The organism is Ornithinimicrobium cavernae (assembly GCF_003121625.1).
Taxonomy (GTDB): Bacteria; Actinomycetota; Actinomycetes; order Actinomycetales; family Dermatophilaceae; genus Ornithinicoccus; species Ornithinicoccus cavernae.
Genome location: NZ_QDDJ01000021.1, coordinates 56,609 through 100,965 on the forward strand (window position 1 = coordinate 56,609; position 44,357 = coordinate 100,965).

Annotated in this window: 42 protein-coding genes and 2 tRNA genes (1 of these 44 cut by a window edge); 16 read left to right on the forward strand and 28 right to left on the reverse strand. The window is 71.7% G+C overall.

Annotated elements, in window-relative coordinates:
• The 4 genes in view from mutM to DA085_RS20015 are tightly spaced (at most 11 nt apart) and all read right to left on the reverse strand, a layout consistent with a single transcriptional unit that may run on beyond the window.
• Positions 1-26: the 5' portion of a bifunctional DNA-formamidopyrimidine glycosylase/DNA-(apurinic or apyrimidinic site) lyase gene (gene mutM, locus DA085_RS20000; RefSeq protein WP_109474757.1), read on the reverse strand. Its footprint begins 874 nt before the window's first position; 26 of the gene's 900 nt are visible here — the first part of the coding sequence; its start codon is at positions 24-26; its stop codon lies beyond the left edge, outside the window.
• 8 nt (positions 27-34) lie between these two features.
• Entirely contained in the window at positions 35-856 is an 822-nt protein-coding gene (rnc, locus tag DA085_RS20005) for a ribonuclease III (protein ID WP_109474758.1), read from the reverse strand.
• 11 nt (positions 857-867) lie between these two features.
• Positions 868-1,062, reverse strand: a complete 195-nt coding sequence (gene rpmF / locus DA085_RS20010) for a 50S ribosomal protein L32 (RefSeq protein ID WP_109474759.1) — start codon at positions 1,060-1,062, stop codon at positions 868-870.
• A gap of 1 nt (position 1,063) precedes the next feature.
• Positions 1,064-1,648, reverse strand: coding sequence for a YceD family protein (locus DA085_RS20015; protein WP_109474760.1), 585 nt, complete (start codon positions 1,646-1,648; stop codon positions 1,064-1,066).
• A 117-nt stretch (positions 1,649-1,765) separates the two neighbouring features.
• Here DA085_RS20015 and coaD point away from each other — a divergent pair, with 117 nt between their 5' ends.
• The 3 genes from coaD to DA085_RS20025 all read left to right on the forward strand — a co-directional run bounded on the left by coaD (position 1,766) and on the right by DA085_RS20025 (position 6,783).
• Entirely contained in the window at positions 1,766-2,242 is a 477-nt protein-coding gene (gene coaD / locus DA085_RS20020) for a pantetheine-phosphate adenylyltransferase (RefSeq protein ID WP_109474761.1), read from the forward strand.
• Positions 2,243-2,314: 72 nt separating this feature from the next.
• Positions 2,315-2,449, forward strand: coding sequence for an HAD family hydrolase (locus tag DA085_RS21905; RefSeq protein WP_272914507.1), 135 nt, complete (start codon positions 2,315-2,317; stop codon positions 2,447-2,449).
• Positions 2,450-2,574: 125 nt separating this feature from the next.
• A complete protein-coding gene (locus DA085_RS20025; RefSeq protein ID WP_161958589.1) occupies positions 2,575-6,783 on the forward strand; it encodes a lamin tail domain-containing metallophosphoesterase family protein in 4,209 nt (1,402 codons plus the stop codon).
• Between the two features lie 211 nt (positions 6,784-6,994).
• Here the strand turns inward: DA085_RS20025 and rsmD are convergent, their stop codons facing one another.
• The 3 genes from rsmD to DA085_RS20040 all read right to left on the reverse strand — a co-directional run bounded on the left by rsmD (position 6,995) and on the right by DA085_RS20040 (position 11,520).
• A complete protein-coding gene (gene rsmD, locus DA085_RS20030) occupies positions 6,995-7,561 on the reverse strand; it encodes a 16S rRNA (guanine(966)-N(2))-methyltransferase RsmD (RefSeq protein ID WP_109474763.1) in 567 nt (188 codons plus the stop codon).
• 62 nt (positions 7,562-7,623) lie between these two features.
• Positions 7,624-9,840: an ATP-dependent DNA helicase RecG gene (recG, locus tag DA085_RS20035; RefSeq protein ID WP_109474800.1), complete on the reverse strand. Its 2,217-nt coding sequence runs from the start codon at positions 9,838-9,840 to the stop codon at positions 7,624-7,626.
• 12 nt (positions 9,841-9,852) lie between these two features.
• Positions 9,853-11,520 carry a DAK2 domain-containing protein gene (locus tag DA085_RS20040; RefSeq protein ID WP_109474764.1) on the reverse strand — a complete coding sequence of 556 codons (1,668 nt, stop codon included), beginning with the start codon at positions 11,518-11,520 and terminating at the stop codon, positions 9,853-9,855.
• Between the two features lie 368 nt (positions 11,521-11,888).
• Here DA085_RS20040 and rpmB point away from each other — a divergent pair, with 368 nt between their 5' ends.
• On the forward strand, positions 11,889-12,086 hold the full coding sequence (rpmB, locus tag DA085_RS20045; protein ID WP_109474765.1) for a 50S ribosomal protein L28: 198 nt from the start codon (positions 11,889-11,891) through the stop codon (positions 12,084-12,086).
• Positions 12,087-12,311: 225 nt separating this feature from the next.
• Here the strand turns inward: rpmB and thiL are convergent, their stop codons facing one another.
• Positions 12,312-13,322: a thiamine-phosphate kinase gene (gene thiL / locus DA085_RS20050; protein ID WP_161958590.1), complete on the reverse strand. Its 1,011-nt coding sequence runs from the start codon at positions 13,320-13,322 to the stop codon at positions 12,312-12,314.
• Between the two features lie 91 nt (positions 13,323-13,413).
• On the opposite strand from thiL, the gene DA085_RS20055 reads away from it, so the two are divergent.
• Together DA085_RS20055 and DA085_RS20060 are read left to right on the forward strand one after the other, a co-directional pair.
• On the forward strand, positions 13,414-13,647 hold the full coding sequence (locus tag DA085_RS20055) for an Lrp/AsnC ligand binding domain-containing protein (protein ID WP_109474767.1): 234 nt from the start codon (positions 13,414-13,416) through the stop codon (positions 13,645-13,647).
• A gap of 32 nt (positions 13,648-13,679) precedes the next feature.
• Positions 13,680-14,132, forward strand: a complete 453-nt coding sequence (locus DA085_RS20060; protein ID WP_237565633.1) for a DUF3515 family protein — start codon at positions 13,680-13,682, stop codon at positions 14,130-14,132.
• An 18-nt stretch (positions 14,133-14,150) separates the two neighbouring features.
• On the opposite strand, the gene DA085_RS20065 is transcribed toward DA085_RS20060, so the two are convergent.
• The 3 genes from DA085_RS20065 to DA085_RS20075 are packed head-to-tail and all read right to left on the reverse strand — an operon-like array spanning position 14,151 to position 17,059.
• Complete coding sequence (locus DA085_RS20065) at positions 14,151-15,287, reverse strand: D-alanine--D-alanine ligase family protein (RefSeq protein ID WP_109474768.1); 1,137 nt, start codon at positions 15,285-15,287, stop codon at positions 14,151-14,153.
• 48 nt (positions 15,288-15,335) lie between these two features.
• Complete coding sequence (locus DA085_RS20070; RefSeq protein WP_109474769.1) at positions 15,336-16,337, reverse strand: NAD(P)H-dependent glycerol-3-phosphate dehydrogenase; 1,002 nt, start codon at positions 16,335-16,337, stop codon at positions 15,336-15,338.
• Positions 16,334-17,059: a lysophospholipid acyltransferase family protein gene (locus DA085_RS20075; protein ID WP_109474770.1), complete on the reverse strand. Its 726-nt coding sequence runs from the start codon at positions 17,057-17,059 to the stop codon at positions 16,334-16,336. The genes DA085_RS20070 and DA085_RS20075 overlap by 4 nt, the downstream gene beginning before the upstream one ends.
• Before the next feature lie 65 nt (positions 17,060-17,124).
• Here DA085_RS20075 and cofC point away from each other — a divergent pair, with 65 nt between their 5' ends.
• From cofC to DA085_RS21760, 3 genes are all read left to right on the forward strand, one after another.
• Entirely contained in the window at positions 17,125-17,766 is a 642-nt protein-coding gene (cofC, locus tag DA085_RS20080) for a 2-phospho-L-lactate guanylyltransferase (protein ID WP_109474771.1), read from the forward strand.
• Between the two features lie 9 nt (positions 17,767-17,775).
• Positions 17,776-18,006 carry a hypothetical protein gene (locus DA085_RS20085; RefSeq protein WP_109474772.1) on the forward strand — a complete coding sequence of 77 codons (231 nt, stop codon included), beginning with the start codon at positions 17,776-17,778 and terminating at the stop codon, positions 18,004-18,006.
• 222 nt (positions 18,007-18,228) lie between these two features.
• Positions 18,229-18,837 carry an HU family DNA-binding protein gene (locus DA085_RS21760; RefSeq protein ID WP_109474773.1) on the forward strand — a complete coding sequence of 203 codons (609 nt, stop codon included), beginning with the start codon at positions 18,229-18,231 and terminating at the stop codon, positions 18,835-18,837.
• A gap of 76 nt (positions 18,838-18,913) precedes the next feature.
• On the opposite strand, the gene DA085_RS20095 is transcribed toward DA085_RS21760, so the two are convergent.
• The 6 genes from DA085_RS20095 to DA085_RS20120 all read right to left on the reverse strand — a co-directional run bounded on the left by DA085_RS20095 (position 18,914) and on the right by DA085_RS20120 (position 22,607).
• Positions 18,914-18,986: transfer RNA gene (locus tag DA085_RS20095), tRNA-Glu, on the reverse strand.
• A gap of 86 nt (positions 18,987-19,072) precedes the next feature.
• Positions 19,073-19,144, reverse strand: a tRNA-Gln gene (locus DA085_RS20100).
• Between the two features lie 76 nt (positions 19,145-19,220).
• Positions 19,221-20,834, reverse strand: coding sequence for a glutamate--tRNA ligase (gene gltX, locus DA085_RS20105; RefSeq protein ID WP_109474774.1), 1,614 nt, complete (start codon positions 20,832-20,834; stop codon positions 19,221-19,223).
• A 50-nt stretch (positions 20,835-20,884) separates the two neighbouring features.
• Complete coding sequence (locus DA085_RS20110; protein WP_109474775.1) at positions 20,885-21,496, reverse strand: DUF2017 domain-containing protein; 612 nt, start codon at positions 21,494-21,496, stop codon at positions 20,885-20,887.
• Positions 21,496-21,816 carry an ATP-dependent Clp protease adapter ClpS gene (gene clpS, locus DA085_RS20115; RefSeq protein WP_109474802.1) on the reverse strand — a complete coding sequence of 107 codons (321 nt, stop codon included), beginning with the start codon at positions 21,814-21,816 and terminating at the stop codon, positions 21,496-21,498. Before clpS ends, DA085_RS20110 begins: the two co-directional genes overlap by 1 nt.
• A 59-nt stretch (positions 21,817-21,875) precedes the next feature.
• A complete protein-coding gene (locus tag DA085_RS20120; protein WP_202619339.1) occupies positions 21,876-22,607 on the reverse strand; it encodes a sulfite exporter TauE/SafE family protein in 732 nt (243 codons plus the stop codon).
• Positions 22,608-22,687: 80 nt separating this feature from the next.
• On the opposite strand from DA085_RS20120, the gene DA085_RS20125 reads away from it, so the two are divergent.
• Both DA085_RS20125 and DA085_RS20130 read left to right on the forward strand, forming a co-directional pair.
• A complete protein-coding gene (locus DA085_RS20125) occupies positions 22,688-23,968 on the forward strand; it encodes a nicotinate phosphoribosyltransferase (protein ID WP_237565636.1) in 1,281 nt (426 codons plus the stop codon).
• 41 nt (positions 23,969-24,009) lie between these two features.
• Positions 24,010-24,585, forward strand: coding sequence for an isochorismatase family protein (locus DA085_RS20130; RefSeq protein ID WP_109474777.1), 576 nt, complete (start codon positions 24,010-24,012; stop codon positions 24,583-24,585).
• A 196-nt stretch (positions 24,586-24,781) separates the two neighbouring features.
• Here DA085_RS20130 and DA085_RS20135 read toward each other — a convergent pair whose 3' ends face one another.
• A complete protein-coding gene (locus tag DA085_RS20135; protein ID WP_109474778.1) occupies positions 24,782-26,080 on the reverse strand; it encodes a homogentisate 1,2-dioxygenase in 1,299 nt (432 codons plus the stop codon).
• A 78-nt stretch (positions 26,081-26,158) separates the two neighbouring features.
• Here DA085_RS20135 and DA085_RS20140 point away from each other — a divergent pair, with 78 nt between their 5' ends.
• Positions 26,159-27,115 (forward strand): hypothetical protein, encoded by a 957-nt coding sequence (locus DA085_RS20140; RefSeq protein ID WP_154402269.1) that lies wholly within the window; start codon positions 26,159-26,161, stop codon positions 27,113-27,115.
• Between the two features lie 13 nt (positions 27,116-27,128).
• Positions 27,129-28,352, forward strand: a complete 1,224-nt coding sequence (gene fahA, locus DA085_RS20145; RefSeq protein ID WP_109474780.1) for a fumarylacetoacetase — start codon at positions 27,129-27,131, stop codon at positions 28,350-28,352.
• 2 nt (positions 28,353-28,354) lie between these two features.
• Here the strand turns inward: fahA and DA085_RS20150 are convergent, their stop codons facing one another.
• From DA085_RS20150 to hppD, 5 genes are all read right to left on the reverse strand, one after another.
• On the reverse strand, positions 28,355-29,002 hold the full coding sequence (locus DA085_RS20150) for a response regulator (protein WP_109474781.1): 648 nt from the start codon (positions 29,000-29,002) through the stop codon (positions 28,355-28,357).
• Entirely contained in the window at positions 28,995-30,278 is a 1,284-nt protein-coding gene (locus DA085_RS20155) for a sensor histidine kinase (protein WP_154402270.1), read from the reverse strand. Before DA085_RS20155 ends, DA085_RS20150 begins: the two co-directional genes overlap by 8 nt.
• A gap of 4 nt (positions 30,279-30,282) precedes the next feature.
• Positions 30,283-30,723, reverse strand: coding sequence for a VOC family protein (locus DA085_RS20160; protein WP_109474783.1), 441 nt, complete (start codon positions 30,721-30,723; stop codon positions 30,283-30,285).
• Positions 30,724-30,787: 64 nt separating this feature from the next.
• On the reverse strand, positions 30,788-31,843 hold the full coding sequence (locus DA085_RS20165; RefSeq protein WP_109474784.1) for an RDD family protein: 1,056 nt from the start codon (positions 31,841-31,843) through the stop codon (positions 30,788-30,790).
• A 106-nt stretch (positions 31,844-31,949) separates the two neighbouring features.
• The gene (gene hppD / locus DA085_RS20170; RefSeq protein WP_109474785.1) at positions 31,950-33,158 is read right to left on the reverse strand and encodes a 4-hydroxyphenylpyruvate dioxygenase; all 1,209 of its coding nucleotides are present in this window, start codon (positions 33,156-33,158) and stop codon (positions 31,950-31,952) included.
• A gap of 101 nt (positions 33,159-33,259) precedes the next feature.
• Here hppD and DA085_RS20175 point away from each other — a divergent pair, with 101 nt between their 5' ends.
• The gene (locus DA085_RS20175; RefSeq protein WP_109474804.1) at positions 33,260-33,733 is read left to right on the forward strand and encodes an Lrp/AsnC family transcriptional regulator; all 474 of its coding nucleotides are present in this window, start codon (positions 33,260-33,262) and stop codon (positions 33,731-33,733) included.
• On the opposite strand, the gene DA085_RS20180 is transcribed toward DA085_RS20175, so the two are convergent.
• Entirely contained in the window at positions 33,700-34,443 is a 744-nt protein-coding gene (locus DA085_RS20180) for an alpha/beta hydrolase family protein (RefSeq protein WP_202619341.1), read from the reverse strand. The genes DA085_RS20175 and DA085_RS20180 overlap by 34 nt on opposite strands.
• A gap of 29 nt (positions 34,444-34,472) precedes the next feature.
• On the opposite strand from DA085_RS20180, the gene DA085_RS20185 reads away from it, so the two are divergent.
• Positions 34,473-35,657, forward strand: coding sequence for a thiolase family protein (locus DA085_RS20185; protein ID WP_109474786.1), 1,185 nt, complete (start codon positions 34,473-34,475; stop codon positions 35,655-35,657).
• Between the two features lie 39 nt (positions 35,658-35,696).
• On the opposite strand, the gene DA085_RS20190 is transcribed toward DA085_RS20185, so the two are convergent.
• Genes DA085_RS20190 through DA085_RS20205 form a run of 4 tightly spaced genes read right to left on the reverse strand, consistent with a single transcriptional unit; the run spans position 35,697 to position 43,279 of the window.
• The gene (locus DA085_RS20190; protein WP_109474787.1) at positions 35,697-37,232 is read right to left on the reverse strand and encodes an acyl-CoA mutase large subunit family protein; all 1,536 of its coding nucleotides are present in this window, start codon (positions 37,230-37,232) and stop codon (positions 35,697-35,699) included.
• Entirely contained in the window at positions 37,229-38,767 is a 1,539-nt protein-coding gene (locus tag DA085_RS20195; RefSeq protein ID WP_109474788.1) for an AMP-binding protein, read from the reverse strand. Before DA085_RS20195 ends, DA085_RS20190 begins: the two co-directional genes overlap by 4 nt.
• Positions 38,768-38,771: 4 nt before the next feature.
• Positions 38,772-40,916 (reverse strand): acetate--CoA ligase family protein, encoded by a 2,145-nt coding sequence (locus DA085_RS20200; RefSeq protein WP_109474806.1) that lies wholly within the window; start codon positions 40,914-40,916, stop codon positions 38,772-38,774.
• Complete coding sequence (locus DA085_RS20205; RefSeq protein ID WP_109474789.1) at positions 40,913-43,279, reverse strand: bifunctional salicylyl-CoA 5-hydroxylase/oxidoreductase; 2,367 nt, start codon at positions 43,277-43,279, stop codon at positions 40,913-40,915. The genes DA085_RS20200 and DA085_RS20205 overlap by 4 nt, the downstream gene beginning before the upstream one ends.
• An 88-nt stretch (positions 43,280-43,367) precedes the next feature.
• Between DA085_RS20205 and DA085_RS20210 the strand changes: the two genes are divergently transcribed.
• A complete protein-coding gene (locus DA085_RS20210) occupies positions 43,368-44,138 on the forward strand; it encodes an SDR family NAD(P)-dependent oxidoreductase (RefSeq protein ID WP_109474790.1) in 771 nt (256 codons plus the stop codon).
• Positions 44,139-44,357 lie beyond the last annotated feature (219 nt).

Sequence of the window (44,357 nt, forward strand, 5' to 3'; positions counted from 1 at the left end):
ACCTCCACCTCGGGAAGCTCCGGCACGGCGCTGGTCAGTCGCGAGGGGTCGTGGGACCGCTGTGGGTCGACCCGGACGCGGCCTGCTCGGTCTCGGCGTCCTCCACGGCCGTGGCGCGCTCGGTGAGGAGCTTCCAGGCGGCCTCGGCCGCCTTCTGCTCGGCCGCCTTCTTGCTGCGGCCCACCCCGGTGCCGAGCACCTCGTCGTCGACGACCGCCGTGGCGGTGAAGACCTTGTCGTGGTCCGGGCCGTCCTCGGCGATCTGGTAGCTCGGGGAGATCGGGCCCTCGGTGGAGGCGAGCTCCTGGAGGCTGGTCTTCCAGTCCAGGGCTGCACCGAGGCTCGCGGTGTGCTCCATGAGCGGGTCCAGCAGGTGGTGCACGAAGGTGTCCGCGGCGTCCAGACCGACGGAGATGTAGACGCAGCCGATCACGGCCTCGGTGGTGTCCGCGAGGATCGACGCCTTGTCGCGGCCGCCGGTGGCCTCCTCGCCGCGGCCGAGCAGGATGTACTCACCCAGTCCCATCGTCCGCGCCACGTCGGCCAGGGCGCGGGAGTTCACGACGGCGGCACGCAGCTTGGCCAGCTGGCCCTCCGGCAGGTCGGGGTGGCGCCGGAACAGGGTGTCGGTCACCACGAGCCCGAGCACGGAGTCCCCGAGGAACTCCAGCCGCTCGTTGTGCGGCACGTTGCCGTTCTCGTACGCGTACGAACGGTGTGTCACGGCACGCCGGAGCAGCGCCTCGTCGCAGGCCTCCCCGACCACCTCGGTGAGGTAGTCGCGGAGGTCAGCGAGGGGGCGCTGCTCGGGGGACGCGGAACCGGTGTCCGCAGGGGTCCCGGAGCCCGACGTCATACCGACGGGGCTCAGCCCTGGTGCTCGGTGCGCTCTGCGGCGTCGTAGTGACGACCCGCGTAGGTGCCGCAGGAAGGGCACGCCATGTGCGGCTGCTTGAGTGCCTTGCACTGCGGGCAGGTGCTCACGGCAACCGGCGAAGCCTTCCAGTTGGCGCGGCGGGAGCGGGTGTTGGAGCGGGACATCTTCCGCTTCGGGACAGCCACGTCAGTTCCTCTTCTTCTCGTCGTCGGTGCCCGGTTGGGCGAGGTCGGCCAGTGCCGACCACCGTGGGTCAATCACGTCATGGTGGTGCTCCGGGTCATCCGCCAGGCGTGCTCCGCACTCGGAACACAGACCCGGACAGTCGTCCCGGCACACCGGTTGGAACGGCAGGGCGGTCACCACTGCGTCCCGGACCAGCTCCTCGAGGTCCATCAGGTCGTCCTCGAGCTCGTAGACGTCGTCCTGCTCGTCCTCGTCGGCCGCCACCTCCTGGTGGTGGGCCGCGCGGTCGGGGTAGGCGAACAGCTCCTGGAAGTGGACATCCACAGGGATCTCCACCTCGTCCAGGCACCGCACGCACACCCCGGTCGCGGTGGCCCTGACCGATCCGGTGGCCAGGACACCCTCCATCACGGACTCCATCCGCAGATCGAGGTCTACCGGGTCCCCGGGCCTGATCGCGATGACGTCCGTGCCGATAAGGTCCGGAGCCGTCACGGCCCGCGAGGTCTCCTTCATAGCGCCCGCCCGGCGGACGAGCTCCCGGGTGTCAATGACCCAGGGGCTCGCAGCGTCCTGCGTTGCCATGTTGTCCCTCGCGTGTCGTGTGGATCGGTCCGGACCCGCACAGGGACACAGACCGACACACTAGGTTAGCCGAGCGGTCCACGGCCCAACAAATCAGCAGGCCGGTAGGTTGGCCGCATGAGTCGCTGCCTCTGCCCCGGATCCTACGACCCGGTCACCAACGGGCACCTGGACATCATCGTCCGAGCCGCCGCCCTCTACGACGAGGTCATCGTCGGGGTCCTGCACAATCCGTCCAAGCGTGGCCGGTTCCCCGTCGAGGAGCGGATCGAGTTCATCCGCGAGGCCGTCCCGCCCGGGCTGACAGTGCGGGTCGAGGCGTTCGGCGGCCGGCTCCTGGTCGACATCGCCAAGGAGCTCGGGGCGAGCGCGATCGTCAAGGGGCTGCGCGGCGGCACCGACTTCGCCTACGAGCTGCCGATGGCGCTGATGAACCGGCACCTGACGGGCGTCGAGACGGTCTTCCTGCCCGGGGACCCGGCCCTGGAGCACGTGTCGAGCTCCCTGGTCTCCGAGGTCGCCCAGTATGGCGGGGACGTCACCGGACTCGTCCCGGACCACGTGCGCGACGCGCTCGTGGCACGCCGTAGGTGATCTGGGCGTGACGGCGGCTTCGACCTGCGGCCGGTCGTCGAGCGCACGGGGCTGGCTGTCGACGCGGTCGTCATGTCCAACGAGGTCGGCAGCGTCAAGCCCGACCCCGGCATCCTCCCGCACGGCCTCGAGCTGCAGCACGCGGCCCCGGAGGTGACGCTCATGCTGTGCGACAGCTGGCAGGAGGATTCCGGCTCCTCGCCCTGACGTCATCCCGGGGCGACCGTGCGTTCACCACCACGACACCTCCTCGGGGCACGGTGCCCTCCGGCGGGTCCAGAGTCTGGAGCCGCCCGCAGCCGTTCGCACACTCCCTGCCCGGAAGGCTCCCCGTGTCCCCGTCCCATCCTGCACGATTTCGCCGCACCGTCGGTGCCCTGGCGACCGCAGCGCTGGTCGCCGGCGGCCTGACCACCACCTCGGTCGCTGCTGTCGAGACCCCCGCCCTGCTGGTCACCGAGATCGCACCCGACAACTCCTCCTACGACGACTTCGAGTTCATCGAGGTGACCAACACCACCGGTGCACCGCTCGACCTGGCCACCGTGTCCCTGGCCTACACCTACGTGGACAGCGCGGACACGGCCCGTGACGTGCCGCTGACGGTGCCCGCGGGCACGGTCCTCGAGCCCGGGGAGACCGCCGTGCTCTGGCTGTCCTACCAGACCACGACCGTCGACAGCTTCGCCCGGACCGAGCAGGAGTTCCGCGACTTCTGGGAGGGGGTCGGCGCGGGCACCGGCGACTACCGCCTGGTGCGCGTCACCGGACAGTCCGGCATGGCCAACGGCGGCAACCGCGGCATCCGCGTGACCGCCGGCGACGGCTCGAGCACGTGGTCGTTCTATCCCGCCGGCAGCACGGGGGTCGATGCCACCGCGCACTTCCGCCTGGACGACACGCCGGGTCGCACCAGCCTGCTCGCCGGCCCGGCCACCCCCTCCCCCGGCCAGATCGACCCGGCCGCCCTCCTGCCGCCGGCCACGGAGCCCGAGCCCGAGCCGGACCCGACGCCGGAGCCCGACCCGACCCTGGTCACCGCTCCCCTGCAGGTCACCGAGGTCACACCGGACACCACCAACGTCGGCTCGGCCGACGGCTACGAGTTCATCGAGGTCTACAACGCGACGACGGAGCCGATCGACTTCGCCGACTACAAGCTCGACTACCTCTACCCGGCCGAGGACCTCACCAACAACAACGTGGTGCAGTGGCCCTCGGTGCCCGAGTCCTTCGTCATCCAGCCCGCCGACACGGCGGTGTTCTGGATCAAGAACGGCCAGAACAACGCCCTGACAGCAGCCGACTTCAACGCCCATTTCGGGGTCGATCTGACGGCTGGCGAGGACCTGGTCGAGATCCACACCGGTGGGATGGCCAACGGCAGCGCGCGCGGTCTGCAGGTTGTCACCAACACCGGGTTCGGCGTCAACACGGCCTACTACAACCTGGCTGGGGCGGACGACACCCGGGCCGATGTCGGCATCCAGTACCAGACCGACCCCGCCGACCAGCAGCGGCAGATCCTCCTCGGCCACGAGCCGGCCTCACCGGGATCGGTCACGGCAGACCAGGTGCCGGCGGGCCTCATGGTTCCTCCGGTCGACGACGCCGCCCCCGCGGTCATCGACCACGCACCGGACACGGTCGACCCCACCCAGGACCTCACGCTCGCCTTCACGATCACCGACGACGTGCAGGTCCGGACCGCCAGCCTGTCGGTGCAGACCTCGGGCATGGCCGAGCCTGCGGTGCGCAACCTGACCGCCGGGCCGGAGGACCGCTACGAGTCCTCCATCCACCGGGTGGACCTCACCGGGGCACGGTGGGTGGACTACTCCCTGACCACCTCGGACGGCACGCACTCGACCACGACCGAGACGGTGCGTCTGCCCGTGTCCGGGGTGGACCCCAGCCCTGTGCGGCTCAGCCTGGAGGACGACCAGTTCGTCTCCGGGACGACGCGGGTCAGCGCCGGCGGTGACACCTACCCGCCGCGGATCACCCTGAGCGTCGACGGCGAGCCGGCCCAGGGAGCCGGTGCCGCACTCGAGGGCGAGCCGTTCTTCGCGTTCGAGGCGACGAGCACCGACGCCTTCTTCCGCAACGGTGTCCTGATCGGTGACGACGTCCTGCACATCTTCGACGAGGGCTTCTACGCCGACGAGGTCACGGTCGCCACGGCGGTGCCGCTGTCCTACATCACCCAGGGCGAGGACCTGGTGCTGAGCATCTACGCCGGGACCAAGGCCTGGCCCGAGATCGACCTCGACGAGAACAACGACGACTTCCAGATCCGCAACCTGCGACTGGTCCTCCCGGACGGTCGCACGCTGCGCGCGCCGGGCTTCGAGGACCCGAAGGCCTGGATCGCGATGGGCGACAGCGCGGGCAAGAACGACTTCGTGGACGCAGCGTTCAGTCTCCCCGAGGACGCCTTCTCGGCCACCGCGTTCGACTGGGACACCACCGCGACCACCGATGGCGAGCACGAGGTCGTCGCCACCGACGGCGCGACCACCGTGCAGCGCACGGTGCAGGTGGACAACACCGCTCCGGTGATCACCAGCACCGTCGAGGACGGCGCAGACCACCAGGGCGAGTTCGTCATCGACGCCTCCGCGCAGGACGCCGGCGCCGGCCTGGACGTGCTGACCGCCTCCCTGGACGGCACCGTGATCGAGCTACCCCACACCACCAGCTCCCTGGACCTGGTGGTGGGTGAGCACGCGCTGGTGCTGTCCGCCCGCGACCACCTCGGCAACACCTCGACCCGGACGGTCACCTTCACCACGCCGGTGGAGCAGCCCGACACCGAGCTGCTCTCACCGGAGGACGGCGCGACGATCCGCGGCACCAAGCAGGTCGACCTCACGGCTCGCGTGACCGACCCCAGCGGTGACCTGCTCGACGTGGCCTTCCTGGTCGGGCAGAGGTTCACCACCGACGACCCGGGGCTGCTCGCCTGGACCGGCACGACCACAGACGCTGCAGAGGTCGAGCGCACGGACCGCGTCACGGCAACCACCGAGGAGCGTGCCGCCATGGCCTCCGACGACGGTGAGAGCGCCGCCACCACGTCCGAGAACGCCCTGCCCTACCAGCTCTTCGAGGTGCCGGTCGACGAGACCGACCCGGAGACCTCGGTGCGGGTCGCCTGGGAGGGCAGCGCCAATGCCGACGCCAAGGTGCTCCTGTCCGTCCGCAACACCACGACGGGGGCCTGGGAGGAGGTCGACCGCGTCCTGACGACCGACGGGGAGACGGACATCGCCCTGGAGGCCCAGGTGCCGGTTGCCGACCACGTTCAGGACGGGGCGGTCCAGGTGCTCGTGCAGCACTCGGAGGGCTTTGCCCACACCGACCGGTCGGACCGGAGCACCCCGGTCGAGCCCGCCCACCCGGACGACGTGCCGCGCTCCGACTACGACTTCACGCTGGCCTGGGAGTCGGACACGCAGTACTACAACGAGTCCTTCCCCCAGCGACAGCTCGACATCCACGACTACCTGCTGGAACGGCGCGACCCGCTCAACCTCGCCTACCTGTTCCACACCGGCGACATCGTCGACAACTACGACCAGCCCTACCAGTGGGCGAATGCGGACCCGGCCTACCAGCTGCTGGACGACTCCCAGCTGCCCTACGGTGTGCTCGCGGGCAACCACGACGTCGGTGGCGCCCGGGAGGACTACTCGGTCTACGGCGAGTTCTTCGGTGACGAGCGCTTCGCGGACAACCCGTGGTTCGGGGGCAGCTTTGAGAACAACCGGGGCCACTACGACCTGATCACGGTCGGAGGCGTGGACTTCCTCATGCTCTACCTGGGATGGGGGCCGACGGACGAGAGCATCGCGTGGATGAACGAGGTCCTCGCCGCCCATCCGGAGCGGACAGCCATCATCAGTCTGCACGAGTACATGCTCACGACCGGTGGCCTCGGGCCGATCCCGCAGCAGATCCAGGACGAGGTCGTGGCGACCAACCCGAACGTGTCGATGGTCTTCTCCGGGCACTACCACGACGCGTTCACCCGGCTGGACGAGTTCGACGACACCGGCGACGGCGTCCCGGACCGCACGGTCACCCAGATGTTGTTCGACTACCAGGGTCTGCCCGAGGGCGGTCAGGCGTTCCTGCGGCTTCTGCACTTCGACACGGAGGGGCAGCAGATGCTCGTGCGCACCTACTCGCCCTACCTGGAGCAGTACAACTCCGAGGACCCCTCGTTGGACCTCGAGCACCAGGAGTTCGAGGTGTCGTTCGCCCAGCTGGGCATCGAGGCGCGGACCAAGGTGCTGGCCACGGACTCGGTGACGGTCGACGTCCTCGGTGGCACGGTCCTGCAGGAGTTCGACGAGCAGACCAGCGGCAGCACGGTCACCGCCACCCTGACCCGGCTCCGCAGGGGCGACTACTCGTGGTACGTCCGCACCAGTGACCCGCACGGCGCGGTCGACTACTCCGACGTGCGCGAGTTCACCCTGCACCCTGGCAGGGGCGCCGGACTGGACAACGGCCGGGGCAACGGGAAGGGCTGACCAGCCCTCACGCCACGGGCAGCAGGCAGGGCGCTGGTGCCCGCAACGGCCGGGCGTGGCCCCGGTGAACCGTCGTCGGACGGTTCACCGGGGCTCGTCGCGTCACCCGGTCGTCGGTTCGGATAGCACTGCGGACAACGGCGAGCGGCTGGAGGAACGCGCCAGTCCGCGCGCACGGAGGACGTGGTACCTGTTCGACGGTGACCGCGGGTCAGCTCTGCGGCTCCAGGTAGTGCACCACCGTCTCGCCGTAGCTGCGCGACCCCATCGCGGACAGCCCAGCCGGCAGTGTCGGGGCGGGTGAGCGCGACCCGCGCTCGACGAGCACCAGCGCCTGCGGCGTCAGCCACCCCTGGTCGACGAGCAGGGTGAGGACGCCGGTGAGCTCCTCCTCGCCGAGCGGGTAGGGAGGGTCCAGCAGCGCCAGGTCGAACGGCTGCCCGCCCGGCCCGCGCTCCAGCACCCGGTCCACCGACTCGGCGTGCACCCGCGCGGCACCGCGAAGTCTCAGCTCGGTCACGTTGGCCTCGATGAGCCGCGCGGTCCGGCGGTCGGACTCGACCAGCACCGCGAAGCCGGCCCCACGGCTCACCGCCTCGAGCCCCAGGGCCCCGGAACCGGCATACAGGTCCAGGACCCGTGCCCCTTCCAGGTCCATCAGTGACTCGACCCGGGAGAAGACGGCCTCCCGCACCCGGTCGCTGGTGGGTCGTGTCGCCGCTCCGCGAGGGGTGCTCAACCGTCGTCCACCGAGCCTGCCGGCGATGATCCTGGTCACCCGGCCACGCTCCAGGAGTGCCGCCCGCTGGGCAGGCGGCTCGGCCGGCTCCCCCTGGTCACTCAGCCACGCTCCAGGAAGGCCGCGCGCTCGGCGTCCAGGCGGTCCAGCTCGGCCCTGAGCTCGGGATGGTCGGCCAGGTCCGGGTCGTCTCCGACCACCTGCCAGGCATCCTCGTGCGCGGCGACGATCAGGTCCTCGTCGCGGGTCAGCCGGAGCAGTCGCAGACTGCTCCGCGCCCCGGACTGGGACGCTCCCAGCACGTCCCCCTCACGACGCTGAGCCAGGTCCAGCCGGGCCAGCTCGAAGCCGTCCGTCGTGGACGCCACCGCCTCGAGTCGCTCCAGGGACTGGCTCTCCGCCTCCTGGCTCATGAGCAGGCACAGCCCGGGCTTGGAACCACGGCCGATCCGGCCCCGCAGCTGGTGCAGCTGGGAGATCCCGAAGCGGTCGGCGTCGATGATCACCATCTGCGTGGCGTTGGGCACATCGACCCCGACCTCGATCACCGTGGTCGCGACCAGCACGTCGATCTCACCGGCAGCGAAGGCCCGCATGGTGGCGTCCTTCTCGTCGGTCGCCTGACGCCCGTGGAGGATGCCGATCCGCAGCCCCGCGGTCGCCGGCAGCTCCCTCAGCGCGCGCTCCACCTGCAGCACGCCGTGCAGCTCGGCGCGGCTCTCCTCCTCCGGCGCCGCGGCCGAGGCCCCCTGCGCCGCGATCGCGCCGCCGGGTCCGATGTCCGCACCGTCGGGAAGGTCGGGGTCGTCCTCCTGACCGATCCGGGGACACACGACATACACCTGACCGCCCCGGGCCACCTCCTCAGCCACCCGCTCCCAGGTGCGCTGCACCCAGGACGGTTGGTTGCCGCGGACCACATGGGTGGTGATGGGCTGACGCCCGCGAGGGACCTCGGTCAGCGTCGAGGTCTCCATGTCGCCGAAGACCGTCATCGCGACGGTGCGCGGGATCGGCGTCGCCGTCATCACCAGCGTGTGGGGCGAGGCGTCGTCGACCTTGGCCCGCAGCGCATCCCGCTGCTCGACGCCGAAGCGGTGCTGCTCGTCCACGACGACCAGGCCGAGCTCGGCGAACTGCACGTGCTCCTGGATCAGGGCGTGCGTGCCGACGACGATCCCCGCCTCGCCGCTGGCCGCCATCAAGAGGTTGGCCCGGCGCTCGGCGGCGGACTGGCTCCCCGTGAGGAGAGCCACCCGGGTGCCGTCCGCGGCGCCGCCCAGCAGGCCGGCCTCGGCGAGTGGGCCGAGCATCGCGCTGATCGAGCGGTGGTGCTGGACCGCGAGGACCTCCGTGGGGGCCAGCAGGGCCGCCTGACCCCCGGCGTCGATCACGGTGAGCATCGCCAGCAGGGCCACGACCGTCTTGCCGGAGCCCACCTCGCCCTGCAGCAGTCGGTGCATCGGGACACTGCGCCCCAGGTCGCTGGTGACCTCACCGAGCACCTGCTCCTGTCCCTCGGTGAGATCGAAGGGCAGACGCTCGCGGAACTGCTCGGCCAGGCCGCCGGCCACCGCAGACCGGGGCACAGCGGGAACCGCGTCGGAGGAGTGCCGCATCACCGCGAGCGCGGCCTGCAGCACGAAGGCCTCCTGGAACTTCATCCGCCAGCGGGCCTTGCGCTGCTCCTCGGTGCTGCGCGGCTGGTGCACCATCGTGAACGCGTTGCTCAGCGGTGGCAGGCCGTGCCTGGCGCGGACCTCCACGGGGATCGGGTCGGGCACCTCGGCCAGGGCGTGCAGCACCAGGTCGACGGCGGCCGCGACCTTCATCGAGGTCATCTTCGGGACCTGGCTGTAGACCGGGATCGGGCCCTCGCCGAAGGTGCTGCCCGCCTGCGCCCCGGCGCCCAGCACCTCGTACTCGGGATGGGTCAGCTGTCGCCGGCCGCCGTAGTGGCTCACTGTCCCCGAGACCAGCACCCTCCTGCCCGGGACGAGGGCGTTCTCATGGCCCCACGCGGAGAAGAAGGTGAGCTCGAGCTCGTTGCCCAGCCCGTCCTCGATGCTGGCGATGAGCATGCTGCCGCGTCGCTGCCGCATCTTGCGGGTCACCGCGTGCTGCACGTCGGCCAGCACCACGACATACTCCCCCTCCGCCAGCGTGGAGAAGTCCGTCGGGCGGGTGGGGTCCAGGTAGGTGCGGGGGTAGAACTCCAACAGGTCGCGCACCGTGACCAGGTCCTTCTTGGCCAGCGCGGTGGCCGCCTTGGCCACCACCGAGCGCAGGTTCGTGTCCAGCGTCGTCCGCTCAGCCATCACCGCAGCACCTCACTCGGCCCCCAGCAGCCACGGGTAGGCCGGCTGACCGCCGTCGACCCAGACGACCTCCACGCCGGGGTGGGCCTGCTCGATGGCCCCGACCACCTGCTCCATCCCAGCGCGCTGCGCCGGCTCCACGTCCGCACCGGAGACCACCGTCAGCAGCTCGGTCTGGTCGGTGACGAGCCGCGCCAGCAGTCTGGTCGCCGCCCGCACCAGGTCGTCGTCCACGACCACGATCTGCCCGTCGAGCAGCCCCAGGGCCTGCCCGGCACGGCAGGGACCGGCGCCGGTCTGGGCATCCCGGGAGGCCAGCGTCAGCTCGGCGTGGAGGGTGGCCCCGGCGGCCTCACTCATCGTCGCGACCGTGTCCGCCAGAGCCGCCTCGGGGTCGAACACCGCCAGGGCAGCCAGGCCCTGCACGACAGCACGGCTGGGCACCACCTCGACAACCAGCCCCTCCTCGCGCGCGTCGCTCGCGGCGGCCTCGGCGGCCATCTGCACGTCCGCGTCGTTGGGCAGCACCACGACGGACCGGGCCGGCACCGCCCAGATGGCGTTGAGCAGCTGGCCGGTCGAGGCACGTGCCCCGGCGCTGGAGCGCACGACCGTCGCGCCGGACTGCTCGAACAGCTCCACCAGGCCGTCGCCGCCGGCACAGGCGACCACCCCGGTCCCGGCACGTGGCTGCGGAACGGGGGCGGACGGCATACTCCCGGACCTGACGAGGGCCTCGATCCGGACCCCGCCGACATGGCCGGCCATCGCGCCCGCCTCCACCGCGACCTGCGGTTCGTCCAGGTGGACGTGCACCCGCCACTCCTCCGGCCCGCCGACCACGAGGACAGAGGAGCCGACCTGCTCCAGGTGCGCCCGCAGGTGACTGACGCGGGACCCGTCGGAGCGGGTGAGGACGTACATGACCTCGTAGGCGCCCTCCCCGTCATCGGTGCAGTCGGCGGTGGGCAGCGTCGCGGTCGTCTGGAACCAGGGGCTGTCACCGGCGTCGGCCGCGACCTGTCCGTCCGTGAGCACCCGCTGCAGCGCCTCCAGGACGATGACCAGTCCTGCCCCGCCCGCATCGACCACGCCCGCCCTGGCCAGTGCCGGCAGCTGGGTCGGGGTGTGCTCCAGAGCGGTCCGCGCCGCCGCGAGGGCCGCCGCACTCACGTCGGCGGCGGTGGCTCCGTCCTCGGCGGCCGCCTCACGGGCCCCCGCCGCAGCCGCCCTGGAGACCGACAGGATCGTGCCCTCGACCGGCGAGGACACCCCCGCCCAGGCGAGCTGGTCCGCGCGGGTGAACGCGGCGGCGAGCAGCTCGGCCCGCAGCTCCTCCCCCGGCCCGTCCGCCGCGGCGGCAGCCTCGTGCAGCCCGCGGGCGAGCTGGCTCAGGATGACGCCGGAGTTGCCACGGGCCGACAGCAACATGCCGCGCGCGAGGAGGCCCAGACCCTGGGTGAGGCTGATCCCGGTCCCGTCCACGTCGTGGTGGCTCCGCAGCACGTCGAGCGCACCGTCGAAGGTCAGGAACATGTTGGTCCCGGTGTCCCCGTCGGGGACCGGAAAGACGTTGAGGGCGTCGATCTGGGTGCGGGCGTCGGCCAGGCCCGCGCGCGCGGCGAGGGCCCACCGTCGGGCCGCTGCCAGGTCCAGGGGCAGCGCGGTCGGAGTGCTCATCCGGCTCACCTGCCTCTGCTCTGCGGCGCCTGCTGACGCGTGGTTGTCCCGGCCGGCTGGCTGGCCCGGGACAGGGGGCACCCGCAGGTTATCGTCCGACCCGGACCGCGTGGTGACACCGTCCACACCTGCGTGCCGCGGTCGGTCCACCGGTCCGCTGGGGCGGCGTGCCCGGGCCCCGCACCCTGCCGGTCGTGACCCGCCCGTCCCGACTCCTCAGCAGGGAGCCCGTGGGCGCACGGCACGTTTTGGCGCAGGCGGCTGGTGTCCGCTACGCTAGGCCGGTTCCCGGATGGCTTTGTGGTGCTCCAGTGTGCGCCGCTGACGTCGGGAACGCCCCGATCCACCATTCGACCTCAGGAGACACCGTGGCTGCCACTTGCGACGTCTGCGGCAAGGGACCGAGCTTCGGTCACAGCATCTCGCACTCCCACCGCCGCACCAAGCGCCGCTGGAACCCGAACATCCAGCGCGTCCGTGCCCTCGTGGGCCCCAAGGGTGTGACCCCCAAGCGCGTCAACGTGTGCACGTCCTGCCTCAAGGCCGGCAAGATCACCACGCGCTGACACCCGCGGTCCCTGACCGCATCCGACAGGCCGGACTCCCCTCGGGAGGCCGGCCTTTGTCATGTGCTCGCACGACTCCTCGCACGACGCGGGCGAGACCAGGGGTTCAGACTGCCGACGCCTGGGCCTCGGACCCCGGGCCTCGGGCCTCGGGCCTCGGGCAACCGTGCGCTCGGTCGAGGGATATCTCGGGTCACGATGCGCCCGGTCGGCGGAGATCTCGGGTCAGCCGCCGAAGTGGTCCCAGCCGCCACCGGAGGTGCGCTCACCGCGCCACCACACACCCGGTCCCCCGACGCCGGCCTCTGAGGTGCTCCCGACGACGGTCCACCCGGAGGGCGTGGCCCCCAGGGGGAAGGTCGCCAGGAGCGAGTGCTCCTCGCCGCCGGAGAGCACACAGTCCAGGGCGGCGCGTCCGCCGAGCACCGGCTCGTACGTCGCCGCCAGCCCCGCCAGCACCTCCTCGTCCAGGTCGATGCGCACCGCGCTCGCGGTGGCGATACGCCCGGCGTCACGCACGAGGCCGTCGGAGATGTCGAGCATCGCGGTGGCGCCCTCCGCGGCGGCCCGTGGCCCCTGCGTCAGGTCAGGGTCGGGGCGGCAGTGGTAGGCGACCCAGCCACCCACCTCCTCGACGGACTCGGCCGGTGGCCACCAGTCGGCGTCGCTGCGGCGCAGGACCTCCAGCCCCGCCGCCGACCGACCGAGCGACCCGGAGACCGCGAGCTCCTGCCCCGCCCCGGCTCCCGAGCGCAGCACGGGCCGCCCCCCGGGCACCTCGCCCAGTGCCGTGACGGACACGACCACGGCGCCCTCCGACGAGGACAGGTCGCCTCCGATGACGGGCACTCTGCTCGCCGCCGAGACCTCGGCGATCCCCGCGGTGAGGTCGCGTGCCCACTGCGCAGGCAGGGAGCCCGGAGCCACGAGGGTGACGAGCAGACCGGTGCCGACGCCGCCCATGGCGGCGAGGTCCGCAAGGTTCTGCACGACGACCTTGGCGCCGACATCGTGGGCGGAGGACCACGCATCGAGCCAGTCCCGGCCCCGGACCATGGCGTCGGTGGTGGCCAGCACGGGGCCGGTGGTCGCCAGGAGCGCGGTGTCGTCGCCCGGCCCCACCAGCACCGCGTCGGTGGTGCTTAGGGTGGCGAAGATGTGACCGAGGATCCCGGCCTCACCGAGGTCACCGATGGTGACCGGTCGACCGGCACCTGTGTCTGTGGCACCCGACATGCCAGCCCTCCTCCCGCGTCGCGTCCCTGCACGGTAGCGTCTGGGCCACAGCGGGTCGTGGAGCGGTCCGCACCGAGCCACAGGAGGCGACATGGTTCAGGCGTACATCCTCATCCAGACCGAGGTCGGCAAGTCGGGTGTCGTGTCGCGGGCCGTCGGCCAGCTCGAGGGCGTGGTGACGTCCGAGGACGTGACCGGCCCCTACGACGTGATCGCCCGGGTCGAGGCTCCCAGCGTGGATGACCTTGGGCGGCAGGTGATCTCGCAGATCCAGGAGGTGCCCCACATCACCCGCACCACGACCTGCACGGTGGTCCACCTCTGACCTCGCACGCCACGCACCGCCCCCGCGCCGTGGTGAGCCGCACGAGCGGCGCGCGCCTCGGCATACTCCTGCTCGTCGCCCTGCCGCTGGTCGCCTGCTCGTCCGCTGTCAAGGTGGCACCGTTCGACGGGGCCGAGACCCCGGAGTGCCACGCCGTCGGTGCCCACTGGCCGACGCGGGTCGGGCCCGCCGAGTGGCGCGAGACGGCCGTCGACTCGGTGACCGTCGCGGCCTGGGGCGACCCGGCCATCATCGCCCGGTGCGGTGCCGTCCCACCCGGGCCGACCGAGCAGCTGTGCCTGGACAGCGCGGGGGTGGACTGGATCGTCGAGGAGCTGGATGACGGCACGTCGTTCACGACCTACGGTCGCAGCCCGGCCATCGAGGTCCTCGTGCCGGACGCCTACGACACCCCGGCCCTGCTCCTGCCGGCGTTCGGACCGGCGGCCGAGACGGTCGAGCAGGGGCCCAACCGCTGCTCGTGAGTATGCCGCGTGGCCGGGTCAGCGCAGACCGGTGCGCCGCTCGAGGGCGAGGGTGATCAGCTCGTCGATCAGCTCGGGATAGCTGACCCCGGAGGCCGCCCAGACCTGGGGGTACATCGAGTACGGCGTGAACCCGGGCATCGTGTTGATCTCGTTGAGCAGCACCTCACCGGACTCGGTGAGGAAGCAGTCGACGCGGGAGAGGCCCTCACAGTCCGCGGCCTCGAAGGCGACGGCGGCGATGCGCTGGATCTCGTCCCGCACCGTGTCCGGCACGTCGGCCGGGCAGGAGAGCGCCACGCTCGCCTCGTCGAGGTACTTGGCCTCGAAGTCGTAGAAGGTGTGCTCACCGCCGACCACGATCTCACCGACCTCGCTGACCCGCGGGCTGCCGCTGCCGTGACCACCGAGCACACCGCACTCCAGCTCGCGGCCGCTGATGCCGGCCTCGACGATGACCTTGGGGTCGTGCTCCCGCGCCATCTCGATCGCCGCCACGAGCTCGGCAGGGTCGTCGACCCGCGTGATGCCGACCGACGAGCCCGCACGGGCCGGCTTGACGAAGACCGGGAACGCGAGGCTGTGGACGGCGTCGAGCGCCGCCGCCCGGTCGCGCTGCCACTGCAGGTCGGTGATGACGGTGTAGGGCCCGATCGGCAGGCCCGCGCCGGCGAACACGGCCTTCATGAACGCCTTGTCCATCATGGCGGCGGAGGCGAGGACGCCGCAGCCGACGTAGCGGATGTCCGCGAGCTCCAGCAGGCCCTGGATGGTGCCGTCCTCGCCGAACGGGCCGTGCAGCAGCGGGAACACGACGTCGACCTCGGAGAGGGCCCGGGGCACCTCACCCGGCTCGGTGACGGTCACCAGGTTGCTCCCGGTGCCCAGCGGCAGGACCACGGTGCTGTCACTGTCCGGCACCTCAGGGAGGCGGCCGTCCGTGATCTCCAGCCGGGCCGGGTCGTCGGCGACCTGGACCCAGCGGCCCTCGCGCGTGATCCCGATGGGCACCACGTCGTAGCGGTCCCGGTCGATCGCCCGCAGCACACTGGCCGCCGTGGCGCACGAGATGGCGTGCTCGGCCGAGCGGCCGCCGAAGACCAGGGCAACGGTGGTCCGTCCGGACTCGGTCTGGGGTGCGGGCTGGCTGTCCATCGCGGTGAGCCTAACCGGTGGAGGGTCCGACACCGGTGACCTGAGGGGTCAGTGTCGCTCGTGCTTGTGCGGCCGCGACATGAGGTGGTCGCCCAGCTCGCGCACATCGATCGCGTGCTCGACCACCGCCCTGACGCCGGCGCAGATCGGCATGTCCACCCCCTGCGTCGCGGCCAGGTCGACGACGGACCGGCAGGACTTGACCCCCTCGGCGGTCTGGCTGGTGATCGCGACGACCTCCTCGACCGACAGCCCCTTGCCCAGGTTGACGCCGAAGGCGTGGTTGCGCGACAACGGGGACATGCAGGTGGCGATGAGGTCGCCGACGCCGGCCAACCCCATCAGGGTCGCGGCGTCGGCGCCGAGCGCCGCACCCAGCCGTGCCGTCTCGGCCAGGCCGCGGGTGATGATCGTGGCCTTGGTGTTGTCGCCGTAACCCAGCCCCTCGGCCATCCCGACCGCGAGGGCGATGACGTTCTTGACCGCACCGCCGAGCTCGGCGCCGATCACGTCGGTCTGCGTGTAGGGCCGGAAGTAGCTGGTCGCGCACGCTGCGGCCACCTGCTCGGCGGCCCCGAGGTCGCTGCAGGCGACGACGGCCGCCGCCGGCTGCCTGGCCGCGATCTCGTGGGACAGGTTCGGCCCGGAGAGGACGACCACCTGGTCGCGGGGCACTCCGGCGGCCTCCTGGATCACCTCGCTCATCCGTCGGCCCGTGCCCAGCTCGATGCCCTTCATCAGGGACACGACCGGCACGCCGGCCGGCAGGTGGCGGCCCCACTCCTCGAGGTTGGTGCGGAGGGTCTGGGACGGGATCGCCAGGACGACCAGGTCCGCTCCCGCGGTCGCCGTGGCGGGGTCGTGGGTCGCACTGACCGCGTCGGGCAGGGCGAGCTCTGGCAGGTAGGCGGCGTTGACGTGGTCGGCGTTGATCGCCTCGGCGACCTCGGGGCGCCGGGCGTGCAGGACGACCTCTCCCCCGGCGTCGGCCAGGACCGCGGCGAACGCGGTGCCCCAGGAGCCGCTGCCGAAGACCGCTGTGCGGGTCACGGCCTCGTCTTCCCGTCCCAGACGAAGGGCTCGCCGGGTGGCTCCTCACCCCGGATCTCCGCCAGCAGCACGGTCAGGGCCTTCATGATCCGTGCGGTCGCCTCGGTGGCGGCGGCCGAGTCCGTGCGCCCCGCCAGGTCGCTCAGGTCGACTGCCGGCCCCGCCTTGACGTGCATCACGTGGCGGGAGAACAGGCCGGTGGGCCGGCGGGCGTAGGGCGCCAGCAGGTTCTGCACCCCCCACTGTGCGATCGGTATGACGGGGGCGCCGGTCATCAGGGCCAGTCGCCCGACCCCGCTCTTGGCCCGCATCGGCCACAGGCCGGGCTCCCTGGTCAGGGTGCCCTCCGGCATGATCACCACGCAGTCGCCCTGCCGGACGGCTGCCGCCGCGTCCTTCAGCGACTCGGAGGCCTGCCTGGTCCCGCGGTAGACAGGGACCTGGCCGAGCTGGCGCAGGGCGGTCCCCACGACCGGCACGTCGAACAGGCCCGACTTGGCGAGGAACCGCGGCGCCCAGCCGTGGTTGACGAGGAAGTGCGCCACCATGAACGGGTCGATCTCGGAGATGTGGTTGCCCGCGACGATGAAGCCGCCCGAGTGCGGCAGGTGCTCGCCGCCGCTCCACTCCTGGCGGGTCAGTCGGGCCAGCAGCGGCCGGACCGTGGTGATGACACCGCGATAGGCCAACGGGGTCCTGGTGCGAAGCGGCTGCGGTTCCACGGGGTCATCTTGTCACCCCGGCAGCCACTGCCTCCTGCCCGGCCGTGTCCCGGCATACTGGGTCGGTGTCCGATCCACTGCGCTGGCGTCTGGTCGTGCCGGTGAAGGAGGCTCGGATCGCCAAGAGCCGCCTGCAGCCGCCGGCCCCCCTGTCCCGGCCGGACCTGGCGCGCGCGATCGCCCTGGACACCCTGGAGGCCGTATGCCGCGCACTCCCCTCCTCCGACGTGGTCACCGTGACCTCGGACCAGGAGGTGGGCGCCGCCGCGGCGGCGCTGGGCTGCGTGGTGCTGACCGACCCGGGCACCGGGCTCAACGACGCGGTCCGGGCGGGCCTGCGCGTGGCTGCCGCCCCCGGCCGCGCGGTGGGTGTCCTGCTCGGTGACCTGCCTGCTCTCAGCGAGGAGGAGCTGCTGGCCGGGCTGGCGGCGTGCGCCGTGCACGAGCGGGCCGTGGTCCCCGACGCGGAGGGAACGGGCACCGTCCTGCTGACCGCTGCCCCCGGGGTCCTGCCCCGACCACGCTTCGGCCAGGGCTCGGCGGCCCGCCACGCCGAGCAGGCGACGCTGCTCGCTCCCGACCTCCCGCGGCTGCGCCAGGACGTGGACGACCTGGCCGCACTGACCGCGGCCGCGCAGCTCGGCGTGGGCCCGCACACCGCGCGGGTCCTGGCGGAGGCGGCGGCGCACCAGGGCCGCGCGAACTAGGCTGGTGCCATGCAGGCCACCGTGCACTCCTTCGACCCGGCCACCACGGCCGGGAGCGTGATCCTGGACACCGGGCGCGTGGTGCCGTTCGAGGCGGAGGTGTTCGGGGCCAGTGGGCTGCGCCACCTGCGCGTCGGCCAGCGGCTGAGCATCGAGGTGGCCGGGGACCCGGAGGCGGAGGACGCGCGCCTCACGCGGCTGTGGATCGTCGGGATCGGCGCCGACGAGCCGATCCACTGACCGGCCCCCGGCCTGTTCTCTCCTCCTCCTGCCGGCCCTCCTCCTCCTGCCGGCCCTCCTCCTCCTGCCGGCCCTCCTCCTCGTGCCGGCCCTCTCCTCCTCCTGCCTACCCCTTCCTCCGGTGCCGTGCCGACGCCCTCCCTGCCTCCCTCCCGCGGTTGCGTCAATCTGCTTGTCCCGTAGTGTGAATCGGGTCCTGTCCAACGACGGAACGGAGCAGCGGTGAACAAGGCCGAGTTGATCGAGAGACTGAGCACTCAGCTGGGGAGCCGACGAGATGCCACGCTCGCCGTCGAGTCGCTCGTGGACGTCGTGATCCGGGAGGTGGCTGCCGGCGGCAGCGTCGGGATCACCGGGTTCGGCACCTTCGAGCGCGCCGACCGTGCGCCCCGCACCGGCCGCAACCCACGGACCGGCGAGAGCGTCCCGATCGCGGGCACGAGCACGCCCCGGTTCCGGCCGGGCACCTACTTCAAGAAGGTCGTCACCGAGCCGGAGCAGCTGCCCTCGGAGGGCCTGGCCGGGGGGCGCGCCCCGGTGGGCGGGTCGCCGCCGGCACGGGCGAGCACGGGGAACCCCGGGACGGCCGGGCGGAGCGCCAGGAGCGCCTCGACCCGCAGGTCCGCTGCCCAGCTGGTGCCGGCCGAGGACGTGGCGACGGTCGAGACCGAGCTCAAGGACTCTGCCCGCAAGACGTTGCGCAAGTCACAGCGGGCCGACTCCGACAGCAGGGCCAAGAGCAAGAAGACCGCGTCGGGCAAGGGCAAGAACCGCAAGGAGACCACGTCCGACAAGGGCAGGAAGAAGGACAAGAAGTCCGGCAAGAAGTAGTCCTCAGCGCGTCCGCACGAGGACCAGAAACTGAAACGGCCCCCCACCTTCGCAGGTGAGGGGCCGTTCCCACGGGTAGCCCCGACGGGATTCGAACCCGCGCTACCGCCTTGAGAGGGCGGCGTGCTAGGCCGCTACACAACGGGGCCGTGGGTGCTGACTGCGTGGCAGCCGAGGAGAAACCTTACCAAACGGCGGGGCTTCTGCCGAATCGTCCGTGACCGGACGAACAGCGCTGGGGTACCAGGACTCGAACCTAGACTAACTGAACCAGAATCAGTCGTGCTGCCAATTACACCATACCCCAAGGGGGTACCGCCTTCGCTCCCTCTCTCGAGGTGCGGGGGGCGGACCGAGGGCCTACCTTACCCGGCCCGAGTGGCTCACCCCAAATCGCCTGCCGGCGCTGCGAGCTCGTCCCGCAGACGGGTGAGCCGGGCCATGGTGGAGGCCTTGCCCAGGACCTCCATCGACTCGAAGAGGGGAGGTGAGACGCGCTGCCCGGAGACCGCCGTGCGCAGCGGCCCGAAGGCGAACCGCGGCTTCAGTCCCAGGCCCTCGACGAGGGCCTCCCGGAGCACCTGCTCGATCCGCGCGGTGGCCCACTGTGGCTGCTCCCCCAGCGTGCCGGGGATCGAGCCGTCGATCGGCTCCAACGCCGTCAGCGCCGCGTCGAGCACCGCTCCCGCATCGTCCTTGAGCTGGCCGCGGGCGTCGTCGGCGATCGGCAGCTCGTCGTCCGCGGTGTAGAACGGCGCGATGAGCGGCACCGCGTCCGTCAGGGTCACGATCCGGGTCTGCACCAGCTCGGCGAGCGCCTTGAGGCGGCCCAGCTCCGGCAGGCCGGGCTGGTCGGACAGGACACCGGCGGTCTGCAGGTAGGGCAACAGACGGGTGGCGACCTCGCCGGGCTCGAGCTGGCGCAGGTAGTGACCGTTGAGCCAGTTCAGCTTCTCCAGGTTGAAGACCGGGCCCACCGTGTTGACCTTGGACCAGTCGAAGCCGGCGCTGAACTCCTCGAACGTGAAGACCTCGCGCTCGGAGCCGTCGGCCTCGATGATCGGCGGGTACCCCAGCAGCGCCAGGAAGTTCACCAGCGCCTCGGGAAGGTAACCCTGCTCCTTGAACCAGGTGAGACGCGCCCAGGGGCTCTTGCGCTTGGAGATCTTGGCCTTCTTCTCGTCGCGCAGCAGGGGCATGTGGGCGAACTGCGGCACCGGCAGCCCGAGCCACTGGTACAGCAGCACGTGCTTGGGGGTGCTCGAGATCCACTCCTCCCCACGCACGACGTGGGTGATGCCCATCTCGTGGTCGTCGACGACCACGGCCAGGTGGTAGGTCGGGAAGCCGTCGGCCTTGACGATCACCTGGTCGTCGGGGCGCGGCGCCGAGACCTCCCCGCGCACCAGGTCGGTGAAGGTCAGCGGGGCATCGTCCGGGATGAACATGCGCACGACCGGCGTCTCGCTGAAGCCGGGCAGCTCGGCCCGCTCCTCGCGGGTCCTGCCGTGGCAGAGCCGGTCGTAGCCGGTCGGCTGCTTGGTCTTCTGCTGCAGCTCACGCATCTGCGCAAGGCGCTCACCCGAGCACCAGCACAGGTAGGCGTGCCCCTCGGCGAGGAGCCGGTCGGCATACGGCCGGTAGGTGTCCAGCCGCTCGGACTGCCGGTAGGGCTCGCACGGGCCGCCCTTGTCCGGTCCCTCGTCCCAGTCCAGGCCCAGCCAGGAGAGCGTGTCGTAGATCTGCTGCTCGCTGTCCTCCTGGAACCGGGCACGGTCGGTGTCCTCGATGCGCAGCACGAAGCGGCCACCCTGCTGCCGCGCGAAGGCCAGATCGAACATCGACATGTAGGCCGTGCCGACGTGCGGGTCACCCGTCGGCGACGGGGCCACCCGCAGCCGGACGGCGCCGGGTAGCCCCTCTGCGGGGTCGCCGGACGGCGCTCCGGTGGGATCGGTCTGGGGCTCGGTGCGAGGAGTGGCTGGCTGCTCAGTCATGGTGGGTCGAGCCTATCTGGCCCGCCACCCCCGGAGCCCACCGCCGACGGTCAGCCCAGCATCGCGCCGGTCAGGGACTCCTGCACCCACGTGAGGAAGTCGTAGTAGGCCATCTGCTGCACCGTGGCGGCGTCCATCTCACCCTCGCCCTCAAGGCTCCGCGCGAACTCCTCGTGCAGCCGCTCGGAGTCCTCTTCGGTGGTCATCCCCAGGCGCTCACCCAGGATCAGTCGGATGTCGGTCAGCGCCATCGTCAGGGCCCGCGCCTGGTCGGCGTCCAGGGCGAGCTGCACCGGCTCGTCCGGCTCGTGGTCGCCGTCCTCCGGGAGCGCCTCCGCCAGCGCGGTGATCGCCGTGGCCAGGTTGGCGGCCTTGCGGGAGCGCAGCGTGTGCTCGGTGAGCCGCCGGAACTCGGCAGCCTGCTCACTGTCCGTGCGGTGGGCCGGGGGCAGCAGCCGCCGCAGAGCGGGGTCGCTGGGCTCCTGCGGGTCCGCGGTGCCGCCGAGACCGGCGACCAGGTCGAGGAACGGGTCGCCGGTGGCCTCGCGCTCCGGTGCGACGAAGTCGCGCGTCAGGCGCAGCAGGTGCAGCACGACCGCGACCTCGCCGGTGTCCCACGTGGCGGTGAACCGGCCCTTCCGGGCCCGGAACGTCGTCGCCATCAGTCGTCCTTCTGGAAGGTGGCCCACAGGCCGTAGCCGTGCATCGCCTCGGTGTCGGCCTCCATCTTCTCCCGGGTGCCGGTCGACACGACGGCACGGCCCTCCTCGTGCACCTGCATCATCAGGGTGTGAGCCTTCTCCTTGGCGTAGCCGAAGTGGGTCTGGAAGACCCAGGAGACGTAGGACATCAGGTTGACCGGGTCGTTCCAGACGATCGTGACCCAGGGCAGATCAACCTCGGGCCGGTCCAGGACGGCGACCTGCCCGGCCTCCCGGGGGCCGGGGGCGGCTGGTCCGGTCGACGAGGAGGAGGGGTGCATGGCCACGGCGCCCACTCTACGGCGGACGCCCACGGCGGCTCACGGGCCGGTGGGCCCGCTCACGCCACCAGGCTGCGCACCAGCAGCGTCAGCGCCGAGGCCGCACAGACCAGCAGCATCGTGCTGCGGATCCGCACCGGCGACACGCGCCTACCCACGCGGCGGGAGAGCCGGAGGCCAGCGATCAGGAAGGGCAGCAACAGCCCCGACAGCAGGACCTCTCGGCCGTGCAGCTCACCGCTGACCCCGAGTCCGAGGAGGCTGATCACGGCGCCGAGGACGAAGTAGACGGCCAGTGTGCTGCGGATCTGCTCGGGCGGACGGTGCTGGTACAGGATCGCGATCGGCGGGCCGCCGATGGAGGTGGCGGTGGAGGTGACCCCGGAGACCACTCCCGCGCCCACCAGGGTGGTGCGGCTGATCGGCACCTGCACCGTGTGCCAGGTCAGCACGACCGCCACGAGCACCATCAGGCCGACCGCGACAGACAGCTGGCGGTCGGTGAACGAGGCGACGAGCCACACCCCGAGCACGGTCCCCGGGACGCGTGCGGGCAGCGCCCAGGCCAGCCCGCGCCAGTCGATCTGCTCCCGGTGGGCGGCCAGCTGCAGCAGCGGCAGCAGGACCGCCGTGCACAGCAGGAGGCCCGGCATCAGCTCCGGCGCGACGAGAGTGGCGATCGGGGCACCGACGAGACCCAGCCCGAGACCGACCAGTCCCTGCACGATCGTCCCCACGAACAGCGCGAGGGCGATCACCAGCAACGCCCACACCGACACCCCGAGGATCACCGACTCACCCTAGAGTGCTAGGCGTGATCGAACAGAACCGCCCGCGCACCGCCCTGCTCACCGACCACTACGAGCTGACCATGCTGCAGGCCACCCTGGCCAGCGGCCACGCGGACCGGCCCTGCGTCTTCGAGGCCTTCGCCCGCCGGCTGCCCGAGGGACGTCGCTACGGCGTGGTCGCCGGCACGGGTCGCTTCCTGGAGGCCCTGGCCGACTTCACCTTCGGGGCCGAGGAGATCGACTTCCTCCGCGAGGCCGGCGTGGTCAACGAGCAGACCCTGGACTGGCTGGCCGCCTACCGCTTCACCGGCGACATCTGGGGCTATGCCGAGGGCGAGTGCTACTTCCCCGGTTCACCGCTGCTCATCGTGGAGTCCACCTTCGCCGAGGGCGTGATCCTGGAGACCCTGGCCCTGTCGATCCTCAACCACGACTCTGCCGTCGCCGCCGCGGCGTCCCGGATGACCGCCACCGCCGGGGACCGGCCCTGCATCGAGATGGGGTCACGCCGCACCCACGAGGCGGCCGCAGTGGCCGCCGCCCGAGCGGCATACATCGCGGGGTTCGGGTCCACCTCCAACCTGGAGGCCGGTCGCCGGCACGGGATCCCCACCAAGGGGACCGCTGCGCACTCCTTCACCCTGCTGCACGACTCCGAGCGCGAGGCCTTCGCCTCCCAGCTCGCCAGCCTGGGACTGAGGACGACCCTGCTGGTCGACACCTACGACCTCACCGCGGCGGTCGAGCTCGCGGTCGAGCTGGCCGGCCCGGAGCTCGGTGGGGTCCGGCTGGACTCCGGCGACCTGGTCTCCCAGGCGCACGAGGTGCGTGCCCAGCTCGATGCCCTGGGCGCCACGGACACCCGCATCGTGGTCACCTCCGACCTGGACGAGTTCGCGATCGCCGCGCTCCAGGCCGCCCCCGTGGATGCGTATGGCGTGGGGACCCGGGTGGTGACCGGGTCCGGTGCCCCGGCGGCCGGCCTGGTCTACAAGCTGGTCGCCCGGGAGGGTGCCGACGGGCAGCTCGTGGGTGTGGCCAAGGAGAGCAAGGACAAGACCTCGGTCGGCGGCCGCAAGCACGCGCTGCGGCGCCGCAACACGACCGGGGTCGCGCACGAGGAGCGGATCGGGGTGGGCATCGCGCCGGTCGACGACGGGGACGACCGGGACCTGCTCGTGCAGCTCGTCCGGGCCGGCGAGGTCATCGTGCCGACCGACGCGCACTCGGCCCGGGAGCACCACGAGAGGTCGCGTGCCGAGCTGCCGACCAAGGGACTGCGCCTGTCCCACGGTGACCCGGCGATCCGGACCGTCTTCGAGGACGAGCAGAGCCGCACCGAGGTCGAGGAGGAGGCCTGACCCGAGGGCACTCACCCGCGGTCAGCCGGTAGTTTGGAGGGATGACCCGGGCACTGATCATCGTGGACGTCCAGCTCGACTTCTGTGAGGGAGGATCCCTCGCCGTGGAGGGCGGGAGTGCCGTCGCCGCAGGCATCACCGAGCACGTGGTGCGGCACGGCCAGGAGTATGCCGCCATCGTCGCCACCGCGGACTGGCACATCGACCCGGGTGAGCACTGGTCCGACCAGCCCGACTACGTCGACTCCTGGCCGGTGCACTGCGAGGCCGGCACCGCCGGTGCCGAGTTCCGCCCCGAGCTGGCCGGTGCCCTGGACCATGTGCAGGCGGTCTTCCGCAAGGGCCAGCACGCCGCGGCCTACTCGGGGTTCGAGGGCAGCGCCGAGGTGCACGGCGTCCAGATCGGACTGGCCGAGTGGCTGCGGGAGCGGGACGTGACGGAGGTCGACGTCGTCGGCATCGCCACGGACCACTGCGTGCGCGCCACGGCCCTGGACGCGCGGGCCGAGGAGCTGGACACCACCGTGCTGCTGGGTCTGACCGCGGGCGTCGCGCCGGAGACCACGGAGGCGGCGCTCGAGGAGATGCGCGCGGCCGGCGTCCGGGTCAGCGACTGAGTCGCTGCCGTCAGCTCCGGCGCCTGAAGAGCGCGTAGAAGCCCCAGAAGACGAGCACGAAGATGACGATGAAGATGGCCGAGTCGATGAGGGTCTGCATGGTGCTCCTGTCGCCGAGGTCGTCCAACCGAGACTAGCGCCCTGACCGGGGCGACCTCGCGCCGCTGGGGGGCACCGCCGCGCGAAGGGCACCCCCCTAGCTCGTGCTGAACACCTCGCCCTCGCCCGGGGTGCCCTGTCCCGGCTGCCCGGGACCGGCCAGCCCCTTGACCCAGGACCTCGCGTAGAGCCCGTCGTCGACGGCGCGGCCGCCCTCCCCGAGCTCGAGTGGCCGGAAGGTGTCGACCATGACGGCGAGCTCGTCGAAGTAGTCCACGCCGATCGACTTCTCCGTGGCACCGGGCTGGGGGCCGTGGGCGTGGCCACCGGGGTGGACCGAGATCGACCCCTTGCCGATGCCCGAGCCCTTGCGCGCCTCGTAGTCGCCGTCGACATAGAACATGATCTCGTCGGAGTCCACGTTGGAGTGGTAGTAGGGCACCGGGATCGACAGCGGGTGGTAGTCGACCTTGCGGGGCACGAAGTTGCAGATGACGAAGTTGTAGCCCTCGAAGACCTGGTGCACCGGCGGCGGCTGGTGCACGCGTCCGGTGATGGGCTCGAAGTCGGCGACGTTGAAGACGTAGGGGTAGAGGCAACCGTCCCAGCCGACCACGTCCAGCGGGTGGAACGGATAGGTGTAGATGGTGCCGACCAGGCCGCCGGTGGAGTGCTCCCCACCGCCGCGGTGCTTGAGGTAGACGTCCGTGTGCTCGGCCGGGTCCACCCCGATGTCCTCGGCCAGCAGGGTCTCCTGCGGGGTGCGCAGGTCCCGCTCGCAGTAGGGGGCGTGCTCCAGCAGCTGACCGAACCGGGACAGGTAGCGCTTGGGCGGGGTGATGTGGCTGTTGGCCTCGATGCAGTAGGCCCGCAGCGGCTCGCTGAAGCCCTCGTCACCCGCGACCCGCGGGATCCACCGGTGCGTCGTGGCCCGCGGGATCATCAGGTAGTCGCCCTGCCCCACCTCGAACGCTCCGAAGACCGTCTCCACGCGGGCGCCGCCACGCTCGATGTAGACGCACTCGTCCCCGATCCCGTTGCGGTACCACGGGCTGGCCGTGTCGGCCACGACGTAGAGCAGGCGCACGTCGCCGTTGCCGAGCACCAGCCGTCGACCGGTGACCACGTCCACGCCCGTGTCCCCCTCACCGAACAGGTCGTGCAGCTTGAGGTGTCGCGGCGTGATCGGGTGGTTCGGCACCGTCGACATGTCACCGAGCTCCCAGACCCGGGCGTCGGCGATCGCCGAGGGGATGTTGCGGTGGTAGAGCAGCGAGGAGTCGCTGGAGAACCCCTCCTCCCCCATCAGCTCCTCGTAGTAGAGCCCGCCGTCGGGGGTGCGGTGCTGGGTGTGACGCTTGGGCGGCACGCTGCCGACGCTGCGGTAGTGGGCCACGGCGGACTCCTCGGGAGATTGTCCGGTTATCGGACGGTTGTGTCGGGTCTGTCCTCACCATGCAGTAGCGTGCCGAGCGTGTCAATGGGAGTGTCCACGAGGCTGTTCCGCCGCCTGCTCGACGACGCTGCCGTCTTCCCTCCGGGCCTGGCCCCGGTCGAGGTGGCGGTCGCGGAGTTCCGTCAGCGACGGACGGGCCCGTATGCCGAGCTGGTCGGGCCGCTGCTCATCGGCGCCGGGGCCGTCGGTGACCTCATCGACGTGCTCCGTGGCGATCAGACCACCGGGGCCGGCGCAGTCGATCCTCGGACGGCCCCGCTCGAGGTCGGGCTCATCGCGCGTCGGGGCACGCCACCTGGCGTCCTCGGCGAGGCGGTCAGGCGGCTCACGGACGAGGTGCCGGGCGAGGTCGTGCTGACCGGCGTCGAGGTGGCCCACGGGCCGGGCTGGCGCGACGCGCTGGACCTCGGTCTGCCGGTCGCGGTCGAGGTCGACAGCTCGCTGGAGCACCTCGTCCCCCAGCTGGCTGAGGTGGCTGGGGCCGCGTCCGCGGGCCACCGCGTCCGGGCCAAGCTGCGCACCCAGTCGACGCCGGACACGCCGTTGCCTCCGCCCCCGGTGCTGGGTGGTTTCCTCCTGGCCTGCGTGCGCCGTGACCTGCCGTTCAAGCTCACCGGAGGCCTGCACCATGCGGTCCGGACCGAGGTCGCCCTGGCCGGTGGCGGCACGGAGGTGCAGCACGGCCTGCTGAACGTCCTGCTGGCCACGGACATCGCGGAGGAGCACGCGCGCGGTGCCGTCGCCGGGTCCGACGCCGAGGGAGGGACGGCGCTGGAGCGGGTGGTCAGCACCCTCACCGAGGACGACGCCGACTGGTTGGTCCAGCGCACCGCCGACCTGACCGAGGACCAGGTGAGTGGACTGCGGTCGCACTTCACGTCATACGGCTGCTGCGGGGTGCTCGACCCGATCGGGGAGCTGACCAGCCTCAACCTGCTCGCCGTGCGGCCCCCGACCGACCCCATCCACCCGTGACCGGAGGAGCTCCATGACCACTGCCGCCTGGCTCGACGTGCCCGCAGACCACCCGTTCGGTCCGCACCACCTGCCCTACGGCGTGTTCAGCACGGCTGAGCGGCCGGAGCACCGCGTGGGGGTGCGCATCGGCGACCAGGTGCTGGACCTGGCCGCGATCGCCGCCGCCACGGGCGTCGAGTGGGCGGGCGCCGTCGCGGGGCCGACCCTGAACGGCCTGCTCGGTGCGGGTGCGCAGACCTGGGCCGCGGTGCGGGACTGGCTGACCGCCGCCCTCACCGACCCGGGCCGGGTCGAGGAGGTCCGGGGACACGTCCACGACCTGGCTGCCGCGACGCTGCACCTGCCGATCGCGGTCGCCGACTACGTCGACTTCTACGCCAGCGAGCACCACGCGACCAACGTCGGACGCATCTTCCGGCCCGACGGTGAGGCGCTCACGCCGAACTGGAAGCACCTGCCCATCGGCTACCACGGTCGCGCCTCGACCGTCGTCGTCTCCGGCACCGAGATCGTGCGGCCCTGCGGGCAGCGGCGGACACCGGCCGACCCGGCACCCGCCTTCGGGCCGAGCACCAAGCTCGACATCGAGTGCGAGCTCGGCTTCGTCGTCGGTGGCGCGACCGAGCTGGGGCAGCGCGTCGCCGTCGAGGAGGCCGACGAGCACCTGTTCGGCGTCGCGATGTTCAACGACTGGTCCGCCCGCGACATCCAGGCGTGGGAGTACGTCCCCCTCGGCCCGTTCCTCGGCAAGTCCTTCGCCAGCTCGGTCGCGGCCTGGGTCACGCCCCTGGCTGCGCTGGAGCACGCCCGCGTCCCACTCACCGACCAGACCCCCGTCCCCCTGGACTACCTGCGCGGCCCGGAGCACACGGCATACGGCCTGGACCTCGCCATGGAGGTGCGCCTCAACGGCGAGGTCATCTCGCGGCCGCCCTACCGCACGATGTACTGGTCACCCACCCAGATGCTGGCGCACCTGACCGTCAACGGCGCGCGACTGTCCGACGGCGACCTCTTCGCCTCGGGCACGGTCTCCGGCCCGGAGACCGACCAGCGCGGCTCGCTGCTCGAGCTGACCTGGAACGGCACCGAGCCGCTGACGCTCGCCGACGGGACGACCCGGGCCTTCCTCGAGGACGGCGACACGGTGACGCTGACCGCCACCGCACCCGGGCCCGACGGCTCGGTCATCGGGCTGGCCGAGGTCTCCGGGACGATCAGTCCCGCGCGCTGAGCTCAGCCGAGCGGGACCAGCCCGGTCTGGTAGGCGATGACGACCGCCTGGGTGCGGTCCCGGGCGCCCAGCTTGGCGAGCAGGCGGGACACGTGCGTCCGCACGGTCTCGACCCCGAGGAAGAGGCTCTGGGCGATCTCCGGGTTGGACCGGCCCTGGGCCAGCAGGCCGAGCACCTCGAGCTCCCGCTCGGTCAGGCCCGGACCGTCATAGCTGACGGGCCTGAGGTGCTGGCGTGCCAGGTCGCGGACCGCCTCCGGGAAGACCAGGTGGCTCCCGGCGGCCACCGTGCGGACGGCGGTGATGATGGCCTCGGGGCTGGAGCGTTTGAGCACGAAGCCGGACGCGCCCGCGCGCAGCGCGTCCAGGACATAGCTGTCGGAGTCGAACGTGGTGATCACCAGCACGCGGGGCGCCGGATCGAGCGTCAGCACGCGCTCGGTCGCCCGGATGCCGTCGATGCCGGGCATCCGGACGTCCAGGCAGATGACGTCCGGGGTGTGTCGCCGGGCCAGCCCGACGGCCTCGGCGCCGTCCTCCCCCTCGGCGACGACCGTGATGCCGGGCTCGGACTCCAGGATGCCCCGCAGTCCGTGCCGCACCAGCGGCTCGTCATCGACGATCACCACCCTGATCGGCTGGTCACCCACGTCGTCGCCCTCCTGTCGGCAGGCTCACCCTGAGCTGCCACTGTCCCTCGTCCCGGCCCACGGTCATCTCACCATCGAGGAGCTCCACCTGCTCGCGCAGGCCCGCCAGACCGCGCCCCCCGGTCCCTGCCCCCGGGGCGCGCCGTGTGCGGTTGACGACGTCGATGGCCACGTCCCCCGGAGAGCACTGCACCTGCACCCGCACGGTCCCCGGAGCGCCGTGCTTGGCGGCGTTGGCCAGGGCCTCGGCGACGACGCGGTAGGCCGCGCGGCTGATCACCGACGGGACCTGCTCGCTCACGGAGCCGGGCGGCAGCTCCGCCGCCAGCTCGAGGCCACGGGACCGGTGCTCCTCCACCAGGTGCGCCAGCTGCGTGAGGTCGGCGCCGCCGACCCCCTGTCGTGACCCGGTGACCGGTCGGCGCTCGCGCACGGCATCCGCGGGCACCGCCTCACCCCGCAGCACAGAGAGCGCGTGATCCAGCTCGGCCACCGCACGGCCGGCCAGGTCCTCGATCGTCCGCAGGGTGTCGGCGAGGGCGGCCGGGTCCGGGTGGCCGGCCAGCACCCGCCGGCCCGCGCCGGCCTGCAGGGAGATGGCGCTGAGTGAGTGACCCACACCGTCGTGCAGGTCGCGCGACAGGCGCACCGCCTCCTGCTCGCGCGCCAGTCGCTGCTCGATCACCTGCAGCCGATCCTGCCCGAGCGGACCCAGCAGGGCCGGTGCCGAGGCGGCGGCCGCCGAGCCCAGCGCCGTGATCACCGCGAGCGCGACCAGCGCGACCGCCACAGTCACGAGGACGGCCAGCGACCAGTCGCCGACGGACCGTGGCGGGCCGACCGACCAGCCGGGCACCTCGATCTCGTCCCCGCCCAGCACCCACACCGCCAGCGCAGCCACGGGCAGCCCCGTGGCGACCAGGAGCAGCCCGGTGAGGGCGCCCGCCACCTGGTGCACCAGCGTCCACAGCGCGGTGCGCCAGCGGTGCGCCCAACGCATGGGCTCGGGACTGCTCACGCTGCCCTCCGGCACCCCGAGCAGCGCCTCGGCACCGGCGACCTGCACCTCGCGCACGCCGGGGAGCAGCCCGGCACCGCCCATCAGGAGGCTGGCCAGGACGACGAACACGAGCAGCGTCGCGCCCGGGTCCACGGGCGCGATCAGGGCGCTGGCCAGGATGAGGAAGGCGGCCGCCACCGCACCGCCAGCGAGCAGGAAGACGGTCCGGCGCACCACGAGGCGCGGTGGTCGCACGCTCCCCGGCTGCCGCTTCACCACCTCAGTCGAGGCAAAACTCGTTGCCCTCCGGGTCACGCATCACGATGAAGCCAGCACTTCCCGGCTCCGCGTCGGGCTCGAACCTGCGCACCCGCTCCGCGCCACGAGCCACGAGGACCTCGGCCCTGGCCTCCAGGGCGGCCATCCGTTCCTCGCGGCCGAGGCCGGGGGCGGCGCGGACGTCCAGGTGGACCCGGTTCTTGGCGATCTTGCCCTCCGGCACCTTCTGGAAGAAGAGCCTCGGTCCAGCCCCCTCCGGGTCGACGGCCGCCGAGCGGTCGTTCCGGTGCTCTGGTGGCACACCCCAGGCGTCGAGGGCCGCCTCCCAGCTGTCGAAGCCCGGCGGCGGCGACTCGATCCGATAGTCCAGGACCTCGCACCAGAACGCCGCGAGCGCACCAGGATCGGCACAGTCGAAGGTCACCTGCACGGTCCGGGCCATCTGGTCCTCCCTCGATCGGTGCTCCGGCCACCGGCGTGGCCGGAGCGCTACCCCAGCGCGGCGCTCAGGCGCGCTTCTTGACCACGTTGGTCTTGGCGACCTTGTCGTTGATCGACTGCTTCTTCTTGTCCCACAGCGGCCAGAGACCGTTGAGGAGACTGAAGATGCTGGTGATGAAGCTGAGCGCCTGCACGCCCGAGAGCAGGCTCGGCCCCTGCCAGACCAGTGCCCGGATGCCGGCCGTCGCCCAGGACAGCGGTCCCGGCTGGTCCCGCAGTCGCACCCTGAGCCCGGTGGCCAGCTTGCCGAGCGTGGCGCTCGAGAGCTTCAGCATCACGGCCTCGTAGATGAGGCCGAGCACGGCGGTCAGCAGGCCGAACACCAGGAAGTCGCCGGCGAGGTCCGAGGGCATCGTGAAGTCGCCGCTCCCGTCGGCCATCCAGTCCAGGTAGTTGCCGGCGAAGTCGGGCAGCACGACCATGGACACCACCCAGGAGACCACGCCCACCACGATGGCGTCGATGATCCGGGCGAGCAGCCGCAGCCCCCAGCCGGCGAGCGGCTGGCCGTCGGGCGTGGTCGGTCCGGTGGCGGTGCCGGTGTAGCCGCCGCCCGGCATGGGCTGACCCCAGCCGCCCTGCTGCTGGCCGTACTGGTAGCCGGGCTGGCCCTGCGGCGCCTGACCGTACTGCCCAGGCTGCTGCCCGTAGGTCTGGGGAGCCTGGCCGTACTGCCCGGGCTGCTGGCCGTAGCCCTGCTGCCCCTGAGGAGCACCCGGTGCACCGTACTGCCCCTGCTGCTGGCCCTGCTCTCCCCCGTACTGTCCCGGCTGGCCATAGCCCTGCTGCCCCTGAGGAGCACCCGGTGCCCCGTACTGCCCCTGCTGCTGGCCCTGCTCTCCCCCGTACTGTCCCGGCTGACCGTAGCCCTGCTGGCCCTGGTCCGCGGCCCCCGGCTGTCCGGCATACTGGCCGGCCTGGCCGTAGCCGCCCGCCCCCGCCTGGTCCAACCCCGGCTTCTGCCGCGGGCTGGTGTGCTCGGTCCACGTCACGCCGTCCCAGTAGCGCAGGAGACTGGCATCCTGCGGGTCGTCGTACCACCCTGCCTCACGTGTATTCATAACCCCTAGCCTGCCACGAATCGCTGCCCCTGAACCCCAACCACGCACGGCTCCGGCCGGAGAGGCAAGGGTGGCTCTCCGGCCGGGGCACGGCGGTCAACGGGTCCTACAGGTTGCCGCGGCGCTCCTGCTCGCGCTCGATCGCCTCGAACAGCGCCTTGAAGTTGCCCTTGCCGAAGCCGAGGGAGCCGTGTCGCTCGATCAGCTCGAAGAAGACCGTGGGGCGGTCCTGGACCGGGCGGGTGAAGATCTGCAGCAGGTAGCCGTCCTCGTCACGGTCGACCAGGATGCCCCGCTTCTGCAGCTCCTCGATGGGAACCCGGACCTTGCCGATGCGCTCCCGCAGCTCGGGGTCCTCGTAGTAGGAGTCGGGGGTCTCCAGGAACTCCACGCCCGCGGCCTTCATGTGGTCGACCGTGGTGAGGATGTCGTTGGTCGCCACGGCCAGGTGCTGGGCTCCGGGGCCGGTGTAGAACTCGAGGTACTCATCGATCTGGCTCTTGCGCTTGCCCAGGGCTGGCTCGTTGAGCGGGAACTTGACGCGGTGGTTGCCGTTGGCGACGACCTTGGACATCAGTGCCGAGTAGTCGGTCGCGATGTCGTCACCGATGAACTCCGCCATGTTCACGAAGCCCATGACCTTGTTATAGAACTCGACCCACTCGTCCATCTTGCCGAGCTCGACGTTGCCGACGATGTGGTCCAGCGCCTGGAACAGTCGCTTCGGAGCGCCCTCGGGACGCACGAGGTCGGACGTGCGCTCGACGTAGCCGGGCAGGTAGGGACCGGCATAGTCGTTGCGCTGCACGAGGGTGTGGCGGGTGTCGCCGTAGGTCCCGATCGCGGCGACACGGACGGTGCCGTGCTCGTCGGTCAGGTCCTCCGGCTCCTGCAGGATCGTGGCGCCGATGCTGCGGGCGTGAGCGATGCACCGGTCGACGTCCGGCACCTCGAGGGAGATGTCGCACACGCCGTCACCGTGGACACGGACGTGCTCGTGCAGCGGGCTCTGCGGGTCGACGCCGCCCTTGAGGACGAACCTGATGGAGCCGGACTTCAGCACGAACGCCTTGTGGTCGCGGTTGCCGGTCTCGGGTCCGGAGTAGGCGACCAGCTCCATGCCGAACGCGGTCTGGTAGAAGTGCGCCGCCTGCGTCGCGTTGCCGCAGATGAAGACGATCGCGTCCCATCCGGTCACCGGGAAGACGTCCTGGGTCTCGTCATAGGGCACCAGGCCGACCAGCTGCTTGAGCTGGTCGAGCTCGAGGTCGGCCTCGCGCTCCTGGCCGGTCAGGGCAAAGGAAGTGTCGGTCATACGCTCACCGTGACTCAGACAGCGGCGCTGGGCAACCCAACCCGGCACGAGTGAACAGACTGCACATTTTGTCGCTTCTCCCCGGTCATATGCTGGTCACTATGACCACCTTGTCGCCGTTGGATGATCTCGACCGGCAGCTGCTGGCCCTGCTGGACGCCCAGCCGCAGGTCGGGGTGCTCGGCGCCTCCCGGGTGCTGGGGGTCGCCCGGGGCACCGTGCAGTCGCGGTTGGACCGGCTGGTCCGCCGGGGAGTGATCACCTCGTTCGCCCCGCACCTGGACCCGGGCGCGATGGGTTATCCGGTGACCGCGTTCTGCACCCTGCAGATCAGGCAGGGGACGCGTCCCGAGGAGGTCGTCGCACACCTGGAGACCGTCCCGGAGGTGCTGGAGGCCCACACGATCACCGGTGACGGTGACCTGATGCTGCGGGTCGTGGCCCGCGACAACAGCGACCTGCAACGGGTGATCGATGTCGTGGTGGCAGACCCCCTCGTGGACCGCTCCTCGACCGTGATCGCGCTGACCACCCGGATCCCCTACCGGCTGATGCCTCTCGTCGAGCAGGAGTGAGCCTGACCGGTCATCCAGCCCAGGATCTCCGCCCACCAGGCGCGGGCCGGGTCGATGAGGGCCAGATGGTCCACCCCGGGCAGTGTCACCAGCTCCACGTCGTCACCGGCCTGCCGGGCGCACCGGGCGTACTCCTGACTGTGGTCCAGCGGCACCCTGGTGTCGGCGTCGCCGTGTACCACGAGGACCGGGGCACCCACCGGCAGGTGGGACAACGGCGAGCCCGCGACGCAGACAGTCGGCTCCTGCTGGGGCGAGGCGGACAGCAGCTCGAGGACCGCGTCCTCGCCGAGGTGCTCATCGCGCGCCCGCGCCAGGTCGGTGACCGGGGCAAGGGCGACGACCGCGTCGAGCCCACGATCCACGGTCAGCAGCGCGAGCTGCCCGCCGACCGAGTGCCCCACAGCCACGACGGGGCGAGACCACTCGCGTTCCCGGACCTCCGCCACGACCAGGTCGACCGCGGCGCGGGCGTCGGCCAGGATCTCCGGCCAGCCGGCTCCCGGGCCGACGCGCCGGTACTCGATGTTGGCCACGGCCCAGCCCCGCCCCACCAGGTCCTCGGCCAGGGGGTCCATCAGGTCGCGGGTGAACCTGGCCCGCCAGTAGCCACCGTGGACCAGCACCGCGACACCGACCGGTTCCTCGGCGGGTTCCCGCAGGTCCACGACCTGATCGACGTGGTCGCCGTAGCGCAGCAGCTCCGTCACGCCCCCAGTCTGCCTGGCACAATGACCCCATGCTGGGACGAGAGGTCTTCCTGCTCGATGCCGTCCGCACGCCCTTCGGCAAACTCCGGGGTGGGCTGTCGCACGTGCGCACCGACGACCTCGCTGCGGCGCCGCTGCGCGAACTCGTCGCACGGCACCCCGAGCTGGACCCGGCAGCGATCGAGGACGTCTACTACGGCAACACCAACGGCGCCGGCGAGGAGAACCGCAACGTCGCCCGCATGGCCGCCCTGCTGGCAGGCCTGCCCGTCACGGTGCCGGGGGCCACGTCCAACCGGCTCTGCGCCTCCGGCTCCGAGGCCCTCGTCCAGGCCGCCCGGGCCGTGGCCGTCGGGGACGTGCAGCTCGTCGTCGCCGGCGGCGTCGAGGGCATGAGCCGCGCACCTTATGTCCTGCCCAAGCCCGACGAGGCCCTCCCCCGGCGCATGGAGCTGCACCAGACCACCGTCGGCTGGCGGATGACCAACCCGGCCTTCCCCGACGCGTGGACGATGTCGCTCGGTGCCAGCGCCGAGGCCGTCGCGGTCGAGCGGGGCATCGGGCGGGAGGCGATGGACGAGTTTGCCGTGCGCTCGCACCAGCGCGTGCACGCGGCCTACGAGGCCGGGTTGCACGACGGTTTCGTCGTGCCGCTGGAAGGGGTCGAGCGGGACGAGTCGGTGCGGCCGGAGGCGTCCCTGGAATCGCTGGCCGGGCTGCGGTCCGCCTTCACCCCCGACGGCCCGGTGACCGCAGGCAACTCCTCTCCCATCAACGACGGCGCCCTGGCAGCACTGATCGGGACCGACGAGGTGGCACGGGGCCTCGGTGTCGAGCCACTCGCCCGGATCGTCGCCTCACGCACGGTCGCGGTCTCACCCGAGCTCTTCGCCGTCGCCCCCGTGCCTGCCATCCGACAGCTCCTGGAGCGGTCGGGCCTGACCACGGCAGATGTCGACCTGTGGGAGATCAACGAGGCGTTCTCCGCGATGGTCCTCTCCGTGCTCCACGAGCTGCCCGAGATCGACCCCGAACGCGTCAACGTCAACGGCGGCGCGCTCGCCATCGGCCACCCGCTCGGCGCCAGCGCCCCACGGGTGGTCGTGGACCTGGCCCGCGAGCTCCGGCGCCGCGGGGGCGGCACCGGTGTCGCCGCAGCCTGCATCGGCGTGGGCCAGGGGACGGCCATCCTGATCGAGGTCCCCCGCTCCTGACGCCCGGGGTGGCGTCAGAGCACCTGCGCGGGGGGCTCCTCAGAACTGCGCTGACGGACGCCAGCTGCCCAGCTCGTCCCGGAGGACGCTCACGACCTCACCGAGCGTCGCATAGGCCGACACCGCCTCGATGGTGGCCGGCATGACGGACCGGCCGGCGCGCACGTCGTCGGTGAGCCTGCCCAACGCCGCGTCGACCGCTGCCTGGTCCCGCGTCTCCCGCAGGCGCCGCACAGAGTCGGCCTGGGCCTGCTCTGTGCCCGGGTCGATGGTGAAGACCTCCAGCGGCTCGGCCTCGGCCGGGAACCGATTGACACCCACGACCACCTTCTCACCGGACTCGACCGACTGCGCCAGCCGGTAGGCGGCCTCCGACAGGTCGTGGGCGAAGCGCCCCGACGCGATGGCCTCCAGCGCCCCACCCCGCTCCTCGATGTCCTCCATCAGGGACCAGATCGAGGCCTCCAGCTCGTCGGTCAGCTGCTCCACGGCATACGAGCCGGCAAACGGGTCCACCGTGGTGGTGAGACCGGTCTCGAACGCGACCACCTGCTGGGTGCGCAGCGCGAGGGTCGCCGCCGCCTCCGTCGGGACGCCGAGCGCCTCGTCATAGGCCGAGACGTGCAGCGTCTGGACCCCGGCGAGCGCCGCGACCGTGGCCTCGACGGACGTGCGGACGACGTTGTTCATGGGTTGCTGAGCCGTGAGCGTCGATCCCGCTGTGAACGCGAAGATCCGCAGCTGCTCGCTGCGCGGGTCGCGGGCACCGTAGGTCTCGCGCATCAGGCGCGCCCACACCCGCCGGGCCGCCCGGAACTTCGCGACCTCGGGCAGCACGTCGGTCGTGATCGCCAGGAAGGTGAACAGCGTCGGGGCGACCTGGTCCACGTCGATCCCCCGTCGCACGCACTCGTCCAGGTAGGCGCGGGCGTTGGCGAAGGTGAACGCGATCTCCTGCGTCGCTGACGACCCGGACTCTCGGATGTGGTAGCCGCTCATCGCGAGCGGCACCCAGCGCGGCGTCTCCCGCGCGACGTACTCGATGCAGTCGACGGCCAGGCGCAGCGAGGCTTCCGGCGGGAAGATCTGGGTCCCCCGGGCGATGAACTCCTTGAGCACGTCGTTCTGGATGAACATGCCGAACTGGTCGGGGTGCACCCCGCGCTTCTCCGCGAGCGCGACGAACAGGGCCGCCCACAGGTAGCCGATCGAGTTCGCGGTCGTGCGCACCTGCGACAGCTCCTCCAGCGGGATCCCGTCCATCAGGGTCTCGATGTCGGCCAGGGAGTCGATCGCGACACCGACCCGGCCGACCTCACCGGCGGCACGCGGGTCGTCGGAGTCGATCCCCATCTGACTGGGCAGGTCCATGGCGACCGAGAACCCGGTGACACCGGCGTCGAGCAGTGCCCGGAACCGGGCGTTGGACTCCCGCGCCGTGCCGAAGCCGGCGTACTGCCCCATGATCCAGACCCTCGGCTCGGCGCTGATGCCGCGGGTGTACGGGTACTCGCCCGGACGGATCGCTCCGTCGGGTGCGTAGTCGGTGCGCAGAGCCGGGTCCTCCCACGTCATCGGGGCTCGCCCTCCAGCTGGCCACGCAGGACCTTCTTGGCGATCTTGCCGGTGGAGTTGAGCGGGAGCTCCTCCACGATCCTGACCTCCTTGGGCTTCTTGTAGGCCGCCAGTCGGCCCGAGCAGTGGTCGCGGACCTGGTCCTCTGTCACCCGGGCACCCTGGCGGGTGGTCACCAGGGCCACGACCCGCTGCCCCCAGTCGGGATCGGTCACGCCGACCACAGCGACCTCGTTGACGCCTTGCACCTCCGCGATGACGTCCTCGACCTCGCGCGGGTAGATGTTGTAACCACCCGAGATGATCATGTCGCCCTTGCGGTCGACCAGCCACAGGTGGCCGTCCTCCGACAGCCGGCCGAGGTCGCCGGTGTGCAGCCACCCGTCGACGACCGCCTTCGACAGGTCTGCCCGCTCCCCCGCGTTGTAGTAGCCGGCCATCACGTGGTCGCCCCTGGTGATGACCTCGCCGACCTCACCGGGTGCGACGCGACGCCCGTCCTCGTCGACAACGGCCAGCTCGACGCCCAGCGCGGGGCGACCTGCGCTGGTCAGCAGGTCGGGATCGCTGCTCAGGCCGCGCTGGTGGTCCGCAGCATCCAGCACCGTGACCGGAGGGATCGCCTCGACCAGCCCGTAGTACTGCACCAGGTGCGGCGTCAGCTCGTCGTGGGCGCGGCGCATCTGCTCCGGCGGCATCGGCGCCCCGGCGTAGCCGAGCATCCGCAGGCCGGCGAGGTCGTCGCGGGTCGCCCCCGCGGACAGCAACCGGGACACCATGGTCGGGACCAGGGCCGTGTGCGTCGCACCGCGCTCGGCCACGGCCTCGAGGAACGTCTCCGGGTCCCAGCCGGGCAGCACGATCTGCCGTGCACCGGCGACCAGGAACGGCAGGACGAACAGGCCGGACGTGTGCGTCACGGGACCGGCGTGGACATAGCAGTCGTCCGGCCCCGGCGGCCCGCCCAGCACGTCCTGGGTCATGTTGACGACCGAGGCGAACCAGTTGCGGTGCGTCCGCTGCGCCCCTTTGGGGTGACCGGTGGTCCCCGAGGAGTAGTGCAGCCCGCAGAGGTCGTCCGGGTCACGCGGTGGCAGCACACCCGCAGTGGCGCCGTCGATGAGCTGTTCCAGGGACGTCTCGGGGCCGTCGCCCACCACGATGACGTGCTCGGTCTGCTGGCGCACCGCCTCGACGTCATCGGCAAACTGCTCGTGGTAGATCAGGCCGCGCGCAGCACTGTCCGTGGCGATCCGCTGCCAGTCGGTGGGGTGCAGGCGGTAGTTCAGGGCGACGCGGACCAGGCCGGCCGCGCGGACGGCCAGGTCCGTCTCGAGGTATGCCGTGGAGTTGCTCTGCAGGTCGAGGACCCGGTCGCCGGGGCGCAGGCCGAGCGCCAGCAGGCCGCTGGCGGTGCGGGTGACCCGGTCGGCGAGCTCCGCGAAGGTGCGTCGGTCCTCGGAGAGCAGTCCGTCCACGGCGACGCGGTCGGCGTAGCGGCGGCCGGCGCGGGTGACGAGGGTGCCGATGTCCATCTGGTCAGTCTCCTGGGGTCGGGTGAGCGACTGGGGCGGTGCGAGCAGCGTCCGGCTCGGAGCGCACCGTGGACTCCGGGGCGGGCGAGGTCGCGAGGGCGGCGTCGAGGATCCGGCACCCCCGATCCGCTGCCAGCACGGTGACCGGGTTCAGGTCCAGCTCGGCACCTGCCGGCAGCTCGGCGGCGAGTGCCGCCACACCGAGGACGGTGTCGACGAGGGCCGTCCGGTCCGCGGCCCCCTGACCGCGCACCCCCGAGAGCAACCGGCCGAGGCGGGTCTCGTCGATCATCTCCTCGACGTCCTCGCGATCGACAGGCAGGACCCGCAGGGCGACGTCGGCCACGACCTCGGTCAGCACTCCACCGACGCCGACGCTGAGGATCCGCCCGAGTGGCGTGTCGGTGCTGCCGACCAGCGCCTCGACGCCACCGGGCACCATCTCCTCGACCAGCACCTCACCGCCCAGGGCGGCAAGTCGCCCGAAGACCTCCGCGGCGGCCCCGGGCGTCACGTCCAGGACCACGCCGCCGGCCTCGGACTTGTGCAACAGATCCGGGACGACCGCCTTGGCGACGGCCCGTCCGCCCGCTTCGCTGACGGCGGACACCGCGTCCTGCGCGTCGGTCACCTTGCGCCCCGCCGGCACCGGCAGCCCCCGCCGCCCGAGCAGGTCCTTCAGACCCTGTTCGTCCAGCGCCGCCCAGTCGGTGGGCGGGGTCGGGGCGGCAGGACTGTGGTGCCCGCTGTCACGACCGGTCCGGCGGGCCCGCGGCGTCGCGAACTCCGCCAGGGCGGCGAGGGCCCGGACCGCCCTGGCCGGCGTCGGATAGACCGGCAGCCCCGCGGCCCTCATGGTGGCGGACGCCTGGGGCGCGAGGTGGTCTGCACCGGTGCGCACGGCGATGACCGGGACGCCGGTCTGCTCCCGCACCCGCGACAGCGCGGTCACCACGGCGTCCACGTCCGAGCCGGTGAGCACGCAGAAGCACGCCACGATCGCATCGACACCCTCGTCGCCGGCGAGGGCGGCCAGGGCATCGTCGAACAGGGCCGGATTGCTCATCACCGACGCGGTCACGTCCACCGGGTTGGCGGTGGACCCATAGGCCGGCACGATCCCGTCCAGGGTCGCCAGGGTCTGCTCAGACAGCCCGGCCAGTCGCATTCCCTGCGCCTCGATCGCGTCGGCCGCCAGGATGCCGGACCCGCCGGAGGTCGTGACGACCGCGACGCGACGGATCTGTTGCCCCCGGACCCGTTCGACGAGGCCCATCACGTCACCGACGTCCAGCAGCTCCTCCACGTCGTCCACCCGCACCACACCGGCCTGCCGGAGGGCCGCGTCCACGACCTTGTCCTGGGCCGCGAGGGCGCCGGTGTGGGAGGCAGCTGCCTGCGCACCGGCCTCGGACCGACCCCCCTTGAGCAGCGCCACGGGTGTCCCGCCGGCCACCACCTGAGCCAGGCGGTCAAGACCACCCAGCGACTCGGCATACCCGAGCAGTCCGGTGCACCCGGGCTCCTGCGCCAGCTCGACCATCACCTCGGTGGCAGTGAGGTCGGCCTCGTTGCCGGTGTTCACCACCCACCCGAGGCCGAGGCCGCGCTCGAAGGCGAGCGACACGGCGCCGTAGCCCAACGCGCCGCTCTGGCTGACGAAGCCGAGTCCCCCCGCGACCAGCTCGGTGTGCTCGCCGGCGAAGAGCGGGCTGAACGAGCTGACCTGCCCGCGCGCGGTCCCGACCGTGCCGATGCAGTTGGGGCCGAGCACCCGCACGCCGAGCTGCCGGGCGGTGGCGACCAGCTCGTCCTGCAACGCCGCCCCGGCCTCCCCGGTCTCGGCGAAGCCGCTCGAGCACACGATGACCACCGGCACACCGGCAGCGGCGCAGTCACGCACCGCGCCACACACCTTGTCGGCCGCCACCATGACCATGGCCAGGTCGACCGGTCCGGGCACGTCCGCGAGGGAGGCGTAGGAGGTCTGCCCGCTGACCGGCGCGCCGTCCGGGCGGACGGGATAGATACGGCCGGCATAGCCGTAACGCTGCAGGAACTGCACGGGCAGCCGACCCACGGCTCCGGGACGGTCGCTGGCCCCGATGACCGCCACACCGCGGGCGTCCCAGAGTGGCCGCAGGCTCATGATCCGGGTCTCCACCGGGCGTGACGGGTGCCCTGCGCACCCTCACGGACCAGCTGCAGGCGCGGCTTGGGCTCCTCGGCGCGGCCGCCCTGCGGCTTGCGCCGACCGGCGCGCCACGGCATCGGCCAGACCGCACCCGGTCCGTCGTAGTCCTGCTCGACGGCGGCGTGCAGCGTCCAGTTCGGGTCATAGAGGTGCGCGCGGCCGACGGCGCAGAGGTCCGCGCGACCGGCGAGGACGATCGAGTTCACGTCGTCCCAGGAGGAGATGATCCCGACCGCGATGGTGGGGATGCCGACCCGGTTGCGGATCGCGTCGGCGAAGGGGGTCTGGTAGGACCGGCCGAACGCGGGTGCCTCGTCCGGCGTCACCTGCCCGGTCGACACGTCGATCGCCGCGGCGCCGGCGGCCTGGAAGGCCCGGGCGATCTCGACGGCGTCGTCGACCTCGATGCCGCCCTCCACCCAGTCGGTCGCCGAGATCCGGACGGTCATGGGCCGTTCAGCGGGCCACACCTCGCGCATCGCCGCGAACACCTCGAGCGGGTAGCGCAGGCGTCCGGCCAGGTCGCCGCCGTACTCGTCGCTGCGCCGGTTGGTCAGGGGTGAGATGAACGAGGAGAGCAGGTAGCCGTGGCCCGCGTGCAGCTCCAGGACGTCGAAGCCCGCCCCGGCTCCCAGCCGTGCCGAGGCGACGAACTCCTCGCGGACCCGGCGCAGGTCCTCGGTGGTCATCTCGCGCGGCAGCTGGTTGACGCCGGGTTGGTAGGCGAGCGGCGAGGGTGCGATGACCGGCCAGTTGCCGTCCTCGAGCGGCTCGTCGATCCCCTCCCACATCAGCTTGGTGGAGCCCTTGCGGCCCGAGTGCCCGACCTGGAGACCGATCCTGGCCTGGCTCAGACCGTGGACCGCGTCGACGATGTCGCGCCAGCCGTCGGCCTGCTCCTGGCTCCAGATGCCGGCACAGCCCGGGGTGATCCGACCCTCGGGTGAGACACAGACCATCTCGGTCATGACCAGGCCCGCCCCGCCCATGGCCTTGCCACCGAGGTGGACCAGGCGGAACTCCGTCGGCATGCCGTCGTCCGCCGACACATACATGTCCATGGGCGAGACGACGACCCGGTTGGCCAGCTCGAGGCTGCCGAGGCGGAAGGGCTGGAACATCGGTGGCGTGTGCGGGCGACCCCCGGGAGTGGCCTGCGCGAACCAGTCGTCGATGCGCTCGACGAACTCCGGGTCGCGGACCCTGAGGTTGTCGTGCGTGACCCGGCGGCTGCGCGTCATGATGTTGAACGCGAACTGCTCGGGGTCCTGGTGGCGGTACTGCCCGAGGTTCTCGAACCACTCCAGGGACGCCTGCGCCGCGCGCTGCGTGGACTGCACGACCGGCTTGCGCTCCTCCTCGTAGGCGGTGAGCGCGGCATCGAGGTCGGCGTGCTCGTGCAGGCAGGCGGCAAGGGCCAGGGAGTCCTCCATGGCCAGCTTGGTGCCGGACCCGATCGAGAAGTGCGCGGTGTGCGCCGCGTCGCCCAGGATCACGACGTTGCCGCGCTCCCCCGCGCGCCAGGTCTCGTTGCGCACCGTGCTGAAGGAGATCCACCGGGAGTTGTTGGCCATCACCTCGTGGCCCTCGAAGATGTCCTCGCACAGCTCGCGCACCCGTTTGATCGCCTCCTCGTCGCTCTCGCCGGGCGCCCACTGACGCCCTTCCGAGGCGTCGAAACCGGCGGCCCTCCAGACGTCCTCGTGCATCTCGAGGATGAACGTGGAGCCGGTGGCGTCGTAGGGGTAACCGTGCACCTGCATGACGCCGTGCGGGGTGTCCAGGATGTAGAACTTGAACGCCTCGAACACCTTGCTGGTGCCCAGCCACATGTACTTGCAGGCCCGCACGTCGAGCGTGGGCCGGAAGGTGTCGGCGTAGTGGCGGCGCACGCCCGAGTTGAGGCCGTCAGCGGCCAGGACCAGGTCGTGCTCGGCCGCGAGGAGGTCCACGTCCGGTGCCCCGGTGCGGAAGTGCATGGTGACGCCCAGCTCACGACAGCGCTGCTGCAGGATCTCCAGGAGGCGCTTGCGGGTCATCGCGGCGAAGCCGTGCCCGCCGGAGGTGAGGACCTGGCCGTCGACGTGCACGTCGATGTCGTCCCAACGGGCGAACTCGCGCTGCATCGTCTCGTAGACCCACGGGTCGGCGTGCTCGATGCCACCGAGGGTCTCGTCGGAGAACACGACGCCGAAGCCGAACGTGTCGTCCGGGGCGTTGCGCTCCCAGACCGTGATCTCGTGCGTGGGATCCAGCGCCTTGGTGAGCGCCACGAAGTAGAGACCCCCGGGCCCGCCACCGATCACCGCGATGCGCATCCGCCGACTCCTTCGCCGTTGTCCTGCCAGCACCAGCAGACTATGTTGGATTCTCGACGATCGTCAACAACACGACAGGAGATCAGTGATGGCGGGCGAGGGTGCGTTCCGGTCGAAGGTTGTCGTGGTCACCGGCGGTGCGGGCGGGATCGGGCGCGCCGTCTGCGACGGCTTCGCCGCCGAGGGAGCCAGCATCGCGGTCGCGGACGTGCGCGGCACGGCCGAGGCAGCGGCCGAGCTGTGCGCGACCCACGGCGTCACGGCTCGCGGCTACGAGCTGGACGTGAGCGACCGGGATGCCGTGGTCGCCGTGATGGACGCGGTCCGGGACGACCTCGGTGGCCTGGACGTGCTGGTGACCCTCGCCGGCGGCTCGCTGGGCACCCCGAAGGGGCTGGAGGAGATCGAACCGGAGCACGTCGACCTGGTCGTCGACGTCAACGTCAAGGGCACCTTCTACTGCGCCCAGGCCGCCCTTGCCCGTATGCCGGATGACGGCTCGGTCGTGACCGTGTCCTCGATCGGTGGTCGGCAACCCTCGCCCGTGACCGGTGTCCCCTATGCCGCGTCCAAGGCGGCCGTGCTCGGGCTCACCCGACGGCTCGCCCGCGAGGTCGGAGCCCGTGGTCAGCGCGTGAACGCGGTGGCGCCCGGTCTCTTCCTGACCGGGCGGTTGCAGGAGATGTATGACGAGATGCCTGCTGCCGAGCGGGACGAGGTGCTCGGCGCCATCCCGCTCGGTCGGTTCCCCGAGCTGCGCGAGATCGTCGACCCGATCCTCTTCCTGGCCGGGCCCGCCTCGTCCTACATCACCGGCGTCGTCCTCGACGTCAACGGCGGGCGCTTCATGCCCCTCTGAGCGTGGCTGCGCCCCGGTGGCCAGGCCTCAGCCGGCGGCGCCCGGGTGGTCTGGTCTCGGTCGACGGCAGCCGGTGGCCGGTCCTCGGTCGGCGGGCCGTGTTGGGGGGTTCTCGACATGGGTTTGCACCCCGCCGGTGGTGGCGGGGTGCGGGGCGGGGTGGTCACCCGAAGCCGGTGGCGGTGAAGGGTCGCGGGATGTGCCAGATGACCTCGGTCT

What these genes read in the sequence shown, in the direction of transcription:
- DA085_RS20125 (WP_237565636.1), top strand. Translation starts at nt 22,688, where the DNA reads ATGCTGCAGGCCACCCTGGCCAGCGGCCACGCGGACCGGCCCTGCGTC.
- DA085_RS20165 (WP_109474784.1), bottom strand. Translation starts at nt 31,843, where the DNA reads ATGAATACACGTGAGGCAGGGTGGTACGACGACCCGCAGGATGCCAGT.
- DA085_RS20175 (WP_109474804.1), top strand. Translation starts at nt 33,260, where the DNA reads ATGACCACCTTGTCGCCGTTGGATGATCTCGACCGGCAGCTGCTGGCC.
- thiL (WP_161958590.1), bottom strand. Translation starts at nt 13,322, where the DNA reads ATGTCGGGTGCCACAGACACAGGTGCCGGTCGACCGGTCACCATCGGT.
- DA085_RS21905 (WP_272914507.1), top strand. Translation starts at nt 2,315, where the DNA reads ATGTCCAACGAGGTCGGCAGCGTCAAGCCCGACCCCGGCATCCTCCCG.
- DA085_RS20195 (WP_109474788.1), bottom strand. Translation starts at nt 38,767, where the DNA reads ATGGACATCGGCACCCTCGTCACCCGCGCCGGCCGCCGCTACGCCGAC.
- DA085_RS20015 (WP_109474760.1), bottom strand. Translation starts at nt 1,648, where the DNA reads ATGGCAACGCAGGACGCTGCGAGCCCCTGGGTCATTGACACCCGGGAG.
- DA085_RS20130 (WP_109474777.1), top strand. Translation starts at nt 24,010, where the DNA reads ATGACCCGGGCACTGATCATCGTGGACGTCCAGCTCGACTTCTGTGAG.
- gltX (WP_109474774.1), bottom strand. Translation starts at nt 20,834, where the DNA reads ATGACTGAGCAGCCAGCCACTCCTCGCACCGAGCCCCAGACCGATCCC.
- clpS (WP_109474802.1), bottom strand. Translation starts at nt 21,816, where the DNA reads ATGCACCCCTCCTCCTCGTCGACCGGACCAGCCGCCCCCGGCCCCCGG.
- DA085_RS20040 (WP_109474764.1), bottom strand. Translation starts at nt 11,520, where the DNA reads ATGAGCACTCCGACCGCGCTGCCCCTGGACCTGGCAGCGGCCCGACGG.
- DA085_RS20205 (WP_109474789.1), bottom strand. Translation starts at nt 43,279, where the DNA reads ATGCGCATCGCGGTGATCGGTGGCGGGCCCGGGGGTCTCTACTTCGTG.
- fahA (WP_109474780.1), top strand. Translation starts at nt 27,129, where the DNA reads ATGACCACTGCCGCCTGGCTCGACGTGCCCGCAGACCACCCGTTCGGT.
- DA085_RS20055 (WP_109474767.1), top strand. Translation starts at nt 13,414, where the DNA reads ATGGTTCAGGCGTACATCCTCATCCAGACCGAGGTCGGCAAGTCGGGT.
- rnc (WP_109474758.1), bottom strand. Translation starts at nt 856, where the DNA reads ATGACGTCGGGCTCCGGGACCCCTGCGGACACCGGTTCCGCGTCCCCC.
- DA085_RS20065 (WP_109474768.1), bottom strand. Translation starts at nt 15,287, where the DNA reads ATGGACAGCCAGCCCGCACCCCAGACCGAGTCCGGACGGACCACCGTT.
- DA085_RS20210 (WP_109474790.1), top strand. Translation starts at nt 43,368, where the DNA reads ATGGCGGGCGAGGGTGCGTTCCGGTCGAAGGTTGTCGTGGTCACCGGC.
- DA085_RS20190 (WP_109474787.1), bottom strand. Translation starts at nt 37,232, where the DNA reads ATGACGTGGGAGGACCCGGCTCTGCGCACCGACTACGCACCCGACGGA.
- DA085_RS20085 (WP_109474772.1), top strand. Translation starts at nt 17,776, where the DNA reads ATGCAGGCCACCGTGCACTCCTTCGACCCGGCCACCACGGCCGGGAGC.
- coaD (WP_109474761.1), top strand. Translation starts at nt 1,766, where the DNA reads ATGAGTCGCTGCCTCTGCCCCGGATCCTACGACCCGGTCACCAACGGG.
- DA085_RS20185 (WP_109474786.1), top strand. Translation starts at nt 34,473, where the DNA reads ATGCTGGGACGAGAGGTCTTCCTGCTCGATGCCGTCCGCACGCCCTTC.
- DA085_RS20160 (WP_109474783.1), bottom strand. Translation starts at nt 30,723, where the DNA reads ATGGCCCGGACCGTGCAGGTGACCTTCGACTGTGCCGATCCTGGTGCG.
- DA085_RS20110 (WP_109474775.1), bottom strand. Translation starts at nt 21,496, where the DNA reads ATGGCGACGACGTTCCGGGCCCGGAAGGGCCGGTTCACCGCCACGTGG.
- hppD (WP_109474785.1), bottom strand. Translation starts at nt 33,158, where the DNA reads ATGACCGACACTTCCTTTGCCCTGACCGGCCAGGAGCGCGAGGCCGAC.
- recG (WP_109474800.1), bottom strand. Translation starts at nt 9,840, where the DNA reads ATGGCTGAGCGGACGACGCTGGACACGAACCTGCGCTCGGTGGTGGCC.
- DA085_RS20200 (WP_109474806.1), bottom strand. Translation starts at nt 40,916, where the DNA reads ATGAGCCTGCGGCCACTCTGGGACGCCCGCGGTGTGGCGGTCATCGGG.